The 57,671-nt window shown below is 51.3% G+C and carries 50 protein-coding genes (1 of these 50 running past the window's edge); 27 read left to right on the forward strand and 23 right to left on the reverse strand.

Annotation, left to right across the window (positions count from 1 at the left end; translation table 11 throughout):
- Positions 1 to 263: 263 nt before the first annotated feature.
- Complete coding sequence (locus H6F76_RS03760; protein ID WP_190506063.1) at positions 264 to 1,196, reverse strand: Sll0314/Alr1548 family TPR repeat-containing protein; 933 nt, start codon at positions 1,194 to 1,196, stop codon at positions 264 to 266.
- 275 nt (positions 1,197 to 1,471) lie between these two features.
- Here H6F76_RS03760 and H6F76_RS03765 point away from each other — a divergent pair, with 275 nt between their 5' ends.
- Positions 1,472 to 2,158, forward strand: a complete 687-nt coding sequence (locus tag H6F76_RS03765) for an energy-coupling factor ABC transporter ATP-binding protein (protein WP_190506065.1) — start codon at positions 1,472 to 1,474, stop codon at positions 2,156 to 2,158.
- A 185-nt stretch (positions 2,159 to 2,343) separates the two neighbouring features.
- Complete coding sequence (rsmG, locus tag H6F76_RS03770) at positions 2,344 to 3,159, forward strand: 16S rRNA (guanine(527)-N(7))-methyltransferase RsmG (protein ID WP_199321895.1); 816 nt, start codon at positions 2,344 to 2,346, stop codon at positions 3,157 to 3,159.
- A 40-nt stretch (positions 3,160 to 3,199) separates the two neighbouring features.
- Here rsmG and H6F76_RS03775 read toward each other — a convergent pair whose 3' ends face one another.
- The 4 genes from H6F76_RS03775 to H6F76_RS03790 all read right to left on the reverse strand — a co-directional run bounded on the left by H6F76_RS03775 (position 3,200) and on the right by H6F76_RS03790 (position 9,915).
- A complete protein-coding gene (locus H6F76_RS03775) occupies positions 3,200 to 4,543 on the reverse strand; it encodes a DEAD/DEAH box helicase (RefSeq protein WP_190506067.1) in 1,344 nt (447 codons plus the stop codon).
- A 218-nt stretch (positions 4,544 to 4,761) separates the two neighbouring features.
- Positions 4,762 to 6,300: an NAD(P)/FAD-dependent oxidoreductase gene (locus H6F76_RS03780; RefSeq protein WP_190506069.1), complete on the reverse strand. Its 1,539-nt coding sequence runs from the start codon at positions 6,298 to 6,300 to the stop codon at positions 4,762 to 4,764.
- 110 nt (positions 6,301 to 6,410) lie between these two features.
- Complete coding sequence (locus H6F76_RS03785; protein WP_190506071.1) at positions 6,411 to 9,185, reverse strand: valine--tRNA ligase; 2,775 nt, start codon at positions 9,183 to 9,185, stop codon at positions 6,411 to 6,413.
- A 73-nt stretch (positions 9,186 to 9,258) separates the two neighbouring features.
- Positions 9,259 to 9,915, reverse strand: a complete 657-nt coding sequence (locus H6F76_RS03790; protein ID WP_190506073.1) for a Uma2 family endonuclease — start codon at positions 9,913 to 9,915, stop codon at positions 9,259 to 9,261.
- Positions 9,916 to 10,031: 116 nt separating this feature from the next.
- On the opposite strand from H6F76_RS03790, the gene H6F76_RS30885 reads away from it, so the two are divergent.
- The 4 genes from H6F76_RS30885 to H6F76_RS03805 all read left to right on the forward strand — a co-directional run bounded on the left by H6F76_RS30885 (position 10,032) and on the right by H6F76_RS03805 (position 13,567).
- Positions 10,032 to 10,166 carry a hypothetical protein gene (locus tag H6F76_RS30885; RefSeq protein WP_277881182.1) on the forward strand — a complete coding sequence of 45 codons (135 nt, stop codon included), beginning with the start codon at positions 10,032 to 10,034 and terminating at the stop codon, positions 10,164 to 10,166.
- Between the two features lie 411 nt (positions 10,167 to 10,577).
- Complete coding sequence (locus H6F76_RS03795) at positions 10,578 to 12,071, forward strand: DnaJ domain-containing protein (protein WP_190506075.1); 1,494 nt, start codon at positions 10,578 to 10,580, stop codon at positions 12,069 to 12,071.
- A gap of 60 nt (positions 12,072 to 12,131) precedes the next feature.
- On the forward strand, positions 12,132 to 12,755 hold the full coding sequence (locus H6F76_RS03800) for a cytochrome b/b6 domain-containing protein (protein ID WP_190506077.1): 624 nt from the start codon (positions 12,132 to 12,134) through the stop codon (positions 12,753 to 12,755).
- 89 nt (positions 12,756 to 12,844) lie between these two features.
- The gene (locus tag H6F76_RS03805) at positions 12,845 to 13,567 is read left to right on the forward strand and encodes a molybdopterin-dependent oxidoreductase (RefSeq protein ID WP_190506079.1); all 723 of its coding nucleotides are present in this window, start codon (positions 12,845 to 12,847) and stop codon (positions 13,565 to 13,567) included.
- A gap of 110 nt (positions 13,568 to 13,677) precedes the next feature.
- Here H6F76_RS03805 and H6F76_RS03810 read toward each other — a convergent pair whose 3' ends face one another.
- The gene (locus tag H6F76_RS03810) at positions 13,678 to 14,319 is read right to left on the reverse strand and encodes a hypothetical protein (RefSeq protein WP_190506081.1); all 642 of its coding nucleotides are present in this window, start codon (positions 14,317 to 14,319) and stop codon (positions 13,678 to 13,680) included.
- A 203-nt stretch (positions 14,320 to 14,522) separates the two neighbouring features.
- On the opposite strand from H6F76_RS03810, the gene H6F76_RS03815 reads away from it, so the two are divergent.
- The 5 genes from H6F76_RS03815 (at position 14,523) to def (ending at position 19,827) form a co-directional block, all read left to right on the forward strand.
- Positions 14,523 to 14,855 carry a DUF565 domain-containing protein gene (locus H6F76_RS03815; RefSeq protein WP_190506083.1) on the forward strand — a complete coding sequence of 111 codons (333 nt, stop codon included), beginning with the start codon at positions 14,523 to 14,525 and terminating at the stop codon, positions 14,853 to 14,855.
- Positions 14,856 to 14,982: 127 nt separating this feature from the next.
- A complete protein-coding gene (locus H6F76_RS03820) occupies positions 14,983 to 16,920 on the forward strand; it encodes an aminopeptidase P family protein (RefSeq protein WP_190506085.1) in 1,938 nt (645 codons plus the stop codon).
- A gap of 61 nt (positions 16,921 to 16,981) precedes the next feature.
- A complete protein-coding gene (locus H6F76_RS03825) occupies positions 16,982 to 17,545 on the forward strand; it encodes a Uma2 family endonuclease (protein WP_190506157.1) in 564 nt (187 codons plus the stop codon).
- 352 nt (positions 17,546 to 17,897) lie between these two features.
- Positions 17,898 to 19,157, forward strand: coding sequence for an HhoA/HhoB/HtrA family serine endopeptidase (locus H6F76_RS03830; RefSeq protein ID WP_190506088.1), 1,260 nt, complete (start codon positions 17,898 to 17,900; stop codon positions 19,155 to 19,157).
- A gap of 142 nt (positions 19,158 to 19,299) precedes the next feature.
- Complete coding sequence (gene def, locus H6F76_RS03835) at positions 19,300 to 19,827, forward strand: peptide deformylase (protein WP_190506090.1); 528 nt, start codon at positions 19,300 to 19,302, stop codon at positions 19,825 to 19,827.
- Positions 19,828 to 19,832: 5 nt separating this feature from the next.
- Here the strand turns inward: def and H6F76_RS03840 are convergent, their stop codons facing one another.
- The 4 genes from H6F76_RS03840 to H6F76_RS29960 all read right to left on the reverse strand — a co-directional run bounded on the left by H6F76_RS03840 (position 19,833) and on the right by H6F76_RS29960 (position 22,766).
- Positions 19,833 to 20,204: a TSUP family transporter gene (locus tag H6F76_RS03840; protein ID WP_190448409.1), complete on the reverse strand. Its 372-nt coding sequence runs from the start codon at positions 20,202 to 20,204 to the stop codon at positions 19,833 to 19,835.
- 107 nt (positions 20,205 to 20,311) lie between these two features.
- The gene (locus H6F76_RS03845) at positions 20,312 to 20,734 is read right to left on the reverse strand and encodes an NUDIX hydrolase (RefSeq protein WP_190506091.1); all 423 of its coding nucleotides are present in this window, start codon (positions 20,732 to 20,734) and stop codon (positions 20,312 to 20,314) included.
- A 15-nt stretch (positions 20,735 to 20,749) separates the two neighbouring features.
- Entirely contained in the window at positions 20,750 to 21,214 is a 465-nt protein-coding gene (locus tag H6F76_RS03850) for a DUF3531 family protein (protein WP_190448407.1), read from the reverse strand.
- 133 nt (positions 21,215 to 21,347) lie between these two features.
- Positions 21,348 to 22,766, reverse strand: a complete 1,419-nt coding sequence (locus H6F76_RS29960; RefSeq protein ID WP_190506093.1) for a glycosyltransferase — start codon at positions 22,764 to 22,766, stop codon at positions 21,348 to 21,350.
- Between the two features lie 112 nt (positions 22,767 to 22,878).
- Between H6F76_RS29960 and shc the strand changes: the two genes are divergently transcribed.
- Positions 22,879 to 24,876, forward strand: a complete 1,998-nt coding sequence (shc, locus tag H6F76_RS03860; RefSeq protein WP_190506094.1) for a squalene--hopene cyclase — start codon at positions 22,879 to 22,881, stop codon at positions 24,874 to 24,876.
- A gap of 93 nt (positions 24,877 to 24,969) precedes the next feature.
- Here shc and H6F76_RS03865 read toward each other — a convergent pair whose 3' ends face one another.
- Together H6F76_RS03865 and treS are read right to left on the reverse strand one after the other, a co-directional pair.
- Positions 24,970 to 25,656, reverse strand: a complete 687-nt coding sequence (locus tag H6F76_RS03865; protein WP_190506096.1) for a RusA family crossover junction endodeoxyribonuclease — start codon at positions 25,654 to 25,656, stop codon at positions 24,970 to 24,972.
- A 226-nt stretch (positions 25,657 to 25,882) separates the two neighbouring features.
- Complete coding sequence (gene treS, locus H6F76_RS03870; RefSeq protein WP_190506098.1) at positions 25,883 to 29,428, reverse strand: maltose alpha-D-glucosyltransferase; 3,546 nt, start codon at positions 29,426 to 29,428, stop codon at positions 25,883 to 25,885.
- 343 nt (positions 29,429 to 29,771) lie between these two features.
- Here treS and malQ point away from each other — a divergent pair, with 343 nt between their 5' ends.
- Positions 29,772 to 31,280, forward strand: a complete 1,509-nt coding sequence (gene malQ / locus H6F76_RS03875; protein WP_190506099.1) for a 4-alpha-glucanotransferase — start codon at positions 29,772 to 29,774, stop codon at positions 31,278 to 31,280.
- Between the two features lie 86 nt (positions 31,281 to 31,366).
- Here malQ and H6F76_RS03880 read toward each other — a convergent pair whose 3' ends face one another.
- The 4 genes from H6F76_RS03880 to H6F76_RS03895 form a co-directional block, all read right to left on the reverse strand.
- On the reverse strand, positions 31,367 to 32,428 hold the full coding sequence (locus tag H6F76_RS03880) for a methyltransferase (RefSeq protein WP_190506101.1): 1,062 nt from the start codon (positions 32,426 to 32,428) through the stop codon (positions 31,367 to 31,369).
- A gap of 219 nt (positions 32,429 to 32,647) precedes the next feature.
- Complete coding sequence (locus H6F76_RS03885; protein ID WP_190506117.1) at positions 32,648 to 33,199, reverse strand: hypothetical protein; 552 nt, start codon at positions 33,197 to 33,199, stop codon at positions 32,648 to 32,650.
- Positions 33,196 to 33,750 (reverse strand): restriction endonuclease, encoded by a 555-nt coding sequence (locus tag H6F76_RS03890; protein ID WP_190506121.1) that lies wholly within the window; start codon positions 33,748 to 33,750, stop codon positions 33,196 to 33,198. The genes H6F76_RS03885 and H6F76_RS03890 overlap by 4 nt, the downstream gene beginning before the upstream one ends.
- Positions 33,751 to 34,233: 483 nt before the next feature.
- Complete coding sequence (locus H6F76_RS03895) at positions 34,234 to 35,208, reverse strand: biotin--[acetyl-CoA-carboxylase] ligase (RefSeq protein WP_242036512.1); 975 nt, start codon at positions 35,206 to 35,208, stop codon at positions 34,234 to 34,236.
- 89 nt (positions 35,209 to 35,297) lie between these two features.
- On the opposite strand from H6F76_RS03895, the gene H6F76_RS03900 reads away from it, so the two are divergent.
- The 3 genes from H6F76_RS03900 to purF all read left to right on the forward strand — a co-directional run bounded on the left by H6F76_RS03900 (position 35,298) and on the right by purF (position 40,001).
- Positions 35,298 to 35,687 (forward strand): VOC family protein, encoded by a 390-nt coding sequence (locus H6F76_RS03900; RefSeq protein ID WP_190506123.1) that lies wholly within the window; start codon positions 35,298 to 35,300, stop codon positions 35,685 to 35,687.
- A 73-nt stretch (positions 35,688 to 35,760) separates the two neighbouring features.
- Complete coding sequence (gene purL, locus H6F76_RS03905; protein WP_190506125.1) at positions 35,761 to 38,172, forward strand: phosphoribosylformylglycinamidine synthase subunit PurL; 2,412 nt, start codon at positions 35,761 to 35,763, stop codon at positions 38,170 to 38,172.
- A gap of 356 nt (positions 38,173 to 38,528) precedes the next feature.
- Complete coding sequence (gene purF / locus H6F76_RS03910) at positions 38,529 to 40,001, forward strand: amidophosphoribosyltransferase (RefSeq protein WP_242036514.1); 1,473 nt, start codon at positions 38,529 to 38,531, stop codon at positions 39,999 to 40,001.
- A gap of 144 nt (positions 40,002 to 40,145) precedes the next feature.
- Here the strand turns inward: purF and H6F76_RS03915 are convergent, their stop codons facing one another.
- Positions 40,146 to 40,361 carry a hypothetical protein gene (locus tag H6F76_RS03915; protein ID WP_190506129.1) on the reverse strand — a complete coding sequence of 72 codons (216 nt, stop codon included), beginning with the start codon at positions 40,359 to 40,361 and terminating at the stop codon, positions 40,146 to 40,148.
- A gap of 291 nt (positions 40,362 to 40,652) precedes the next feature.
- Between H6F76_RS03915 and glyA the strand changes: the two genes are divergently transcribed.
- The gene (glyA, locus tag H6F76_RS03920; RefSeq protein WP_190506131.1) at positions 40,653 to 41,936 is read left to right on the forward strand and encodes a serine hydroxymethyltransferase; all 1,284 of its coding nucleotides are present in this window, start codon (positions 40,653 to 40,655) and stop codon (positions 41,934 to 41,936) included.
- Between the two features lie 70 nt (positions 41,937 to 42,006).
- Here glyA and H6F76_RS03925 read toward each other — a convergent pair whose 3' ends face one another.
- Both H6F76_RS03925 and H6F76_RS31340 read right to left on the reverse strand, forming a co-directional pair.
- The gene (locus H6F76_RS03925; protein ID WP_190506134.1) at positions 42,007 to 43,062 is read right to left on the reverse strand and encodes an AEC family transporter; all 1,056 of its coding nucleotides are present in this window, start codon (positions 43,060 to 43,062) and stop codon (positions 42,007 to 42,009) included.
- A gap of 102 nt (positions 43,063 to 43,164) precedes the next feature.
- Positions 43,165 to 45,531: an IMS domain-containing protein gene (locus H6F76_RS31340; protein ID WP_190506135.1), complete on the reverse strand. Its 2,367-nt coding sequence runs from the start codon at positions 45,529 to 45,531 to the stop codon at positions 43,165 to 43,167.
- Positions 45,532 to 45,750: 219 nt separating this feature from the next.
- Here H6F76_RS31340 and pdhA point away from each other — a divergent pair, with 219 nt between their 5' ends.
- From pdhA to H6F76_RS03955, 5 genes are all read left to right on the forward strand, one after another.
- The gene (gene pdhA / locus H6F76_RS03935) at positions 45,751 to 46,785 is read left to right on the forward strand and encodes a pyruvate dehydrogenase (acetyl-transferring) E1 component subunit alpha (protein WP_190448392.1); all 1,035 of its coding nucleotides are present in this window, start codon (positions 45,751 to 45,753) and stop codon (positions 46,783 to 46,785) included.
- 32 nt (positions 46,786 to 46,817) lie between these two features.
- Positions 46,818 to 47,033: a hypothetical protein gene (locus H6F76_RS03940; protein WP_190506137.1), complete on the forward strand. Its 216-nt coding sequence runs from the start codon at positions 46,818 to 46,820 to the stop codon at positions 47,031 to 47,033.
- A 97-nt stretch (positions 47,034 to 47,130) separates the two neighbouring features.
- Complete coding sequence (locus H6F76_RS03945) at positions 47,131 to 47,346, forward strand: NAD(P)H-quinone oxidoreductase subunit O (protein ID WP_190506139.1); 216 nt, start codon at positions 47,131 to 47,133, stop codon at positions 47,344 to 47,346.
- 146 nt (positions 47,347 to 47,492) lie between these two features.
- Positions 47,493 to 48,464 carry a malate dehydrogenase gene (gene mdh, locus H6F76_RS03950; protein ID WP_190448389.1) on the forward strand — a complete coding sequence of 324 codons (972 nt, stop codon included), beginning with the start codon at positions 47,493 to 47,495 and terminating at the stop codon, positions 48,462 to 48,464.
- A gap of 42 nt (positions 48,465 to 48,506) precedes the next feature.
- On the forward strand, positions 48,507 to 49,055 hold the full coding sequence (locus tag H6F76_RS03955; protein WP_190506141.1) for a nuclear transport factor 2 family protein: 549 nt from the start codon (positions 48,507 to 48,509) through the stop codon (positions 49,053 to 49,055).
- Between the two features lie 46 nt (positions 49,056 to 49,101).
- Here H6F76_RS03955 and dapF read toward each other — a convergent pair whose 3' ends face one another.
- The gene (gene dapF, locus H6F76_RS03960; protein WP_190506143.1) at positions 49,102 to 49,938 is read right to left on the reverse strand and encodes a diaminopimelate epimerase; all 837 of its coding nucleotides are present in this window, start codon (positions 49,936 to 49,938) and stop codon (positions 49,102 to 49,104) included.
- A 141-nt stretch (positions 49,939 to 50,079) separates the two neighbouring features.
- Here dapF and H6F76_RS03965 point away from each other — a divergent pair, with 141 nt between their 5' ends.
- On the forward strand, positions 50,080 to 50,298 hold the full coding sequence (locus H6F76_RS03965) for an RNA-binding protein hfq (protein ID WP_190448386.1): 219 nt from the start codon (positions 50,080 to 50,082) through the stop codon (positions 50,296 to 50,298).
- Between the two features lie 148 nt (positions 50,299 to 50,446).
- Here the strand turns inward: H6F76_RS03965 and H6F76_RS03970 are convergent, their stop codons facing one another.
- Entirely contained in the window at positions 50,447 to 52,510 is a 2,064-nt protein-coding gene (locus H6F76_RS03970; protein WP_190506145.1) for a S9 family peptidase, read from the reverse strand.
- 233 nt (positions 52,511 to 52,743) lie between these two features.
- Between H6F76_RS03970 and fba the strand changes: the two genes are divergently transcribed.
- The 3 genes from fba to H6F76_RS03985 all read left to right on the forward strand — a co-directional run bounded on the left by fba (position 52,744) and on the right by H6F76_RS03985 (position 55,280).
- On the forward strand, positions 52,744 to 53,823 hold the full coding sequence (gene fba / locus H6F76_RS03975; RefSeq protein ID WP_190448384.1) for a class II fructose-bisphosphate aldolase: 1,080 nt from the start codon (positions 52,744 to 52,746) through the stop codon (positions 53,821 to 53,823).
- Positions 53,824 to 53,973: 150 nt separating this feature from the next.
- A complete protein-coding gene (locus H6F76_RS03980) occupies positions 53,974 to 54,816 on the forward strand; it encodes a hypothetical protein (protein ID WP_190506147.1) in 843 nt (280 codons plus the stop codon).
- A gap of 98 nt (positions 54,817 to 54,914) precedes the next feature.
- Entirely contained in the window at positions 54,915 to 55,280 is a 366-nt protein-coding gene (locus H6F76_RS03985; protein WP_190506149.1) for a hypothetical protein, read from the forward strand.
- A 43-nt stretch (positions 55,281 to 55,323) separates the two neighbouring features.
- On the opposite strand, the gene H6F76_RS03990 is transcribed toward H6F76_RS03985, so the two are convergent.
- Positions 55,324 to 55,983, reverse strand: a complete 660-nt coding sequence (locus H6F76_RS03990; protein ID WP_190506151.1) for an SOS response-associated peptidase — start codon at positions 55,981 to 55,983, stop codon at positions 55,324 to 55,326.
- A 100-nt stretch (positions 55,984 to 56,083) separates the two neighbouring features.
- Positions 56,084 to 56,458 (reverse strand): rhodanese-like domain-containing protein, encoded by a 375-nt coding sequence (locus H6F76_RS03995; RefSeq protein ID WP_190449640.1) that lies wholly within the window; start codon positions 56,456 to 56,458, stop codon positions 56,084 to 56,086.
- A 274-nt stretch (positions 56,459 to 56,732) separates the two neighbouring features.
- On the opposite strand from H6F76_RS03995, the gene H6F76_RS04000 reads away from it, so the two are divergent.
- Positions 56,733 to 57,671: the 5' portion of a geranylgeranyl reductase family protein gene (locus H6F76_RS04000; protein ID WP_190506152.1), read on the forward strand. 312 nt of this gene lie beyond the right edge of the window; 939 of the gene's 1,251 nt are visible here — the first part of the coding sequence; the start codon lies at positions 56,733 to 56,735; the stop codon falls past the right edge of the window.

Below are 57,671 nucleotides of genomic sequence, written 5' to 3' on the forward strand. Positions count from 1 at the left end.
AAGTTGAAGGAGTTCCTTAGAGAGGCTGAAGCTCGTACCGCTGCAACCTTACATCAAGCCATTGCACAAGGCTTAGGGCAGATTACCTTAGACGATGTACGCAGTTGGTTTACCCATGCCTGCTACTGTACTTGATTAACCTGCTCACCGCTATAAATCTCCTCGAGCTGAGGCACCTTAAACAAAGCTGTACCCCTCAGCCCGAAGGATGAATGAGTGCATTGGTAGCCTATCGCAACGTTGATGCTTGAAGGGCGAGCGCCCTACTGACCCGCATTACCCAAGCGACTTTGCGCCCGATCTCGCTCCCGATTGATTTGCCGAACCAATCCTGGCGGCAGTTGTTCTTGCTTAGTGAGCGCCTGATTAAAGTAGGCAATACTACCCCGATTGTCGCCCTGACGCACAAGGATTTGCGCCTTTAGATAAAGTACATCCGGATTATTGGGTGTCACTTTAAGAGCGCTATCGACGGCAGCTAATGCCTTAGCTTGCTGGTTTAAGTCCCGATAGCCCAGGGCAATGCCCCGATGAGCCAGGTAACGGGGAGTAGCGTATTTATCCAATCGGTTGATGGCATCGGTCGGGCTAGAAAACGGCAAGTTGAGCGAGACAAACAAATCAATATAGCCCCGCAGCAAGTTTAACTCTGGATCGCTTGAATCAATTTTTTCAGCGTTATCCAGATACTTAAACGCCTGCTGAATTTCACCCAGCGCTCGCGGTGTACCCTTGACTGTGCCGTCTTTGCTGAAGATATAAGCACTTTCTAGAAAATGCCCGACTGCCTGGTAAAGGTTGCCGCGCAACGGGTCTTTGCTAACCATGTCTGCGGCAGCTTCCCGAGTCTGAGTCGCGTAGGTTTTAAACACCTCTAGCTGTGCAGACTTTTTCGCTTCATCCTTCTCACCATCCCAGTTGATATATGCCAGTGAAGCTCGGAGCGCTTGCGTCAGCGGATCTCTTGGGTCTGCTTTCTGTGCAAACGAATCAGCTTTTTTATAGTTCCCTTGCTCAAAGAGAGCTTTGAAGGCAGCTTCGGTACGATCGCCAATTTGTCTAGCATTCGTCGTCCGAAACGGATCTTTTGCCAGGGAGGGACTCGCCCACAGGCTCAAGGAAACAAGTGTCGCACTGGCAACACGCAGCACACGGCTGGGGGTAATTTGCGAAAGGGTAGTCAACTTAACAGCCATAACATTCCAGTTAATCGGGTTTAAGAAAGCACGGTTCAAGAAAGCAGTAATCAAAAAACTAATACTAACTTGGAACCAAGTTAGTTAGAGTGGTAGGACAAAACCCTGTGCCGAAGGCAGTTTCTACAGAGTAGGGACATAGCCTAAGAACCCTTTGTGCAGGTTGGGGCGGCAGTCGTTACCTGGCTCACCCAAGTAATACGCTCTGACGCTGTGGCTGCCTGCAAGTTCCGGCAATGTCTTTACGCGATCGCTCTCTTCTTTTGACGAACGGCATGCTCCAGCTCAAAAACCTGACCTACCATCCCACTGCCAGCCACACTGCTATTCTTAAAGCCATTAATTTTCAGATTGCACCGCAGCAGATGAGCCTGGTGATCGGTCCCAGTGGATCAGGCAAAAGTACACTACTAGAAATTTTGGCTGGGCTGGCAGAAAAAACGAGCGGTGGCATCTTTTGGCGCGACCAGGAACTCATCGCACTCCAACTGCAACAACTGAGTGGTCTGGTCTTTCAGTTTCCAGAGCGCCACTTTTGTGGTGGCACTATTCTAGAAGAGCTGAGGCTGGGGCATCCAGAATTGACGAGCGATCGCATCGAGCAAGCCCTCACCGAAGTCGGACTGACCCATTTACCCCTCAGTACGTCGCCCAATGCCCTTAGTGGCGGACAGCAGCGTCGTCTTGCCTTCGCCGTGCAGCTCATTCGCCAACCGAACCTGCTGCTGTTAGATGAACCCACCGCAGGCTTAGACTGGTCAATGCGGCAACAGTTGATTGGTCTACTGGCAAAGCTTAAAGCACACTGGAGCTTGCTCGTTGTCTCCCATGATGCTGGAGAGCTAGCAGATATTGCTGACCAGTGCTGGACATTGAATCATGGTGAACTAACCGCAGTGCAACCGGATGAGCTTAAAAAAACGCGCAAAAAAATTGTAGAAGCAGGAAGGGGTGAGGAATGAGGGATAAAGGGGTGGAGGAGCTGAACTGGGCTGAGGCAGAGGAGGCAGGGGAAGTAGGGGAAGAGAAAGAGGCTGCGATGCATAAGGGGGGCGCAGAGGTAGAGACCCTCACAACATCGCCGAGGCAAAGGAAACCGCACACTACAACCCTTACGCCTGACCTGCGATCGCCCCTGTTACCTCCAATGGAGGAATGGCAATTAACGTTGCATTGGCAACCAGAAGCACATCAACAGGCGCAGTTTCAACAGCTTTATGCCCTGACGCTGGCTGGTAATCGTCAGTTTAATCTCACGCGCATTACAGAGCCAGCAGAGTTTTGGGAGAAACATCTGTGGGATTCGCTGCGAGGAGTGCAGCGTTTTTTGCACGAAGATTGGGAGTCGGGAGGCAGAAGGCAGAAGGCAGAGGGAGCGGGGGAAGCAGGGGCGGCAGAGGAGGAAGTTAAAACTCACCTCTCATCTCTCACCTCTTTCAAGGTCATCGACATTGGCACGGGTGCTGGGTTTCCAGGTTTGCCTGTGGCGATCGCTCAACCCAATTGGACGGTCACGTTACTGGATGCAACGCGCAAAAAAATTACCTTTATTGATCAGGTGATTGCCCACATGGGACTTACCAATGCCACAACGTTAGTAGAGCGGGTCGAGCAGGTGGGACAGCAACGACTTTGGCGGCAAGCCTATGATCTGGCATTGATCCGAGCGGTGGCAGCAGCACCAGTCTGTGCAGAGTATGCGCTACCGTTGCTAAAAGTTGGTGGCTGTGCGGTGCTCTATCGAGGACAGTGGTCAGAGGCTGAAACTACATCCCTGGAAGCGGCAGTCGCTGTTCTGGGTGGCAAGATCGATGCGATCGAAGCCTTTACAACTCCGCTAACGCAGGGCGATCGTCACTGCATCTATTTGAAAAAGATTGCACCCACTCCAAACGAATTTCCACGGGCGATCGGCATTCCAGCGCAGAAGCCGCTTGGGTTGGAACTGGATACTGAAGCGTAAGGGCGATCCTTCGTAATCGCCCTTACGCAATGGTGTAACTCTAATGTCGTCCACTAGGGCGACGGGAGACGGGCGATCGCGCACCAGGTCGTTCACCATCCACATGGCGGGCAGTACGTGGCGGAGCAACCGCTTGGGGCGATCGAGAGGGGGCACGATCGTGACGTTTGCTGCGAGAGGCTTGTCCACGCTGTCCGTTTTGGATGGGTTCTGGTTTGGCGTGTGGGTTTGGCTCGAACCCTGGAACGATTTCTCTCGGTAAGGGCTGCTTGATGAGCCGTTCAATATCTGCCAGCAGTTTCAGTTCATCGACGCAGACCAGCGACACCGCTTCGCCTTCGGCACCCGCACGACCCGTACGACCAATGCGATGGACGTAATCTTCAGGCACGTTGGGTAGCTCAAAGTTGACAACGTGCGGAAGATCGCTGATGTCAATGCCGCGTGCCGCAATATCAGTAGCGACTAACACCTGCAAGCTACCGTCTTTGAACTTCGCCAAGGCACGGGTACGCGCTGCCTGACTTTTGTTGCCATGAATTGCCAGCGAGGGAATGCGATCGTCCATCAACTGTTTGACTAGGCGATCAGCTCCGTGCTTGGTACGAGTAAAGACCAAAACCTGAAACCAATTGTGTTCTTTGATGAGGTGAGTTAACAGTTGACGCTTTTGCTCACGATCGACGGGATACACTTTCTGCGCGACGGTATCGGCAGTAAGGTGGCGGCGCTCTGCCTCAATCAACGTTGGGCGATCAAGCAGGCTAGACGCAAACGCTTTAATGTCGCTGGAAAACGTTGCAGAGAACAGCAGGTTTTGCCGCTGCTTGGGCAAGAGAGCAAGAATGCGGCGAATATCGCGGATAAAGCCCATATCCAACATGCGATCGGCTTCATCCAGCACCAGAATCTCAACGCGCGATAGATCTACCGTTCCTTGCTGCACGTGATCGAGCAGCCGCCCTGGGGTCGCTACGAGAATATCAACACCACCTTTGAGGCGTTGCACCTGCGGATTCATCCCCACGCCGCCAAAGATGGTCATTGAGGTGAGCCGCACATACTTGCCGTACACGCGCACGCTTTCTTCGACCTGTGCAGCCAGTTCACGAGTGGGGGTGAGAATTAACGCTCTGATGGGCGATCGTTTCTTGGGCTGGCTGCTAGACACAGACGAACGATCGCCTTTTTCCGACAAAAGATGCAAAATTGGCAGTGTGAAACCAGCCGTCTTGCCAGTACCCGTTTGAGCACCCGCTAGCAAATCACCACCGGATAGCACAGCCGGAATCGCTTGCAGTTGAATGGGTGTGGGTTCGGTATAACCGCGCTCTGTAACGGCGCGGAGAATGGCATCGGAAAGACCGAGATTGGAAAACGACATAAGGCTCCAGTAATAGCATCAGCCCCCGCCGTTAGCAGCGTCAGTCTTAGGCGGACGGATCAAAATTTTGAAGGGCTGAAAAGGCAGTAACGCTAGGACTGGAAGCGAATGCCACAGCTTTGCATTCTAGCAGAGTGTAGCTTTTTGTGTTGCCGAGTTGCGATCGCCCACTGCTCAGCCCTCAAACCTCTACTCCCGACACACCCCGCTTCCGACTCTTACTGCCTCACACGCTTCAACACCTTCAGCAACTCCTCCGTCTGCCACGGCTTCACTAAACTGTTGGCACACAGAATGCCAGATGCCGCGACCGCAGGGACACCAATTCCAGGCATGGTGCTGTCGCCAACGCGGTATAAGTCGGGAATGGGCGTTTGGGTGCTGGGAAACATGCCCTGACCAGCCGCGATCGCAGGACCATATGTTCCCTGATGGCGGCGCAGGTAGCGGGCATGGGTAAGCGGTGTACCGATTAGTTCTAAAACGATGCGCGATCGCAGATCGGGGATGACTTTTTCTAACGCTCGAAACAAGGGTTCTGCGCGTGCTTGCTTGCGTTCTGCATAGTCACCATCTCGTTGCCAGTCGGTGTAGAGTTCTAAAGTGTATGCATGAACAACATGATGACCTGGTGGAGCGAGAGTAGCGTCCCACACAGAGGGAATAGAGATCATGCAGGTGTTGCCCGGAACGGTGATGTCCTGTTTGGCCTCGTGCAGGACAACATGATGTCCCGTGAGATGCTCCAACCCGTCAGCCCGAATGCCCAGATGCAAATGCATAAAGCTATCGACAGCGGGGGTTGCTAAGGCTGTTTGACGATAGGTTGCGGGTAAAGCGTCCGGTTTCAATAGGTGATTGTACGTGTCCCAAATAGTGGCGTTGGAGATGATGATCGTCGCCTTCAAGATCTCACCATTTCGCAAGCGCACCCCCACCGCTTTACCAGCTTCCACCAAAATCTGCTCCACATGAGTACCGAGTCGTAACGTACCGCCCCATTGTTGCAAGCCCCGTACCAATGCCTGCACAATTGCGCCACTGCCACCGATGGGATAATCGATCACCGATCGCGTCCGTTCGCCAAACATGAAGGCAACTTCGGGTGCGATCGTCCCCTCGGCTTTCAGACCAGAAAGCAAAAAGCATTCTAAATCAATCAAGCGTCGTAACCAGGGGTCATGCAGGTCGCGCATTAAGTCGGCAACTGAGCTTTGGACGGCACCCAGTTGGGGCAGAAGTTTGAACAAGGCAGGCAAATAGCGACCCAGAAGGACAGGCACCAAATTGAAGTCTGCCCGTAACGCCAAAGTAGGAATGCCTCGCAGCGCGTCATACAAACCCAGCAGCCGTTTTTCGAGTCGAGCTAATTCTGCTGCACCCTGCGGTGTAATTTGCGCGATCGCTTCCCGATAGCGATCGACATTGCCGTAAACCGGGAAGGTGCCTTCAGGAAAGTGGTAATGCCCCATCGGGTCGTAGGCGACCGCGGGCACCGTTTCACCTAACACATCCAACACCTGTCGTAATGGATTGAGCGAGTGGCGATCGCTCAGACCACAGTAAAACGACGGCCCTGAATCAAACTCAAAGCCCTGTCGCGAGAAGCTATGCGCCGCGCCGCCCGGAATCGTGTGGCTCTCACAAACCACGACTCGCTTGCCGTAACGAGCCAACAGCGATCCTGCAACCAGACCACCAATGCCGCTGCCAATGACGATAACCTCATACTCGCTAGGATTAATCTGTTTCGACATGCTCGATTTATCCTGCTAAAAGCCGTCAAGAAACGCCTTTGGCATTGTAACGAGCTACAGAGCAAGGTGGAGATCAGCGGTCAGCGGTCAGCTTTTAGGCCGTTAGGAAACTAGAGTTTGCCAAGCCGATCGCGCAAAATTTCCGCTTGCTTCTCGGCTTCTGCCAGGGTTGCCCGTGCGCCTTCGACGACATCCGCAGGGGCTTTATTGACGAAGCCAGGATTGCCGAGACGACCAGACAAGGACTGGATTTCAGCCTCCACCCGTTTGAGATCACGTTCGATCTTGGTACGCTGTGCCCCCAGATCAACGACACCTGCTAGCGGAATCACGACCTGTACAGTACCGACTACGCCTGCGATCGCCTGGGATGCATCGGTGTCTACCTGCGCTGCATCATTAATAGTCGTAATGGTCAGGGTTTCCACTTTCGCCAGTTCTTTGATGTAAGCCTGTCCAGCGGTGAGGATTTGCTGTTCGCGATCGCTCTCCGTCTGCAAAATGGCGGTGACTTTCACCGCTGGCTTAATTTCGGCATCGGCACGTAAATTGCGAATGGTGCGAATGGTGCCGATGAGTAAGTCAAACTGCTGTTCTAAGGCGGAATCAATCAGGCTGGCATCCACCTCAGGATATGGTTGCAGCGCCAGGTAGCGATCGTCGCCTGCTTGCGTCAACGTGTGCCAGATCTCCTCAGTGATGTGTGGCGTGAAGGGATGCAGCAGCTTGAGAATGCCTTCCAAAACAAAGACCAGCACGTTTTGAGCCGTGCGCTTCGACTCAGCATCATCGCCTAGTAGCCGTGGTTTGACCAGTTCAATATACCAATCGCAGAAGTCGCCCCAGATGAATTCATAGAGACCTTTGGCGGCTTCGCCTAACCCGAAATTGTCGATTTGGTCGCGGGTTTGCTGCGTGACCTGGTGGAAGCGAGAGAGAATCCAGCGATCGGCGAGTTCGAGGGAGTGGGGAGTGGGGAGTGGGGAGTGGGGGGTAGACAACTGCAACTCCCGACTCCCGATTCCCGACTCCCCACTCCCCAGATTCATCAACACAAAGCGAGAGGCGTTCCACAGCTTATTAGTAAAGTTGCGGGACGCTTCCACAGTGGCGGATTCATCAGTTTTGCGGTTGTACTCCAGGCGGATATCCTGTCCGGCTCCGGCTACTTCGCGGATCAGCGTATAGCGGAGGGCATCGGTGCCGTATTTGTTGATTAACAACAGCGGGTCGATGCCGTTGTTGGACGATTTGGACATCTTTTTGTTGTTTTCGTCCCGCACCAAGCCGTGAATGTAAACGGTCTGGAAGGGCATCTGCCCAGTAAAGTGCCCTGCCATCATGGTCATGCGGGCAACCCAGAAGAAGATGATGTCGAAGCCCGTCACCAACGTTGTAGTGGGATAGTAACGCGCCAGATCTGCTGTTTGTTCGGGCCAGCCTAGCGTCGAAAAGGGCCACAGCCCTGATGAGAACCAGGTATCGAGCACATCGGGATCTTGCACCAACTGCACGTCAGCTCCAAACTGAGCGATCGCTTTCTCTTGTGCCTCCGCTTCATTCTTCGCCACTACAAAGGGCGTATCGTCTGTGATTTCGCCGCCTGTTTCGTTGACAGCATACCAGGCAGGAATTTGATGCCCCCACCAGAGTTGACGCGAAATGCACCAATCCCTCAAGCTGACGAGCCAATCGCGATAGACTTTCGTCCAGCGATCGGGCACAAAGGCAGGCGAATGCTGCTGATCCAGAAACTCCAGCGTCTGGTCTGCCATCGGTCGAATTTTGACGAACCATTGAGTGGAGAGCAGCGGTTCGACGGGCACTTTACCGCGATCGCTGTAGGGCACCGTATGCTTGTAGTCCTCGATCTTGACCAGAAAGCCTTCTGCTTCTAGCTGCGCGACCACATTCTTCCGGGCTACAAAGCGATCTTGCCCCTGAAAAGCGCCTGCATTCTCATTCAGAGAACCGTCTTTGTTCATGATGTTGATGAAGGGCAGATTGTGGCGTTTGCCCATCTCAAAGTCATTCGGATCGTGGGCAGGGGTAACTTTAACGCAACCTGTCCCAAAGGTGGAATCTACATACTCGTCCGCAATGATGGGGATTTGCCGACCCACGAGAGGTAGCGTCAGGGTTTTGCCAACAAAGGCTTTATAGCGATCGTCGTTGGGATTCACCGCAACGGCTGTATCGCCCAGCATTGTCTCTGGTCGTGTGGTTGCCACTTCCACAAAGCCAGAGCCATCGGTGAGCGGATAGCGGAAGTGCCACAGATGCCCGTTTACTTCCCGATTCTCAACTTCAAGGTCAGACACGGCAGACTGGGTGGCAGGGCACCAGTTGACGAGATATTTGCCACGATAAATTAGCGCTTCGTCATAGAGTTTGACAAACGCCTCTAGCACTGCCTCAGATAGCCCTTCATCCAGAGTGAATCGCTCTCGCGACCAGTCCACCGAAAGCCCTAACCGTCGTAGTTGACCCACGATCGTGCCACCCGATTCTTCTTTCCATGCCCAGGCACGTTCTAAATACGCTTCTCGCCCCACATCCTGACGCTTCTTCTTCTGCGCCTTTAGTTCTTTATCGAGAATCGCGCTGACTGCAATACTGGCATGGTCGGTGCCCGGTAACCAGAGGGTGTTGCGCCCTAGCATTCGGTGATAGCGCACCAAGACATCAATTAAGGAATGCTCAAAAGCGTGCCCCATGTGTAAACTGCCCGTCACGTTGGGCGGCGGAATTACAACGCAGTAGGGTTCACCGGGATGGTTGGGGTCGGCTTTAAATACGTCGTTGGCTTCCCATAATTGCTGCCACTTGGCTTCGGCGGTTGCGGGATCGTACTGGCTGGGCAAATTGGGGGTTGCGGCGGTCATGGGAGCAGCTACGTGTATTTAACTTTGATACATTCTGCCACGATGCGCGGTTAGGATGTGCCCCTTGGTAGCGTCACTTAGGAATGCTTTGTAGCCATTCCCGGAGCGATCGCAGGGCGGTCATCAGTCCCAGCGCATCGCTTTCGTCAATAAATTGCAGAATTCGACCGGCGGGCAAAAATGGAAACGCCAGCCCATGAGCCGCTTCAATGTAGTGATCGCCCTCTAAACAATAGATCTGCAAGGTTCCTTTGAGAAAATCATCACCGAGTTGACTAACGTAGCGCCACACTTCAGCGACACCGATCGCGGCATAGAGCGCAAGCCTGTCACTTGTACGCGGGCTAAAGGAAACGTCCAGCACTAAATCGGGTGGTGGATCGACCGCAAGATCGATCGCTCTCTTACCGCCCACTGCCACAGCGTGTTGGATGTAGTAACCGGTCTCTGGTTCGATCGCGATGCCCAAATCAGGACGCTTCAATGTGGGTGCCTTGTAGCCTTCCACGCGCAACGCCCCTTCATCTGCCAGCACAAGGATCAGCGACTCGATAAGCTTATGGCAGCGATCGTGTTCCTCCAGTGGTGTCATTAGTTCCAGGCGATTGCGATCGAACGTGAAGCGAGCCGATCGTTCTGCGCCCATTTCTGCCAGTAGTGTTTCAAACTGCTGCCAGCTTACTTTTTCCAGCACGACTCGTTGTTCGCTGGGTTTCGGTGCTTTTGCCATGAATCGTTCGTAGGAATGCGCTTGTTTCTATTAACGCATCTGTAAGGCGAAGCGCGATCGCACGGCTTCAATGATCGTCGGGCAAATGATCCGTGTATTGATTAATCGCTTCTACCATGCTCTGCGAATACGGTTCAAGAATTGTGGCGGAGACGTGCAATGCTGCTAACGCATCCGAAAAGTCTTCTGAATCAGGGTTAGCCGTCTGTAGCGTATTGAGTGCCGCGATCGCCCGTTCTAACTATGGTTGATAATCAGCCAAGTGTGCCTTGAGCAATGCTAAAGAGTTAGCGTACGTCACTGTCATTTTTTAAGTCTCCTTTCTAACTTGGCAATTTGCTGTCGGCACACTGCCACTGTTTTTTCCCACTTTGCAATGAGTCCTTGCCGCTGTTGTTTAGGGGGTCTGCTCAACTCACCCGCAATCTTCTGTAAATGGTCGTCTAACGCGCGATGCTGACTCTCTAGCTGCTTGCGGTACTCTTTATTCTTCGCGTCATACCTTACGTTGTGTTCTATCGCCCTTAAGGCTGACGGAATTCTTTGACAAGGCAATAATGAAAGGCAAAAGTTGCTAGGGCGTGAGCATTAGGGAACGCTAGCAGGAGATCTCAAGTAACAGATCCCGCAGCAGCATTTTTGCCAACAGCATATGCCCATCAATGAGTGACATCAAGCCATACTACGAAATGCTTGGGCTAAAACCAGGCGCATCGCCAGCCGAAGTGAAGCAAGCCTACCGCAGTCTAGCTAAGATTTGGCATCCCGATCGTTTTGCCCATGACTTGCCACTTAAGCAGCAAGCCGAGACGAAAATCAAAACCATTAATGAGGCATATCAGCAACTCAAGCTCTACCAATCTGAATCTGAACAGCCATTTACGCCTCAGTCAACATCTCAGCAAACATCTCGAACAGAAGTTGTTACTAGACCATCAAATGCAGAGACTTGCTATAAGCGTGGGGCAGAAAATGTTAAGGCGGGCAAGTATAAAGAAGCGCTAGACGACTTTAGTACAGCGATTCGTCTGAACTCAGATTACGCTGAAGCATACCGCTATCGGGGTTTTGTAAACTCACTGTTAGGCTTTGAACTGGGAGCGGAGGCAGATTTAGCCAAAGCAGCAAAATTAGGGCTACAGCAGAATGTTGCGGCGCGGTCGTCGTCTGCTCAAACCACGAATGATTCTATAAGACAGCAGACACAATCATCATCCGTTCCACGATCGACTCCACAACCAGCAGTAGAAAGGCGATCGCCTACGCCACCTCCCTGGGTCTGTGTCAAAACGCTACCAGATCATACTGACGTTGTTTCCACTGTCGCCGTGAGTCGGGATGGCAAGTTGCTTGCTAGCGGCAGTTGGGACAAAACTATTCAGCTTTGGAATCTCCGCACAGGCAAACGCATTTGCACCTTCAACGGGCATTCAGAGCCAGTGTGGTCGGTTGCGTTTAGTGCCGATGGGCAACTCCTCGCTAGCGGCAGCAAAGACGGAACCATCAAGCTATGGTACTTGCAGACAGGTACATTACTCCGCACTTTTACCGGGCATGCAGACGCGGTGAAATCGATCGCGATTAACCCCGACAAACGTACCTTGGTCAGCGGTAGCTGGGATAGCACTGTGAAATACTGGGATTTGAGTACTGGCAGACTCATTCGCACGTTGTCTGGTCAGAGCACTCCGGTGTGGTCAGTGTCAATCAGCCTAGATGGAACAATGCTTCTGAGCGGTGGTGAAGACTCAACCGTGAGGTTTTACCACGTCAAAACGGGAGAGCTATTGAGAACGTTCACTGCACATTCCAAGGCTGTGCTTGCTGTTGCCATTAGTCCTGATAGTCGGCAGTTTGCCAGTGGCGGCAATGATTGTGAGGTTAAGCTTTGGTCTACGATCGCCAACAACCCAAACCGAACGCTGCTGGGACACACTGGTTTAATTCGTACTGTTGCCTTTAGCCCAGATGGTCAGACGCTTGCCAGTGGTAGTGAAGACCAAACGATCAAACTCTGGAACGTCAACACGGGCGATCGATTGGGCAACTTGACCGATCACACAGGCGCAATCGCCGCTCTTACTTATACCCCAGATGGACAAACGCTGATCAGTAGCAGTTTCGACAAAACGATTAAATTCTGGCAGCGCTCTTGAAAAAGACAACAACGCTTAACCGCTGTACAGTAGAGTGAGAAGCCGTTACAAACTGAAACAGTGGATTCCTCGCCAGCCGCAAAACCTCAACTCAAACGCCGATCGCTCCAGACGACACCAGCCAAGATTTTTCACTGGGTCAACATCGTTAGCCTGTTCTTAATGCTGACCAGTGGCTTGCAGATTTACAATGCCAATCCAGTCTTTGGTGGGCGTGAAGGGTTCCACTTTCCCTTCTTTGGCTTACTGGGTGGCTGGTTAGCAGGTGGACGGCACTGGCACTTTGCCGCCATGTGGTTTTTCTCGCTCAATCTGCTCTGGTATAGCGTGTATGTACTGGTGACGCAGCGGTGGCAGCATCGCTATGTGGGCGGCAACGACATCAAAGCACTGAAACAGAGCAAGAATCCCAAACGACGTGTTTATGCATGGCATCGCCTTGTTTATACGTCCATTATCCCAATTTTGCTGCTGGCGCTTTTGAGCGGTATTGGTATGTATAAACCCGCTCAGTTTCACTGGATTGTTGATTTTTTCGGTGATTGGTTTGCGATCCGCGTCACACACTTTCTCACGGTGCCGATTGTGATTGCGTTTGCGATCGCCCACTCTCTCCTTGCCTTCAAAGCAGGCGGCGATCGACTCGTAGATTCCATGTTTTTGGACGAGAAGGTAGAAAGCTAGAAGGCTAAAGGCTAAAAGCTAAAAGTGAGTGTTCACATCAACTCAACACTCAAAACTTCCCCTAACTCATAATTTTCCTTATCCCTCTCATGTCCCCAACTGACGACACTCCTGACTCTCTCCCTCGCCGTAGTTTTCTTCGCATCGCTGGTCTGACCGGCGCAGGCTGGATTGTGGGCACCGCTGGGCTAACGCTGGCAGAAGGCTTGGCAGGCAAGCTGTTTATGCCTGTGAACGATCGCCTGGATGCACTCTTGCTGAATCCCCAAAAGCTCATACCAGAGTTTCCTGTGAGCGCGATCGAGCCAGCGGCACTTATTGAGAATACGTTTCGGTTTGTGCCACGGATTGACCCAGGAGTGTTTCGCTTGACGGTGGATGGTGCTGTAAACAAGCCGCTAAGTCTGGATTTAACGACGCTTCAGCAGATGCCGCTCACATCAATGGTGGTTCGCCATGTCTGTGTTGAAGGGTGGGCAGCGATCGTGCAGTGGGGCGGCATCCGACTGAGTGATCTTATTGCACTGGCACAACCAAAGGCAGACGTGCGCTACGTCTATTTTCAATCAGCCGATGGCTATTACGAAAGCTGGGATCTCGCATCAGTGCTGCACCCTCAAACCATGCTGGCATATCAAATGAATGGTGCGCCACTGCCTGCCAAGAATGGTGCGCCGCTACGTCTCGCCTCGCCGCTAAAGCTAGGTTACAAGCTGAGTAAGTGGGTGACAGGCATTACGCTGGTGAGCGAGCTATCGCAGCAGCGAGGCTATTGGGAAGATTTGGGCTATGAGTGGTTTGCAGGGCTTTAGGGGTATCAGCGTACAGCACGCACGTTGAAGAAGGGTCGTGGAGGGGTAAAAGCGTGGAGGGGTGAAGGGTGGAACTGATACAAGTAAGACTGTTTGGAAGTAGCGGAACTTTAGGGCTGCAAGATTAATTGCCATTCAACTGCTTTTGGGTTCCATGTTGGCATAGCAGTTTCGTCCACAACGTAGGGTCCCCAGTAGCGCCCGGAGCCGTCTTGAGCAAATGCAACCAGTACATCCCCTTTCTTTAGCTTGAGGGTACGATCGGGCAACGACACCAGCAACCCATTCGCACCACCTTCTTCGGGTGCAAAATCCCAGTGGGCAGGCACTTCGTAGTTGGCTGGCTTATCTGGCTGGGCGATCGCCGACTCTGTCTTACCGCTGCCCTGCTTTACCTCTTGTTTTGGCAACAGCGCCACCCGTACTGGATAACTAGTCGGATTGCCAACTCGCAAGACACCACTCCGGCTGCTAGCCGTACCAACACGCTTGTCAGGAAGCACTTCAACGGGCTGGGCTGCTGTGGGTACAGGAACAGGTTTAGCGCTGGGTGCAACGGTTGGCTGATTCGTTGGCTGCGTAGCTGGCGAAGCGGGCACGGCTTTAGGCACCTCGCTCTCAGCTGAAGGTAGATCGATTGCAGAGGGCACGATCGCGCTGGTAGTAAAGCGTTGATAAACGACCCACCCACTGACCAGACATAAAAGCGCTGCCAAGGTTGCACCAACAACGGGGTAGCATCGCGATTTCATATACCTAGCTGGTTTGCCCGCCATGGTTTGCCTGCCATCCACATCCACATCCCTGCTTTAGTAATAGCAATCTTTCAGTACCTGCGGGAAAGAAATATTCTAAAGTGAGACAGAGAAAACGTTGAGCTGGTCAATGCTGTCCTGGCGGTTTGAAGCGACCACCTGCTCGATGATCGAGACCGTCCATCAAGAGCCATTCAGCTATGCAAAATACTCGTCTCAACAGTTTGGTGGATCGGACGACCGATCGCCTGGGCAGTTGGCTGCAAAACCCGTGGCGACGCGTCTCGGTTCTAATCATCAGCCTGTTGTTCGGTAACTATGTTGGACCCGCGCTTTCTCTGGTTGCAGGTCAACAAGGGCAGGTAGACATCATTGTTGCCGCGCTAGTCGTCGCGTTGACCGAACTAATCAGTCTGTTTGCGTATCGCCGGAGACCCGAAGGGACGCGATCGCTCTTGCTGGATTCTCTCAATGCCTTCAAGGTTGGCTTAACGTACAGCTTGATTGTGGATGCATTCAAGCTTGGCTCATAAACAGTGGTTAAAAGTCAGATTGGAATTTATTGCCTCCTGCCTTCTGCCTCCTATCCTCTGCTTCCTGCCTTCTGCCCTCCGCCTTCTGTAAATGCTATAAATCGAACTAGACGCTCACTCATTGCCCATGTCTCCTACTGATTTGTCCTCTGCTGATTTGTCTGCTGCTAACTTATTGCCTCACGTGTCTACTGTGACTCAGGAGAAGTTTGCGGCGCTGCGATCGCACCTTGCCACTCATCGGTTAGATAGTTACCTTGTGCCTGCCGCTGACGAACATTTGAATGAATACTTACCAGAGGCAAAGCGGCGACGGATCTGGTTGAGTGGCTTTTCGGGTTCGGCTGGCGATTTGCTTGTCGGTCAAGAGACGGCGTGGCTGTTTGTCGATTCGCGCTATTACGAACAGGCGGATCTAGAAGTTGATCCGACGTTGATGCAGGTATCCAAGCTGGGGCTGGACGGGCAGAAAACTTTGGAGGAAAGGCTGGAAGCGCTGGGTCGAGAGGCAACGCAAGCAGGCAGCCGTTTTCGCCTGGGGTTTGACCCGTTTACGCTGACGGTAAGTCAGTTTCGCAACTTTCAGAAGCAGTTGGAACCATCGGGGGTCGTGTTAGTGCCGATCGCTGGCAATCTGGTCGATCGCGTCCGCCTGCAACAGCCCTGGGTGAGTGCAGAACCGTTGCCAACCTATGCTGATGCCAAATTGTTTTACCTGCCCGACGCACTGACGGGAGAAACGATTGAACAAAAGCTAAAGCGCGTCAGAGAGGCGATGCACAAAGCGAATGCAGACGTGTTGCCCATCACCAAGCTCGACCAAATTGCGTGGCTCTACAACCTGCGTGGTTGGGATGTCCCGTATAACCCGGTGTTTATTGCTTATACGATCGTCACGCCCAAGGCTGCCTACCTGTTCACTAATCTCGATCGCATTGATCTCGACTTGCAAGCATTCTTGCAAAAACAGGTGACGCTGCAACCGTATGAACTCTATGGAGAGACATTGAAGGCACTCGTTGCCCAGGCTCCAAACCAGCGGGTACTTATCGATCGCAAGCACACGACAATGGGAACCCATGAGCTGCTTACCGATCCCGTTGCCCCGATCGCCTGCAAAATTGTCGAGGGAAGCAACCCGATCGAGGGCATGAAAGCCCGCAAGAACGCGATCGAAATCTCGCAGATGCAGCAGGCAAACCTGAAGGCAAGCCGCGCCAAAACTCGTACTCTAAAGTGGGTTTCTGATCAATTCAACAGCAAAGAAACGCTCACAGAAGCCGATGTCGCTGCAACCGTGGAACAGTTTTATGCCGAAGAAGCTGATTTTCAAGGCTTGAGCTTCAACACGATCGCTGGAGCCGGAGCTAATAGCTCGATCGTCCACTACGGCACCCCTAACCCTCAGCGAGTGCTGCATGACGGCGAATTTCTGCTGCTCGATTCTGGTGCACAGTACGCCTCCGGCACCACAGACGACACACGCACATTGATTGTCGGCGACCCCACGCCAGAGCAAGTGGAATGCTACACCGAAGTTTTGAAAGCTCACATTAACTGTGCCATGCAGCGCTTTCCCAAAGGCACCACCGGAGCGCAACTGGACGGCATTACGCGATCGACCCTCTGGTTTGCAGGGCTAGACTACGGGCACGGTACGGGACATGGAGTAGGCGCGTTTCTCAATGTGCACGAAGGTCCAAATGGTATCAGCAAGCGAGTCAGCGAACCACTGGAACCGGGCATGGTGACTAGCATTGAACCAGGCTTTTACAAATCAGGCTGGGGCGGCATCCGTATCGAAAATCTGTACGTCGTTAAGGATCTAACACCCGCAGGCGAAATGTCAGAAACAGACGCAAAGCCAGATCCCAACAAGCTCACCTGGTATGGCTTTGAGCCACTAACCTACATTCCCTTCGACAAACGCCTGATCGATCGCGATCGCCTTGACGAGCGTCACCAGGCATGGCTGGCACAGTATAACGAGGCGATCGTTGCTAGGCTCACCCCCACACTTAGCCCCGAAGAAGCCACCTGGCTCCAGGAGGTTTGTACCGTTTAGCCACCCTTGCAACGTTTGGATGATTGGCAAAAACCGTGATGCTATTGATGAGATTGAAGCCATGACGATCGCCACCCAGCAACCCATCACCCTCGAAGCCTTTCTGAAACTGCCAGAAACAAAGCCTGCCAGTGAATACATCAATGGCGCAATCATCCAAAAGCCAATGCCAAAGGGAAAGCATAGCCAACTTCAGTTGAGACTCTGTAATGCTGTCAACGAGATCGGAGTAGCCCAACAAACCGTCTATGCCTTGCCGGAATTGCGCTGCACGTTTGGTACACGCTCGCTCGTGCCGGATGTGGCTGTGTTCCAGTGGTCGCGTATTCCCTTTGATGCTGATGAAGAAATCCCTAACGATTTGTTGATGCACCCAGATTGGGTCATTGAAATTCTTTCGCCTGAGCAGGCTTCAAACCACGGCACAGGGAACATTCTGCATTGTCTCCATCATGGTTGCAGCTTGGGTTGGCTGATTGATCCCGGCGATCGCTCCATTCTTGCCTTCCTACCGAAACAAGAGCCAGTGCTGTATGAAGGTAATGACCTACTCCCAGTGCTGGCAGGAGTGCCGCTAGAACTGACCGTACAGCAGGTTTTCAATTGGCTCAAAATGTCCGGCTAGTTCGTCATCGTGATCATGGCTGCAAGCATTGAGTAGCAACCGCCGGAACTCCACACCGCTGCTAGCGTCTGCCTTGTAAGTCTTAGCATGACTGAGCGTTTCAGTCCTTTAGCAACCCGCATTTTAGGGGTGAGCTTTACTAGCAGATTCCGTCTGGACAAACAGTAAGCGTGACTGCAACGTATACGTCTAATCTAGATTTTGAATGGGCTAGGATGAGCGTAAGAATAATGCTATGCAGTGCTTTCATCCTGGTCTCACAGTTGTGAAAAACAACGTGAGCGGCTAGAGGTGCGATCGGTTTCAGTGCTTTGACTTAACGTTTTACACTTGCGGACTGGACAGTACAACAATGAAGATTTCCATTTATAAACAAGGCAACGTACGCAAATCTCCCTGGAAAACGCCAGCGGCTTACTTGTTACTGCCACTCTTAGGAGCAGGGACAGCGCTGCTAGGTGATCACTGGCTGTCGTCTAACACGGCTTCGACCCAGGTGGCGGTCGCCCAAACAGCCCGTCCTCCAGCACAAACCCAGTTGCTTGCCCAGACACCCAACCGCAGTAGCGCCATTCTTTCGTCTAGCGATCCCAACTTTGTTGTCAACGTGGTTGATCGCGTGGGTCCTGCTGTCGTGCGTATTGACTCCTCGCGTACCGTCAAAAACCGCCGACCCGCCATCTTTAATGATCCGTTTTTTCGACAGTTTTTTGGCGATGTGCCAACGGGTCCATCGACTCGCGTTGAGCGTGGCACCGGTTCCGGGTTCATCATCAAAAACGATGGGCTAATTTTGACCAATGCGCACGTAGTGGATGGTGCCGATACTGTAATCGTGACGCTGAAAGATCAGCGTGAGCTAAAAGGCAAGGTGCTGGGCGTTGACCCCCTCACTGATGTCGCTGTCATCAAAGTAGAAGCAACCAATCTGCCGACTGTTAGCATCGGCAATTCCGATCAACTGCGACCAGGCGAATGGGCGATCGCGATCGGCAACCCCCTCGGTCTCGACAATACTGTGACAGTCGGTATTATCAGTGGTACGGGTCGCACCAGTTCGCAAATCAAAGCGCCCGATAAGCGCGTAAGTTTTATCCAAACCGATGCTGCGATTAACCCTGGCAACTCTGGTGGTCCCTTGCTCAATCAGCGTGGCGAAGTCATCGGCATGAACACCGCTATTATTGGAGGTGCCCAAGGCTTAGGGTTTGCCATTCCCATCAATACCGCGCAGCAAATCTCAAACCAACTTGTCACCACTGGTAAGGCGAGCCACCCGTATCTGGGCATCCGCATGACAACCCTCACACCAGAGCTGAGGAAGCAGGTCAACAGCGACCCTGAAGCAGGTATCACCGTAAAAGAAGACAGCGGTGTGCTGGTTTATCGTGTGATGCGTGGTTCTCCGGCGGCTCAAGCAGGGCTTCAACCCGGTGACGTAATCCAGAAAATCAATGGTCAGCCCGTTAAAACAGCGGACGGTGTGCAGCAAGCCGTAGCACAGAGTTCCGTTGGCGGTAGTCTTCAGGTAGAGTTTAAGCGCAATGGACAAACGATGACGCTGGCAGTCCGCCCTGGTGCGTTCCCTACGCAGACAGCGCAGACGGAGTAAGGGATTCAGGGCAGGAGAAGGGATGAGGGATGAATGGCTTTCTCTCCCTTGCCTCCCCTGCTCCCTCTGTCCCCTTGCCTCCCGGCTTTCCTCACATAGACGATCGCTTTAGACCAAAAATATCCATTTGTTGTCACGTCCTATGCCTGAGTTGCTTGAAGTAATCGAGTTGGGAAACCCCATTCTGCGTCAGAAAGCGCAGCCTGTGCAGGATGTTCAGTCAGAACGCATTCAAACGCTGGTTGAAAATCTACTGATCACGGTTAAAGAGGCAAATGGGGTTGGCATTGCTGCACCACAAGTTGCCCAGTCCGATCGCCTTTTCATCGTGGCATCGCGTCCGAATCTGCGGTATCCCAACGCACCAATGATGGAGCCGACAGCCATAATTAATCCACGCTTGCTTGCCCATGCTGATGAAACAGTAACGGGGTGGGAAGGTTGCCTCAGCATTCCAGGTATTCGGGGAAAGGTGCCTAGATATCGAGCGATCGAAGTTGAATACACCGGACGTGACGGCAAGCTTCATAAGCAGGAGTTGACCGATTTTGTGGCTCGTATTTTTCAGCACGAACTCGATCATTTGGATGGCATTGTGTTCGTCGATCGGATAGACAGTACGCAAGACCTCAGCACCGAGCGCGAATACCAGCGCCTTTTCCCAGGTTAATCAAACTAACGGAAAAACAGGTAACGAGCGCCAATAACGAAGAGAAAAATGCCGTAGAGCTTTTTCATCAGGGCGCTGCTGATAAAGGGTTGATTGGCAAACAATGCACCAAATAAAAAGCCGACAAAAAGTCCAGCCGCAATAAAGAGTGCATCCCGAATGCTGAGGTTGCCTTCTCTGTAATAGACCGCAGCGCCGAGAAGACCGATCGGCAAAATTTGGGCGGCGATCGAGGTTCCTGTTGCAAATTTTTGATCCATCCCCAGCAGCAGCACCATTGCAGGCACCATAATGGCACCCCCACCAATGCCAAACATCCCTCCTGCAACACCAGCTACTAAACCGATGAGCAACAGTTGAACCATCAATAGAGACATAGCTTCATTCCGCTCAGCGCTGTTAAGTACACACTGAGACTACTTATAGCAGTACTTAGACATGAGTTCGGTCTAGAAATGCACGAAGTTCAGGAAAAGGCTCAGGACTAAAGGAATTGCAGACATTGTGACGGTACAAGGCGTAGTTCGCCTGATTGGAAGCGATCGCACTCAATCCAGTAAGCAGTGTAGGTTTGATCGCTATCAGCAAAGTTGACTTGTTCCTGCTGATAGAATGTCTGATCGACAAAATCACAGCGGTAAAGCTGAACAAATTCATGCCCCGGCTTGCCATCAAAGGTGAATACGTTTTCCAGACAGCCGAGATAGTGAATGTTCGTTAGTTCTGCCTGAAGTTCCTCTCGAAATTCTCGCTTCAGCGCTTCCAGGCTTGTTTCGCCAAACTCAATACCACCGCCCAACGCACGATAGAAGTAATCCTGTTTTACGGGATCAAACCCTTCCGAAACAAACAGACGCGAGCCATTTTGAATGAAGCCCAACGCGATCGCTCGTATCCTATGTCCCAACTCCTCACTCCTCACCTAATTCAAATCACTGGTATCCAAAAATGTATCTGATCGATAGCGACTGTCACCTGTTGTCCAGTCTTCGTTTTCACCACCAATAATTAGGCTTTCAAGGACAACATAATCTTTGCTGAACTGACGCAGGGCGGTGATAAGTACATCTAGGGCGATCGCATCACTGGTACCGAGGTCAAACCAACAGCGTCCCCAGTTGCCCTCGTATTCCACCTCGCCCATATTGTGCATCAACGCCACCATGCTGCTGTCAGCCAGATCATCGTCGTATTCCATCTGGCTCACTTCTAGCCCCATGTCTTGCACCTGGAGGTTTTCGGCATTAAAGCCGCCAAGCTTGCCTAGAAAGAACCAGGAATTGAAGACTTCCTCAACGTACTGTTTTTCCATTTCCGAGGGCACTGTGCTGAACTCGATCCAGATCCAAACGTTAAAGGGATCAAATTCTCGAAACTGTACGTTCATCTTGATACTCCTGCATTCCCGAGAAAAATTAAAATCGCAAAACTAAAAATGGTACAGGTAAGTGATGCTCGCTTTTAGCCTTTAACTTTTAATTCATTACTGATTCTTAGCTATCATGACACGGCACAAACGGCTAATAGACCCGTCCTTTCCAGGCTCCACCCTCGCCGCGCCAGTGACGGAGGGCAGAATCGAGCGTCATGATGGTGTAAAGGAAGGCGATCGCGGGTAGCCCCAATGCCAACAGGTGTGGGCATTGATAGAGCCGCAGCGTTGGCAAATACGCCACACCAATAAGCAGCCAGGTGATAAGTCCAACCAGGGCGATCGTCCACTGTCCAGTGAGAAGTCCCGCGATCGTGCTCACAGGTGGCACTACATAAATGATCGTCATGCCAACTAACGTTCCAAACAGCAGCAACGGCGAATAGTTGAGTTGAGTAAAAGCAGTACGAGCCACCATATCCCAAATCGTTTTAAGCGACGGATAGGGGCGTAAACTGTGGGTTTGGCGAGTCAGCCCCAACCAGATTTTGCCCGTCGGATATGGGGTTTGGGGTGTGGGGTGTGGAGTGAGAAGTGAGGAGTGTGGGATGAATCCAGAAGTTTGCCCCCCTGCTTCCCTAGCTTCCCCTGTCTCCTGCCCTCTGCCCTCTGCCTCCTGCCCTCTGCCCTCTGCCTCCTGCCCTCTGCCTCCTGCCTTCTTCCCCCTGCCTCCTGCCTCCTGCCCTCTGCCCAGCCCCTTCACTGCCTGCGCCAGAGAACAGTCATCAATCAGCGCTTGACGAAGAATTTGCAGACCACCGATTTGTGTCAGAGCGTCGCGACGTAGGAGAATACAGCCTCCAGCCGCAGCCGCAAGCTTACGGTTCGGATCATTTGCCCAGCGGAACGGGTAGAGCTTTTGGAAGAAAAAGACGAACGCAGGAATCAGAAGTTTTTCCCATGTGCTCTTGCAGCGCAACAACACCATCAACGAAACCAGATCCAGGTCATCTGCCTGTGCTTTGGCGACCAATTGATGTAGGTTTTCGGAGTGATGCGAAATGTCAGCATCCGTTAGCAAAAAGTAGTCAGGCGGTGGTGACAGCGTTTGGGCGTAGCGAACGCCTTGTTCCATTGCCCACAGTTTGCCCGTCCAGCCAACCGGAAGTGGTTCAGCAGTGATCACCGTTAGCCTTGAGGGGTCAAGAGCCTGAGCCGTCTGCCGTGCGACAGCAGCAGTGCCATCAGTACTCTGATCATCAACCAGGATGATGCGAAGGTTGGGATAGCCCTGCGTAAGGAGCGATCGCAGCGTCACGGGCAGCAGATCGGCTTCGTTACGGGCGGGGATGATGGCGCAGACAGTGGGGAGCGGGGAGTGGGGAGTGGGGAGTGGAGAAAGAGTACCTTCTGCCTTCTGCCTCCCGTCGGCTGATGCTCTGGGAAGCCTGCCTTCTGCCTCCTCATCCAAAAACTGATCCGATCGCCAAAACTGCCCGCGTCCAAACAGCAGCACGAGCCAGATGATGAGCGACAGCAGCGTTATTCCCAAGCCAATTTCAGCCATTACCAATTGCCAAGACTCTTCACTAAGGGGCAAAATACAACATCTGCCAATTGTAACGACAGGTGTATCGGTAAAATTGGCAAAAGCGGTGTGTTGAGGATGGACAGACGGTATGCAAACTCAGGAACAGGGTGTCGGGAACAGTGCAACGGCTGGGTTGATCGGAGTGAATGAGGCGATCGCCCGCAGTCAGAATTACTTGCTATCGCTTCAGTATCCAGAGGGTTACTGGTGGGCAGAGCTAGAGTCGAACGTCACCATTACGGCAGAAGTGGTGTTGCTGCATAAGCTTTGGGGCACCGACAAAACCCGTCCATTGCATAAAGTAGAGGCGTATCTGCGATCGCAGCAGCGTGAGCATGGCGGTTGGGAACTGTTCTACGGTGATGGTGGTGAACTGAGTACTTCCGTTGAAGCGTACATGGCGCTCCGGTTGTTGGGCGTACCGGCTACCGATCCAGCGTTGCAAAAGGCGCGATCGTTCATTTTGCGACGGGGCGGCATCAGCAAGACACGCATTTTCACCAAGTTTCATCTAGGGTTGATTGGCTGCTACGACTGGCGAGGCTTGCCCTCCATTCCATCGTGGGTCATGCTGCTGCCGGATGCTTTTCCAGTCAACATCTATGAACTGTCTAGCTGGGCGCGGGGTAGCACGGTACCCCTGCTAATTGTGTTCGATCGCAAACCCGTTTATATTACTGAGCCAGCCATCAGTCTGGACGAACTGTATACCGAGGGACGTACCAACGTGCGCTTCGAGTTACCGCGTCAGGGCGACTGGACAGATCTTTTCGTGCATCTGGATAGTGCCTTCAAACTAGCGGAAGACTTGAACCTGGTGCCGTTTCGGCAAGAAGGAATCGATGCTGCCGAAAAATGGGTGCTCGAACGCCAGGAAGCCACCGGGGACTGGGGCGGCATTATTCCCGCCATGCTGAACTCTCTGCTAGCACTCCGGGCATTGAATTACGACGTAGCTGATCCGATCGTCGAGCGAGGTCTAAAAGCCGTTGATAACTTTGCGCTCGAAACTGACGAGCATTACTGGATTCAGCCCTGCATTTCGCCTGTGTGGGATACAGCCTTAGTAATGCGCTCGCTCGTTGATTCTGGTCTCGCTCCCGATCATCCGGCTCTAGTACGCGGTGGCAAATGGCTGCTAGAGAAGCAGATTCTCGACTATGGCGACTGGGCAGTCAAAAACCGCAAAGGCAAACCCGGAGCCTGGGCGTTTGAGTTTGACAATCGCTTTTATCCCGATGTGGATGATTCTGCGGTTGTAGTGATGGCGCTCTGTGCCGTCCAGTTGCCCAACGAAGCCTTGAAACAAGCGGCGATCGATCGTGCCGTAGACTGGATTGCTACCATGCAATGCACTCCCGGTGGTTGGGCAGCCTTTGACCTCAACAATGATCAGGATTGGCTCAACGCCATCCCCTACGGCGATCTCAAAGCCATGATCGACCCCAATACGGCAGATGTGACTGCGAGAGTGCTGGAAATGGTCGGGAAGTTGGAAACCAGGCAGAAGGCAGAAGGCAGAGGGCAGAAGGCAGTTTCAACTCAAAACGCTCTCCCCACTCCCTACTCCCTACTCCCCACTCCCGCCGTCGATCGCGCCCTCGCCTATCTCCGCGCAGAGCAGGAACCCGAAGGCTGCTGGTTTGGTCGCTGGGGTGTGAACTACATTTACGGGACGAGTGGCGTACTGGCAGCGCTGTCGTTAGTAGCGGCCGAAACCCACCAGCGAGAAATTGAGCGGGGTGCAAGCTGGCTGGTGAGTTGCCAAAATGCGGACGGGGGCTGGGGGGAAACCTGCTTTAGCTACAACGATCCATCATTAAAAGGGCAGGGAGACAGTACCGCGTCGCAAACGGCGTGGGCGCTGATTGGACTAATGGCAGCAGGCGACGCAACTGGGACGTATGCGATGGATACACTTGATCGTGGCATCCAATACCTTCTCCAAACTCAACAACCCGATGGCACCTGGAATGAGGACTACTTCACAGGTACAGGTTTTCCCTGTCACTTTTACCTGAAGTATCACCTCTATCAACAGCACTTTCCACTAACGGCGATCGGGCGTTATCGACTCATCAAGTAACGTTTAGCGGTTGCGATAACGTTCCCAATCACCGGACTCAGAAAACTTTTGTCAACAGCCACTGTACTTCAAAGTTCCGGTGCATTGCGGTTGTTATACCTCAGCCACTGATTTCTTAGCAAGGAATTCACTTGAACTCACAACTTTGAATCCCCTTACTCTAGTCATATGAAATGGTCGGCTTGAACCGAGCAAGCTTGCGACAGCAGGATAAGAACTACCCAGCTTTTCTAAAACATCTTTTGAGGCTTGATTAGATTTCAACATAGCAGCCCAAATTGCTTTAACCTCATATGACCAATTAAGATTAACTGGCGTACAAAGAGCGTCCTCCAAGCGCACAAAAGCCAGTTCGTCTTTTGTGCAGTATTCGCTTGCTACAAACTCGAACTCAAATATCACTTGTTCATCTTCAGATTCAATATGACGCCAGCAGATGTATAAACCACTGAGTTGACAATCATCAATAAATAGTCCATCTACCCCTGTTAGTGCATCAATAATGGGCTTGATGCCGTTATCAATATCCGCTTTCGCATCTGTTTCATATCTACTTTTTGTTGGCAAAAGCCATGTCAAGTTTAGAATAATATCTCCCGTCAATATGTAATCTAAATTCTTAAACTGGTTTTTAATTGAATGAACGTATTTATTGCGAGTTTCTTTACTGGCTTGAATTGAAGCAGGCGATCCTTTGACCGTAAATTCGGCTCTTCCGAAGGGGGACGGAATTTCGCCACGCTTTGTCCTATCTAAGCCCTCAGCCAATTCGTCAGTCATCAAGAGTAAGTTTTTTCAAGCGATATAACTATTATTGAACGGAAGGATTCCGTAAAACATTTCAACTAACATCAGTAGCCAGTAGCTTGTGTTTACTCCATCATTTATAGAGGCTAATGTTAGGCATAGCTACGCTTATTGAACCAGGTACGATCGCACCGCACCTGACTCAAATTAGCACCCACTTATACGGCACTGAAAAGAAATTACTCCGCAAGATTAGCTTTTATGCCTGGGCATGCGTCACAGCTTCCGGTTTTGGCAAGCCGTTTTCAGGATTGATCGCCAGAAGATGAAGAATGCGTCGCAGTGAAATTTTGACTTGTGTGGATTGATTGGTTAACTCACGTCCCAAGTCATAAATGGCTTGCTCGATCAGGTAATTATTTAGCATCACCTCTAACTCTTGCTGGGTCTTGGGCAAGAAGCTGTCACGAGTAGCAGTGGTCAGGTACGCTTTGATAAAGGTTGTACTCACCCAGCGATACCAAAACTCTGCCCATTGCTGCATTCGATGGAGTTGCTCAGGATGGCTCATGCCGCTTTCGATTTCGTTGTCAAGCGCAGTGTTAACGGCGTAGTAAAACGATTGCAGCATCCCTGCTACATCGCGCAAGGGCGATCGCTTCATCCGTCGCTCACTCAAGCTGCGGGCTGGGTCGCCTTCAAAGTCGATGATAAAGAAGTCTTTGCCCGTATAGAGCACCTGCTCTAAGTGATAATCACCGTGATAGCGAGTTCGCAACGCCGTAATTTTGTGGTTTAAGACCAATTGAAACCGTTGTAAACAGGCATCATGCTGGCTTAAAACAGTGGTGGCTAGCGATCGCGTCTCAGGTGGCAACACACTCAAGCGATTTTTCAAGAGTAGGAAGACGCGCCCAGTGAGGTTGCGGCTGTACTGGTAGATCGATCGTTGGTAGAGCGTAGTAAAGGGTTCGGGCGCAAAGGCAGGCGTGTCAGCATCCACTGACAGAGCAATATGGAGTTCAGCAGTCCGCTGCCCCAAAAGCTGCATATTTGCCAGATAGCTATTGATCGCTTTGCAGGCAGGAATCTGGGAAGGAACGGAGGGCAGAGGGCAGTAAGGAACCGGGAAAAAGACTTCTGGCGAGGTTGGATCGGCGGGAGCGTTAGCGCTTGCAGACTCTAACTCTAGCGGCGAACCGACGGGCATGGGTGCTTCAGTAATATTCGACTGATCCATCGTGACAAGATCAAAGTAGTCACGCAAATGGTCGATCGTATAGTCCCAAGCGCTGCGGGTATCGGGGATAAACTCCTGCAGAATGCCGATCGTGATGGGTTCAGCCGAGGGACGATGGTAAGTCAGCGTACCAGCAATCGAGGGAATGCCGGTAAAGTGCTTGTGTTCATCCAGAAAGCGGCGGACTTCTAGATCTGGATGCAGCCCTTCCTCAACCTTTTGGAACAGCTTTAGAATCAGGCGATTTTGAGCGGCGACGCTACCAGTTTGAGCATAGGTAATCGACGTATTGTTGTGTAAGCCTTTCAGCAGCGCTGGCTCAAAGGGCTGAATGCTGCCACCACGTTCATCATTAATAAGGGAACCATCATTCGGTTCACTACCGCTTAACTCGTTGAACAACGACGTTGTGGCTGCCACCAACGTCCCCGCCGTATTCTTGTAAACCTGGTTCTCAGCAATGCTATCTAGCAACGCGGTTAAAAATTGCTTGTCGGCGATCGCATCAAACAGCACTGCCACATCATCGCTATTTGACAGCTTTAGCCGTGCCACTACTGACTGCGGTGTCTCGGACAACAACTGTAGCGCTTGTTCACCCTCAGCAACCGCCAAAAACAGCACATAGGTTTGCGGGTTGCCCTGAATGTAGTCCACGTGCAGCTCAAGCATTTGCGCGTGGCTATTGCCGTAGGGAATCGCGATCGCTTCTACGAGGCGAGTGGATTGCACCGTACGGACTCTGCCGCCAAACCAGGGATGGCTGGACAAGTAATTGGGCAACAGGTTTTCTAAACCAGACGTAAAACTGCGTGTTTGGGCTGACTGCAACTGAGAAAATGCTCTTTCCCACGCGCCATCTAGCACCAACATGGGTAGTTCCGCATGGGGTTTTGCAGTAGGCAGGGGAAGCACTTGCGGCTTGAGTGTAAACCAATAGACCGCGTAGGGACCAATACTAAGGAAGTAGGGCAAATCCTCGATCGGTGGAAACTCAGTGCGTCCAAAAATCTCGACGGGCACCCACCCCTTCAACGCCGATAGCTCTAGCTCAACAGTCTGCACAAAGCGAGACAAATTCGCGACGACCAGAATTAGCTCGTCCTTATACGTACGTGTGAAGGCAAGTACCTTACGGTTTTCGGGATGCAGAATCTGAAAATCGCCGCTGCCCAAGGCTTGAAAGCGGTTCCGCATTGCAATGAGCCGCTTCGTCGCATTCAGGAGTGAGCTAGGGTTCGCCCGCTGCGCCTCGACGTTAACGGTTGCATAGTGATACTCTGCCTCGACAATCAGGGGCAAATACAGTCGTTGAGGGCTGGCGTTGCTAAAGCCTGCGTTACGGTCAAAGTTCCACTGCATTGGTGTGCGAACCCCGTTGCGATCGCCCACGTACACGTTGTCGCCCATCCCAATCTCGTCGCCGTAGTACAGCACCGGCGTTCCAGGCAGGGAGAGCAGCAGACTGTTAAGGAGTTCAATCTGACGGCGATCGTTACCCAGCAACGGAGCCAACCGACGCCGAATGCCCAAATTCACCCGCATCTCTGGATCTTGGGCATAGACGCGATACATAAAATCCCGGTCTTCATCCGTTACCATTTCCAGCGTCAGCTCGTCGTGGTTCCGCAGAAACAAGCCCCACTGACAGTTATCGGGGATAGCTGGCGTTTGCTGTAGGATGTCAGCGATTGGAAAGCTATCTTCCATCCGCAGCGACATAAACAGCCGTGGCATCAGTGGAAAGTGGAAGTTCATGTGACACTCATCGCCATCGCCATAGTAGGCGGCAGCATCTTCAGGCCACTGGTTTGCTTCTGCCAACAACATCCGGTTGGGAAACTTTTCGTCTACGTGCTGGCGCAGTTGCTTCAAAAAGGCGTGCGTTTCGGGCAAATTCTCGCAGTTAGTGCCATCACGCTCATACAAATAGGGCACTGCATCCATCCGCAGCCCATCCACACCTAGCGCCAACCAAAAGTCCATGACATCAAACACTGCTTGGCGCACCGCAGGATTGTCGTAGTTCAAATCGGGCTGGTGGGAGTAAAAGCGGTGCCAGAAGTACGCCTTGGCAACAGAATCCCATGCCCAGTTAGAGGTTTCAAAATCCTGAAAAATAATCCGCGCTTCCTGATATTTGTCAGGGGTATCGCTCCAGACGTAGAAATCGCGCTCTGGGCTACCTTTAGGCGCTCGTCGTGCCCGCTGAAACCAGGGGTGCTGGTCAGACGTGTGGTTAACAATCAGTTCAATAATGACGCGAATACCACGCTGGTGAGCCGCTTGCAAAAGCTCCTTAAAGTCGTCCAGCGTGCCATAAATGGGATTCACATTCACATAATCGGCAATGTCGTAGCCATCATCCCGCAGTGGTGATGGAAAGAAGGGCAGCAGCCAGATCGCAGTTACACCCAGATCTTGAAGATAATCCAGTTTCTCAGTCAGTCCACGAAAGTCGCCAATACCATCACCGTTACTGTCGGCGAAGGCACGCACCGGCACTTCATAAATAATGGCATTCTTAAACCACAAGGGATCATTCTTCAAGGTCAACCCATCCATTCGCACTCAATGTCCGTCACCAAATTAGCGGAAATAGTCCACTTCGTCATCGTACAAAGGTTAGAGCGATCGCGTGACAATGCTTTCAACGCTCATCTGTGTAGTGGCTATAGACTTTAAAGTGCTCTTTGTTAAATAGAAAATAATTTTATCCAATCCTTAAGAAGGATGCGTTTGGCGAACATTTTCTTTTATGAATGGCATTGCTGATCGTGAAAGAAGCGATCCTAAACTCCGGTTTCTTTATTGCGTCCTGATTAAACAAGCTAGACCTACTTGAGAAAGCAAAGATCCGGCAGTGATTTTCTGACATACCACCTTTAAAAGCGATCGCCGAACCAATATGAGCTTTCAACGTGCTAGCGGCGTTTTGCTGCATCCTACCTCTCTCCCCAGCCGCTTTGGTATTGGAGATCTCGGTCAAGCCGCTTACGCCTTTGTCGATTTTTTGGCGAAGAGTGGTCAAACGCTATGGCAGGTTTTGCCATTGGGACCCACAGGCTACGAGCATTCGCCCTACATCATGAATTTCAGCACCTTTGCGGGCAACCCGCTGCTGATCGATTTAGAGCAGCTAGCCGCAGATGGCTTGTTGGACACAAGTGCCTTAACGCCTTTAACCAATGTTGACCCAGAGAAGGTTGATTTTGAGAAAGTCATTGCTCATAAAACTCATTTGCTGAAGCAAGCACACGATCGCTTTCTCACCGCACGATCGCCCGACCAGGACGCGAAATTCGCACAGTTCTGTCAAGAGCAAGCGTCATGGCTGGATGATTTTGTGCTGTTTATGGCGTTACTAGAAGCAAACGGCGGCAAAAGTTGGCATCAGTGGGAACGCGCGATCGCCCGACGCGAACCAGATGCCATTAAAGCGCAAACTGAAGCGTTACAAGCAAGCATTCAATATCAGCAATTTGTACAGTTTAAATTCTTTGATCAATGGCAGAAGCTACGCCAGTATGCCAACGCTAAAAACATCAAAATCATTGGCGATATTTCCATTTACGTCTGCCACAACAGCTCAGACGTTTGGGCTGATCCAGAGCTATTTAAGCTTGATCCAAACACGTTTGAGCCAGCATTTATTGCTGGTGTACCGCCTGATTATTTCAGCGCTACTGGGCAGCTTTGGGGCAATCCTGTTTACAACTGGGAGCAAGCGCAGAAAACAGATTTTGCCTGGTGGATCAAACGCTTTCAGGTGACGTTGCAATACGTCGATATTGTCCGTGTTGACCACTTTCGTGGCTTTGAAGCCTACTGGCAAGTGCCGGCTGGGGAAGAAACTGCCATTAACGGCGAATGGATTGAAGCGCCCGGTGAACAATTTTTTACCGCATTAGAAAAAGCATTGGGAACGTTGCCGATTTTGGCAGAAGATTTAGGCATCATCACGCCCCCAGTCGAAGCCTTGCGCGATCGCTTTGACTTCCCTGGCATGCGAATTCTCATGTTTGCGTTTGGTGATGATGCAAACAATGCCTATCTGCCTCACAACTACGTTAGAAACACGGTGGTTTATCCCGGTACGCATGACAATGACACCGCGATCGGGTGGTGGCAGCAAGCCAGTGCAACCGAGAAACAGTTTCTTGCCAAATATCTAGGCTACGATTCGCCCGACGCAATCAAGGACATTAATTGGCTGCTCATTCGCACGGCGCTAGCTTCGGTTGCCGATCTCGCCATCATTCCACTGCAAGATCTCCTGGATTTGGATGGGCGATCACGCATGAATGATCCTAGCCACAATGCAGGCAACTGGCGCTGGCGCTACCGTAGTTCTGATCTGCTCACACAGGAGTTGAGCGATCGACTTCTCGCTCTGACCCAACTTTATAGCCGGTAACACTCCGGTTGAGCGGCATAAGGGAACTATAACTGAAGCAAAAACCCCGTATGCCGCTCCAACAACTTGTTAGGCTACGAAACTAATTAGATCCGTATGCCTTCAACAACGCTAACAATGCCCTGGGTTGGTACAATTCTGCTCACTTTAAAGCCAGCAGCAGTAAATAGGGCACGGAATTCTTCCGCTGTGCGTTCCTTACCACCCGGACTCATTACTAACATATTCACATCGAGAAGTTTGCCGATAAAGGGATCGTTGCCGGGAGGAATAACTTGCTCCACAACCAGCACTTTGCCACTGTCTGCCATTGCTCGATGACATTGTTTAAGAATAGCGATCGCCCGTTCATCATCCCAGTCGTGAATGATGTGTTTGAGCATATAGGCATCGGCATCAGCAGGCACAGATTCAAAAAAGCTGCCGCTTGATAGTTGGCAGCGATCGCTCACGCCACTGTTTGAAATATGAGCTTTTGCCCGCTCAATCACCTCTGGAACGTCAAACAAAATCCCGGTCATACCCGGATTGGCTTGCAGAATAGAGGTCAGCAAACTACCATGACCACCGGCTACATCCACCAGAGTACGAATGGATGAAAAGTCATAATCTGCCCTTACGCCCGCATTTTCAACGCTAGAAAAGCTCGTCATCGCTCGGTCAAAAATGTCGGCGGGTTCAGGATTCTGAGCATAATAATCAAATATATTCATGCCAAAGAGGTTTTCAAACCCACTGTCACCAGTCTTAACGGCGTGCAGAATGTTGCCCCAACTGTTGTAGTGTTCGCGATCGCCCAGCATGATTGCCACATCCCGCAGGGAACTGGAAGAACCACTCTGGAGAAAAGCTGCCAACGGTGTCGTGGCAAATTTTCCTGGTGACGTTTCAACAAAGATTCCGACGCTTGCTAGTGCCCGCAGCAGTCGATAGAGCGACTGCTCATTAGTCTCGGTTGCGATCGCCAGTTCTGTACAACTCTTTTCACCAGCAGCTAAGTGATCAGCAATGCCGAGCTTGGCAGCAGCGTAGATCGTTTGCGACACCCAATAGCCCGTGATCATCTGCATCAGGAGCATTTGGGGCGGAGGTGCTTCAATGCCTTGAGACAGTGTTGAAGTGGTTTCGAGCTGAGATGATGTTTGCATATTTGTAGACCTAAAGCTTCTGCTCATAGATACTTTAGAGCCTTCAGGGAAAACGGACAGAGACCCAATAAATTTCTTAATTGGTGCACAGCTCTACAAATATAGAGCAGTCTTTCTACCGCCTTTAGGCACACACAGTAAGAGGGCTTAGTTCAACCGAAAGTATGCCCTGGAGCATCAGCTTCTTGCGCTCACTCAGCTTTATAATCGCCAGCTATATCACAAAGCATCTGCGGTTTCTCGCACAGATTGAAGAAACTGAATTACCTCTTGAATAACTGGAGCTTTACGGAGATCTTCAAGATCTTCATTTGTGAGTTGCTCGACCAATTGAGATTGACTCCGAAAATTCTTCGATTGAGAAATTAATTGCTTTAAAGCTTGCCAAGGCTGGTGCACTGCTAGACTAAGCATATCTTGAGAAGGCGTATACCCTAGTAGACGCGAAAGCAAGGAAATATCTCGAAAAAAAATGATTTCGAGAGCAGGAATAGCCAGTATTACTTTAACTGGCGTATTCGCAGCAATGTTTCCAACGATTTCTTCAGTATCTTTAAGTCGTTGTTCAACTTGCTCCGGGATAGATGCATCAGCATCCGCCACGATTGCGACAGGGGACTGTCGGCGAACAATCAAAGAACGAGCTAGCGACTTGACAGCAGAGAGTCCACCCGCTGCAACAATCTCAACATTGCTAACAAATTCTTCTGGAAGAAGACGCTTCAACAATTGTGCGTCACGCTCACCCTCACACACAATGTAAGCTGTCATGGAATATCCCTCTCTCTAACATCATAGTCAGGTAGCCCATCTTCTACGCACACGCGATATTTAAGAAGGAGCAGTTCACAGATCGATTCTCGCTCTAAAGCATATTTTATCTCTTCTCCACTCCAGAGCAGAATTGTCTGAGGCAATGAAAAATAGGAGAGATGGCGTGCTGGATCAGTAAATCCTGTTCGACTAAAGACTAAACCAAGTGTACTTGCAGGGCGACGCAAAAGTTGATTACGTAGTTTAGCGATTGGTGCGATGTCAACATTAACCTTATCAGCAAAGTCTTTGCTCTCTATTAAACAAGACAGCCCTGAACAGTAAACTACACCATCAACTTGTTCAACCTCTTCCCCAAACAATCTCACACTGTACGAATACTTAACCTCTGCTCCATCAAGCTGAAAAGCTCGTAGAACCAAGTACTCAAAAGCTTTTCCTGAATCCCATCCTGGAGTGTTACGGTTCTCAATGCGCTCCCAAAGCGATCGCAAATCTTTCCATTGCAGGGATTGAATCATTGCTTCGTATTTTGCCGCCGCCGTCAATCCCAATCCTCCAAGCCGTGACTTGTGATCTGCCAGACCTAGCTTACAACGTTAACTCAGCGCTTATAACGGTTTCCAGTTAATTTACTTTCAACAGCGGTTTCCATGGAACTCTTCTCAATAGCTAAAGCCAGATAACAATTATTAGACTGAAACTTTCCGCCTAAGATCCTGTCGTGGATGAATGGGCAAGATAATTCAGCATAATGTCCCAACTTTCGTGCTTCAGTAGAACCGTTCCGCGTAATACGCTTGCTGAAGGTGGATAGGCAAAATCTTTCTGCTTATTTTTCAGATCTGCTACGGTTTTGAGCGAACGTACTATTGGAGGCACCATAAAATGCTCGTGTATCGCTACGTGGGTGTAAGCTCTCGATCGCCTTCGTTACTTTGTCTCAAATATTCAAGAAATTGCACTCATAAAATGGCTTGAGCGTCTTGCGGCAGTGCAAGGACTTTAGCTTTAAGGAGGGTAGCCTACTACTACGATCGCCCCTCATGATCTTTCCAAAGAATGTGTCCTGAAACAAACGATCGCACTTCACCATTAGGTAGTTGCAATAAGAGATAACCACGATCGCTGATTCCAGCAGCTTGTCCTGTCACTTGTTCGCTACCTATTTCGACAGTGATGGTATGTCCCGACAGTGCATCGCGGCTTCGGAGCGCAGGTAATAGTGCTTTTAGTCCAGTGCTTTCGCCCGTATTCTGTTCTGGTTTTAGCAAGCCTGCTGTTTGCAGCAAATAATGACGGAGGCGTTCCAACAGCAATAGTGGATCGGGAACGAGCGGTGAAATCTGGTGCAGGCTCATAGCTTGACCGATCGCGCTAACGTCCAAGCCTGCCTGCTCAAAATCAACACGGCAGTTCAGACCAACGCCAACCACAACACGCCCCGAAGTACCGCTAGCAGTCGCCTCGCACAGAATGCCCGCTAGTTTGCGTCCGTTCAACAGCACATCATTCGACCACTTCAAGCGCAGCGTACCTTGCAAGCTCGGCAACAGATCTTCAACAGCGTAAATCACGCTCAGTCCTGCGCCCAGGCTGATGACAGGCAATTGTGCAACGGGAATATGCTCCAAAACAAAGCTAGCGGTCAACACACCAGGAGGAGAATGCCACACTCGTCCGTGTTGTCCCCGTCCAGCCGTTTGTTGTGGGGTGTAAACGACGTCACCATGCTGCAACTGCGGGAGATGCGCGATCGCCCAGCTATTAGTGCTGGGGCAAGACTCTAGCCAATTTAACCAGATGGGCAATGGGGGCTGCGATCGTGACATCAAAAAGGATGTTGACAATACAGACCGTAGTTTACAGCAGCACTGAATGACGATCGTGGTGTAAACGGCAGTAAAGCGTTCATGCTTGAGGCAGAAGGCAGCGCTACTGTATGCAAAGCAAAGTGAAAGGAAGAGAATCCTAGTGATCGCCGAAATCATCAACCCGTGCGGCATCAGCAAAGAGCCTCTCTCATCACCTTTTCATCCTTACCATTTCATCCTTCATCCCTCTGCCTCCTGCCCTCTGCCTTCTTAGTAAAACGATGAACACTACATCTAAATTCCTTAGTGCAGTACCAGTACTGCCAGCCGTTGATATTGCTGCCACGATCGCGTTTTACGAACAGCAGCTCGGCTTCACGACCGAGTTTCAATACGACGATTACGCTGGCTTGCGACGGGGTGGCGCTCAAATTCACCTGCGGCAATGTAGCGATCGACAATTGGCAGAAAACACCAGTTGTCGTATCAACGTCAGCGGTATTGAAGCACTCTATGACGAATACCAGACGCAGAATGTGATTCATCCCGATGGGGCGCTGACAACCAAACCTTGGGGCTTAAACGAATTTACCGCTTTGGACTTAAACGGTAACTGCGTCGTCTTTGCGGAACAGCCCGCCACCAGTAATCGGCGCGATCGTACCGATTAATTTCAGCCGTACCAATTTGAGGAAATGTAAAACCTCGATACAATGAAGCCTGTTCCCTTGACGTGCGTACTCTATGTCAGCCTCGATCGCTGCTCCTTTCTCCGCTGAAGACATTGCCGCAGAGGGCATCAAGCCAGAGGAGTATGAAGAAATTGTGCGTCGTCTGGGTCGCCATCCCAACAAAGCCGAACTGGGTATGTTTGGGGTCATGTGGTCAGAACATTGCTGCTACAAAAACTCGCGCCCTTTACTGAAGCAGTTTCCCACCGAAGGCGATCGCATCTTGATGGGTCCCGGCGAGAATGCGGGCGTAGTGGATCTAGGCGATGGGCTGCATCTGGCATTCAAAATTGAGTCGCACAACCATCCATCGGCTGTAGAGCCGTTTCAAGGTGCAGCGACGGGTGTGGGTGGTATTTTGCGCGATATTTTTACAATGGGCGCACGACCGATCGCCCTCCTTAATTCTCTCCGCTTTGGTTCGCTGGATGATGCCCGTACCCGTCGCCTGTTCAGTGGTGTGGTGTCTGGCATCGCCCACTACGGCAACTGCGTGGGTGTGCCCACGGTGGGCGGCGAAATCTACTTTGATCGTGCTTACGCTGACAATCCGCTGGTCAACGTTATGGCATTAGGCTTGATGGAAACGCCAGAGATTGTCGTGTCAGGGGCAAAAGGCATTGGCAATCCCGTCCTGTATGTTGGTTCAACAACGGGACGTGATGGCATGGGTGGAGCCAGTTTTGCCAGTGCTGAATTAAGTGATGCTTCAATGGACGATCGCCCCGCCGTGCAAGTGGGTGATCCCTTTCTCGAAAAATCCCTCATCGAAGCCTGTCTGGAAGCATTCAAAACGGGGGCAGTCGTTGCCGCCCAGGATATGGGTGCGGCGGGTCTCACCTGTTCTACCTCTGAGATGGCAGCCAAAGGTGGCGTAGGCATTGAGCTGGATTTGGACTTAATCCCGTCGCGCGAAACGGGCATGGTGCCGTATGAGTATCTGCTGTCTGAATCGCAAGAGCGGATGCTGTTTGTAGCGCACAAGGGGCGCGAACAAGAACTCATCGACATTTTTGAACGTTGGGGACTTCATGCTGTCGTCGCTGGAACCGTCATAGCCGAGCCGATCGTTCGCATTTTCTTTCAGGGCGACATTGCTGCCGAAGTACCCGCAACTGCACTTTCAGACAACACGCCCATTTACCACCGCGAGCTTTTAGCAGAACCACCCGACTATGCTCGCCAAGCCTGGGCATGGACTCCAGCTACTCTCCCTCCTTGCAGCGCTGATGGCATTGAGCTTCAAGGCACACAACACACCTGGAATGACATTCTGCTGCAACTGCTGGCAAGCCCGACAATTGCCTCCAAACGTTGGGTTTATCGTCAATACGACCATCAGGTACAGAACAATACAGTGATGCTGCCTGGTGGTGCTGATGCCGCGATCGTCCGTACCCGCCCCCACTCTGCACCCCTCACGCCTCACGCCTCGCTGAAAGGCGTTGCTGCCACCGTTGACTGCAATCCTCGCTATGTCTACCTGCATCCCTATGAAGGTGCCAAAGCAGCTGTAGCAGAAGCGGCGCGTAATCTCAGTTGTGTGGGTGCCGAGCCGATCGCGGTCACCGATAACCTGAATTTTGGTAGCCCCGAAAAGTCGATCGGCTACTGGCAGCTAGCCGAAGCCTGCCGTGGGTTAGCCGAAGCCTGTAAGGCATTCAGCACGCCTGTAACGGGTGGCAACGTGTCGCTCTATAACGAAACACTGGATGCAGACGGCAAGCCCCAGCCCATTTACCCTACGCCTGTGGTTGGAATGGTGGGGCTGATTCCCGATTTAACCAGAATCGCTGGGCAAGGCTGGCAAGCAGAAGGCGATGTTATTTACCTGCTCGGCGCACCAATCGAACCTCTAGCTGTTGACCCGTCCCCATTCCCCTCTCCTAACGCCCCACTCCCCACTCTAGGCGGCTCTGAATACCTGGCAGTGGTGCATGACACGATCGCGGGTATTCCTCCCATCATCGACTTTGACTTGGAGCGCCGAGTGCAGTCAGCCTGCCGCGAAGGTATCCGTCAGGGCTGGGTTCGCTCTGCCCATGATTGCGCTGAGGGTGGTTTAGCAGTGGCATTAGCAGAATCATGCCTTAGTGGTGGTCGTGGAGCCACTATTACCCTTAACCCTGTGCAACTTCAGCCCTCAAACGAGACTCGTTGGGATCATCTCTTGTTTGCCGAAGGTGGCGCACGCATTGTGGTGTCTGTGGCTCCAAATCAAGTTGCACAGTGGGAAATGTATCTTATGCTACATTTGGATACTGATTGGGGCATCATTGGTCAAGTTGGTGATCAAGAGGCTGCTTTGCAAATCGCGATCGCACCGACTTCATCCTCAAGTCATAACAAGCCTTTAATCAATCTTGCGCTTGCAGATATGGGCGATCGCTGGCACAACGCTGTTGAGCGAGGGCTTGCACCCTAACAACACGCTGTCTTGAACCTCAATTAGGCATCAGCTAAGTAGGTTTGAGGATTGTTACGATGTAACTGTCAGTTAATGAGAAGATTAAATAAATATTAAGCAATCGCTAATTCTACGTGTCCTCAGCGGTTCGACAGCAGAGCATCGATTCTAGATTGATTCCTTCTAAACCGATGCCACTTTGTCGTTCCAGCGTCTTTTAGTCATCCGCTTCCGCCCGATCGCCCAGTGTACTCGCCCAAGTGTGTTTTCCCGATCCCATCCATAACCAGGAGCTGAACTGAAGCATGATCCCAAACCAACCGTCTTCTGTTGACCTGTCCCTTGCTCAGTCTGCTTTATCCCTAGCTGAGTTTATGGCAGAGTCAACCGCTGCTGATAAGCCAGAAGAAGCCTGCGGTGTTTTTGGCGTGTATGCGCCAGAGGAGGATGTTGCCAAGCTCACCTACTTTGGGCTGTACGCGCTCCAGCATCGTGGTCAAGAATCTGCCGGGATTGCAACCTTCGACGGCAATCGCGTCCATCTGCACAAAGAAATGGGGTTGGTGTCACAAGTCTTTAGCGAAAATATTTTGGGCACGTTAACCGGGACGATGGCGATCGGGCATACCCGCTACTCCACTACAGGCTCTAGCCGCGTCGTCAATGCCCAACCCGCTGTTGTCGAGACTCGCTTAGGCTACCTAGCACTTGCGCACAACGGCAACCTGGTGAATGCGCCTGACCTGCGAGATGACCTACTGAAGAGCAACTTTACGCTACTGACCACGACAGATTCGGAGATGATTGCGCTGGCGATCGCTGAAGAAGTCAACAATGGTAAAGGCTGGCTCGAAGGAGCAATCAGCGCGTTTCATCGTTGCCAAGGTGCCTTTAGCCTGACGATCGGCACACCCTCTGGTTTGATGGGGGTTCGTGATCCCAACGGCATTCGTCCGCTGGTCATTGGCACGCTACCACAGGCAAACCCAACTGACCCGCTCCGCTACGTTCTAGCGTCCGAGACTTGCGCTCTCGATATCATTAGCGCTGACTATGTTCGTGATGTCGAACCGGGCGAACTGGTCTGGATTACAGAAGAGGGACTGGCATCGTTTCATTGGACGCAAGAGACGAAGCCCAAACTCTGCATCTTTGAGATGATTTATTTCGCTCGCCCCGATAGCACCATGCAGCAAGAGAGCCTGTATAGCTACCGTATGCGGATCGGTCGGCGGTTGGCGATCGAAGCTCCGACTGATGCCGATATTGTGATTGCAGTTCCTGATTCGGGCATTCCTGCGGCGATCGGCTACTCGCAAGCGTCCGGCATTCCATACGCAGAAGGGCTAATCAAAAATCGCTATGTCGGTCGCACGTTCATCCAACCGACCCAAACGATGCGTGAGTCGGGCATTAAAATGAAGCTCAATCCCCTGAAGGACGTGCTGACTGGTAAGCGCGTGATTATTGTGGATGATTCGATCGTGCGGGGCACCACCAGCCGCAAAATTGTCAAAGCACTACGCGATGCGGGGGCAACAGAGGTGCATATGCGTGTCTCCTCACCACCCGTCACCCATCCCTGCTTCTATGGCATCGATACTGACAACCAGGATCAGCTCATTGGTGCGACCAAAACAGTTGCCGAAATCGCTGCTCAAATCGGCGTTGACTCCCTCAGCTACCTGACCTGGGAAGGGATGCTAGAGGAAACGCGCAGTGATCCTAACAACTTTTGCTCTGCCTGCTTTACCGGCGACTATCCCGTCCCTGTGCCCGAACCCGTGAAGCGCACAAAGCTACGGTTGGAGACGGTCGCAACGCTGGAGACAGTGACTACAGGGTAGCAATAAGCTTTCAGCCGTCAGCCAAAAGAGCGGTGAAAAGGGGAACCGTCTACCTCAACAGGTAGCATAGCATTCAGCTAGCGGTAGCCAATTCTTGATTAAAAGCTGATGGCTGAAAGCTAGCCGTAACTACAGTATCTCTGCTCACGGCTTAATCTCCGCAATGCGAAAGCCCATTTGGCATTCAAACTGATAAGGCTGTGTCTCTGTAGCGTTGCACTCACTGGTATTACTAAGAGCACGACCGCAGTAAAGTTTGCCGCTTTGCCAGCGAGGTTTGCCGCTTTGGTCCGCCAGCAGACACGTTGAGCAAACCAGGTGCGGGGAAATCAGTTGATTATCCATGAGGATGACTAGCACGCAACACCTCCAGTGAACGTCCAAGCCTTGAATTTAATTGTCTTAAGCCCATTGTATGAGGCAGTTGAATGGCTGCGAGAACACGCATACAGAGCTTAATATGCTCGATTAGGGATCGCTGTATGCGCTGACTCATTTTGAGCGAACCATCGCTCCGAGCGCCTGTAAACAGCGTTATTATTGTTTACCTGGGACGGTTTTCTTTGCTCAAGCTTCTGGCTGTTAGAGTGAGAAAGTATGCGTCTTGCCGACATGCCAAACGTTTATTGCGCTTTTAAGAGGTTTGCTCCTGTGACTCGAACAGATTTAGATTTTCTTGCCGAAACTGATCCCGCCATCGCTACGATTATCCAGCAGGAACTCCAGCGTCAGCGGGATCACCTGGAACTAATTGCCAGCGAGAATTTCACATCTGCGGCAGTGATGGCAGCGCAAGGGTCTGTGTTGACCAACAAGTATGCTGAAGGGCTGCCGGGCAAGCGTTATTACGGCGGCTGCGAATTTGTCGATCATGCTGAGGCGATCGCGATCGATCGTGCCAAGCAGCTTTTTGGTGCCGCTCACGCTAACGTACAGCCCCATTCTGGTGCACAGGCAAACTTTGCGGTGTTTCTGAGTTTGTTAGAACCTGGCGACACGATTATGGGCATGGATTTGTCCCACGGTGGACATTTAACCCACGGTTCGCCCGTCAACGTCTCAGGTAAATGGTTTAAGGCGCAGCACTACGGCGTGAGTGCTGAAACAGAACAATTAGACTACGACCAGATTCGGGATTTAGCGCTGCAACACCGTCCCAAACTGCTGATTTGTGGTTATTCTGCTTACCCTCGCGTCATTCAGTTTGACAAGTTTCGAGCGATCGCTGATGAAGTGGGTGCCTACCTACTAGCAGACGTAGCGCATATCGCTGGACTAATCGCGACAGGGCATCATCCCAGCCCAATCCCCTATTGTGATGTCGTCACGACTACGACCCACAAAACGCTACGTGGTCCCAGAGGCGGCTTGATTTTGACCCGTGATGCCGACTTGGGCAAGAAGCTCGACAAAGCTGTTTTCCCTGGCAGCCAAGGTGGTCCTTTAGAGCACGTCATTGCAGCGAAAGCGGTTGCCTTTGGCGAAGCGTTGAAACCTGAGTTCAAAGCCTACAGCGGTCAGGTGATCGAAAATGCTCGCGCTCTGGCGGCTCAACTGCAAGCACGGGGGCTGAAGACCGTTTCTGGCGGGACGGATAACCACTTAATGCTGGTGGATTTGCGTTCGATCGGTATGACAGGCAAGCTGGCAGACCAGTTGGTCAGCGGTATCAACATTACGGCAAATAAGAATACGGTGCCCTTTGATCCCGAATCACCGTTTGTTACCAGCGGCTTGCGGTTGGGTTCACCTGCCATGACCACTCGCGGCATGGGACAGGCGGAGTTTACAGAAATTGGTAGCATTATTGTCGATCGCTTGCTCAGTCCTGATGATGCTGCCGTGACGCAAGATTGCCGCCAGCGCGTGGCTCAATTGTGCAGTCGCTTTCCGCTCTATCCACATCTCAGCGTTCCGGTGCCAGCGTTGGTATAAGGGGGGTTAATCGCTTGTTAGTCATTGGTTAGTGGTTAGTCATGAGAAACTACGGACTACTAACCAATGACTACTTAAAGAAAAATAGCCAGAGTGGGATGGTAAAGAGAAGCGCGATCGTGCTGAGGGCAATGCTGCTGGCAATTAGCTCTCGGTCTAGCTCGTATTCTTCAGCGAGAATGAGTCCTGCAAAGGCGCTGGGCATCCCAGACATCAGCACTAGCGCCAAACGTGCATCGCCAGGCAACCTTAGTAGCGTGGTGCCAAGACCAACCGCAATCGGTAGAATGACCATTTTGAGCAGCGTCGGCGGTAGGGCTGTCTGAATGCTTTTCCAACCGTGAAGCTGGCTGAGGCGCATTCCCATTAAGAGAAAAGCACCAGGAATAACGAACCAGAGAGAGGCATGTAGTACCTGTTCTGCAGGTTCTGGGAGTGCTACTGATCGCGTTGAAGAGCCAAGTGCAAATGCCCATAAGGACGGCACTGTTAGCACATCGCGTAGCTGCACAAACCAGTGATTTTGTTGCTGCGATCGCCCGTAGTAGCTAGCAAGAAAGACACCGATGCCATATGTGCCAATAATGTTGTGTGTCACGCTGTAAAACACCGCCCAGCCTAGAGCCGATGGATGAATAAGCGCAGGCACTAGACCGAGACCAACAAAGCCCGTATTACCGATCGTCGCTGCCAGAATGAAACTGCCCCGTTGAGGGCGGTTAAGTCTGGTCTGCGTCAGATCATTTGGTAGTGTTGTGTCAAGGGCGATCGCGCTTTCATCCGCTGGCATGAACAAGAGTGGCATTGGCAAAGCCTCTCTTTGAGAGCACTGTGGGCTTTCTGAAGAAGGCAAGCGTGCCAACCAGCGCTGATACATTTGCAGACTGACCCATGCCAGCAGTAAACCCAGCACAAGGGCAGCAATCGTTACAGCAGGAGCCAGCTCCAGTGTTTGTGCATAATCAGTTTGCCGTGCCAGCGCCAAGATCTGCCAGGGTACACCAACCCAATAGAGCGATCGCCCCAACAAACGAGGAAGGGCTTGCGGCACAAACCGAAAAGCAATTAGCCCCAAACCAGTCCATAAAACTAGCGGCAGGTAGGCATCAAACAGCGTGTCAGCCATAATTTAGATACCTACGGCGTTCAAATCATCTGGCTACGCGCTCATGGACAGGGCAAAAGTTTGTCACCCAACCCGTTGTGATCGTTAGCAAGTTACGAAACTTTACTCTAAAAGCTTCCAGTTTTGAATCCGCCAAATGCCATCTTTTCGCACAAGGCTGTAATTAATGCTTAGGTTAGGGCTAGTTTCAGCCTTATCGCGTTGGTCAGCTTCGTAGTACTCAGTTGCTTCGGTAACATCCGCCAAAACGTTTGCCTGGTTAGGATCGGCTTGATTCAGCTCGACCGATTTTACTGTAACGGTATGCTCGTACTTCCGGTATTGATTATTGCGTTTGGCTTCGGCAGCGGCTCCTTGCCACTCAGCCAGCTTTGCCCCTTCGAGGATGTTTGCCAGAGGCTCTAGCTTATAATCAGGTCCCATCGCATCGGCTTTGGCTGAAAACCAGGTTTGAAGGACTTTCTCAGCTACCGCAGTGGTGAGAACACCAGTAGTTGCAGTCGCTGCGGTCGGTGTAGGCAAAGTAAAGAGAGGACGATCGAGTCGCAAATCAAGCTGCTCTTCCTGGGGCACAGGCTTTGTTGCAACTCGTCGCCACAGTGATCCGGCTATAAATCCCAGCGTGATGATCGCTACCGTCAAGCCTAATGGCAATAACCAGGGAAGTAGTGTTGCCAGCTTTGTCTTAGCGACAGGACGATCCCCTCGACGACGTACGGGAACCTTACCACGTCCATCGCCATTGCCATTGGAACGATCGCCAGAACGAACACGATCACTAGAGGGTCGATCAGCAACAGGTCTTGCTGTTGTGGCTGTACCGCTACCGACCGCCTGCGGCACCCGTTCGGCGACTGGCATTGGCGTACCCTCCGTCGGGATACGATCGTCTGAAACAGCGGTGCCCATCCGCGCTGCAATGTGGGCGCGAGCCGTATGAATCAAATACTCGTGGCTGGTGTCTTGCTCCAGCGATCGCTCAGTCATAAGACTGCTATCTTCAGCAACATTGCCCGCAGACTGCACACTAACCGGACGCGCACGTCCACTCGCTCCTGCTAGAGGCGATACAGTGGCTGGACGCTCCACTCGCCCCCGACTAGACGATCCTCCCCTTGCCTCACCGTTAGCACTAGCTGCAGAAGCGGATGATAGCGCCCAAGCCGTAGTTGAATCATCGGCTTCCTCTGGTAGTTCTTCTAGATAAGACTGCACCTGCTGATCAGCAAAATAATCCTTAAGCGAGGCTTGCTGCGGCATCAGGTCACGGAAGTGTGGAAAGACCTCATCTTGTAACCAGCGCTCACCGTAGAGACATAAACCAGGGAGAAGATCAGGTGCACCCTGAGAGTGCTCACGGATGAAGGCGATCGGACCGTAATCTTGGCTCCGCTCTAGCGCCTGACTGGCGTTCTCAGTCTGCCCTAGCAGCAACGCACAAACAGCCTGCTCCAAATGCACATCCTGACGGCTGCTCAAGCGCGTGAGCATCAGCTTTGCCCGTCGTACCAGGGCTGGTTGCCGTTCAGCAAAGCCTCGCGCCAATAGCGCATACACCGACAAATAAGTGGCGACAGGAGAGGGGCGCTGTGCCTCTTGCTCAAAGAGTACCTGTTGTTCAGCAGCGGTCAAATAGCCACGCAGTTGTTGAATAAAGCGCAAAAAGTCATCAATGTTTAACCCAGACTGATCATCACCTGCCCCATCAATGCCGTCTCGCTCTTGCAGCATATCTTGCAGCAACTGCATTCCCTGATGACGCATGGCGATCTGGTCTTCGGGCAGTGCCAGCAGTTCCAGCACACGGTACGGGCGCAGTTTATAAAGGTCTGCCTGGATTTCACCCCGCACCTCAGCAAATAGACCCTCGCGCAAAAGCAACTGTTGCCCTGTTTCTAACGCTTCTGAAGCATTTTCATACTGTCGCTGCTGCCACTGCTCCCGCCCAAGTTCCATACAGGCAAGCGCAACAGTCAGCACAATGTCAGAAAAAACGATACTGGGGTCGCCAAACTGCCCCTGCTTAAGGCTGGCACTGCCGCCTGCCAAATAGGGACGACCAAGCCGTAGTACCAATTCGTATTCGCCTAAATCTTGCAGCACCAACAAGGCACCAACAAGCTGGTCATCCTGAACGTCGATGCTAGGCGTGTGAGGGTCGTTGCCGCTCTCGCTTGCGGCTGGTCGCCCGGACACCTTACTGCCTGCGAGTCCATTTCCTGACTCCGACTCTGGCTCTATCTCGTAGGCTCTGGCTAGAAAACCAGCATCGTAAAGCTGGCGCTGCTCCGGCTCAGACAGCACTGCAAACGCTTCGTCAAACAGCTTTTTGCGGGAGGCGATCGCCGCATCAGAGTACTCTCGCCGAGGCAATTGCAGCGTGCGATCGCGGTGTGCCTGTCGCAACTGTTCTGCGGTTGCCTGAATCGGCAAACCCAGTATCCGATAGTAGTCGAGCGGAATACGCACGGTGCACTTTCCTAGCGGTGAGCAATAAGGTTAAGCTATGGTAGCGGCTAGAGCTAGCCCAAAAGTTGCCATCATCATAACCTGCTAAATGCCAGAGTGGCAGTTTAACCCAGCATACGTAAAAATCCACTGAAGATAGCATTAATTCAAGAAAACTTGACCGATTCAAGCGAATATAGAAAGTCCCCAGCCAGGATTGCAGTCATAGGATTAAGTTAAATGGTTCAAGAGAGAGTCTTCCCAACGTTTCAAGCCGCTACTGCCACCGTGACAAAAGAAGAAGGGCTGTGGCTCTATGAAGACATGGTGCTGGGGCGCTTCTTTGAGGATAAATGCGCCGAGATGTATTATCGCGGCAAGATGTTTGGCTTCGTCCACCTCTACAACGGGCAAGAAGCTGTTTCAACGGGCGTGATTCAGGCGATGCGACCAGGTGAAGACTATGTTTGCAGCACCTACCGCGATCATGTTCATGCCTTGAGTGCAGGGGTGCCTGCGCGTAACGTGATGGCAGAGCTGTTTGGCAAAGAAACGGGCTGTAGCAAAGGGCGCGGTGGCTCCATGCACCTCTTTTCGGCAGAACATCGGATGCTGGGCGGCTACGCCTTCATTGGTGAAGGAATTCCTGTGGCAACGGGTGCAGCATTCCAGTCCAAATACCGTCGAGAGGCAATGGGCGATGCCTCGTCTGACCAGGTTACAGCAGCCTTCTTTGGTGATGGCACCACAAACAATGGACAATTTTTTGAATGCCTAAATATGGCGGCGCTGTGGAAGCTGCCGATTCTCTATGTGGTAGAGAACAATAAGTGGGCGATCGGCATGGCGCACGAACGCGCAACCTCTCAACCCGAAATTTACAAAAAAGCTAGTGTGTTTGGGATGCCTGGCTACGAGGTAGATGGCATGGATGTGCTAGCAGTTCGCGCCGTGGCGCAAGAAGCCGTAGCCCGTGCCCGTGCAGGTGAAGGTCCCACACTGATTGAATGCCTCACCTATCGCTTTCGAGGGCATTCGCTGGCAGATCCTGATGAGCTGCGATCGAAGGCAGAAAAAGAAGCCTGGTTCGCTCGTGATCCACTCAAGAAACTAGCGGCACATCTCCTTGAGCAAAACTTGGCAAGCCAAGACGAACTGAAGGCGATCGAAAAGAAAATTCAGGGAGTTGTCGAGGAAGCCGTAACGTTTGCTCTGGAAAGCCCCGAGCCAGATCCTAAGGATCTCTACAAGTACGTCTTCGCAGAGAACGATTAGACGCTGAACTCACACGTTGGTGAAACTTCAGAATGTATGTAGGTGAGACGCTAGAGCACTTTCAACAGCAGGTGTTGACTGAGTTAAAGCAGCTTACCCAGTGGCTCGATCGATTAAAAACTAAGGTCGAAATCGGCTACAAGTTCAACACCGACCGAAAGGTGTTCGATCGAGTCGTGCGACTGCTACCACCATCGCCGCCGCATCTGTATTTATGCTCCAGCCAACAGAGCCTGTGTCTCTGGTGATGCGGCTAGTGACTGAGAGATATCATGGAAAGTGTGATCGTCCGTTCTGCTTCCGCCGTACAATGCTGAGAGACGTGAATCATTGACGGTAAGCGCTATGCCAATCAAACGCGGTGACTTTGTGCGGGCTGTGAAAGAAAAGCTAGAAAACAGTTTGGAGGCACAGGCAAGCGATCCTCGCTTTTCGTCCTACATCTTTGAGACAAAGGGTGAAGTGGTTGACCTAAGCGGCGACTACGCCTTGGTTAAATTTGGCGTTACCCCAACGCCGAATATTTGGCTGCGGCAGGATCAGCTCGAAGCGTTTAAGTAAGGGGAAAGGCGTAAGGAGTAGGGGCAAATATTAAAACCATCATGATGGTTAGCTGCCCCAACGCTTTGAACTGTTATGAAATAGACGGTTCACGGCTCCTCGCTTTTAGCTCACCTCACTCCTTACCCCTCTCTCCTCTCCGAACTATGGCTTTAACCCCGTCTACGATCGCCTGTTTTCCACCTCGCGTGACTGTTGTTGGCTCTGGCAACGTGGGTAGCGCCCTGGCACAGCGTCTTGCTGAGAAAAACCTTGCTGATGTTGTGCTGCTAGATGTAGTGGAAGGTCGCCCGCAGGGGTTGGCGCTGGATTTAATGCAGGCACGGGGCATTGAGCGGCACGATCGCCAAATTATTGGCACGAATGATTATGCGGATACGGCAAACTCTGATGTCGTGGTGATTACTGCTGGGCTACCGCGCAAACCAGGCATGAGTCGAGATGATCTGATGCTGATCAACGGCAAGATTGTGCTGGAAGTGACGAAGCAGGCGATCGTCCACTCGCCCAACACGATCTTCATTGTTGTCACCAATCCCCTTGACCAGATGACGCACATCACCTGGAAAGCCAGCGGACTGCCGGTACATCAAGTAATGGGCATGGCTGGTGTGCTGGATTCTGCCCGGTTCCAGACCTTTGTGGCAATGGAGCTAGGCGTTTCAACAAGCGATATTAGCGCGACTGTGTTGGGTAGTCATGGTGACCTCATGGTGCCGCTGCCCCGCTATACGACCGTAAACGGCATTTCCATTACAGAATTGATGGACGCTGACACCATCGAGCAGTTAATCGATCGCACCCGCAAAGGTGGTGCCGAAATTGTGGACTTGATGAAAACAGGCAGTGCATTCTACGCGCCATCGTCCTCTACCTGCGTCATGGTGGAGTCGATTTTGCTCAACAAGTGCCGTATTCTGCCTGTCACGACGTATCTTCAAGGTCAATACGGCTTGCGTGATGTCTTTGTAGGAGTGCCTTGTCGTCTCGGCTGCCAGGGCATTGAGAGCGTGCTAGAACTGGATTTGACCGAGGCGGAACAGCTAGCACTGCATCAATCCGCTGAAGCTGTACGGCAAACCAGCGATCGCATTGAGGCATTACTGGCATCAAGCTAATTCAACTGGCATCAAGCTAATTCAACAATTGAGAGGGTGGGCATGAAGGTCGATCGCGTCAGTATTCTACTTGCCAGTCTATGGCTTGGGTTAACCTTGTCAGCTACTTGTTCTACGGTTGCCACTGCTCAACAAGCCCCAGATTTGATTAAACAGTCGCGCACTTCGGCGATGAGTGAACGCCAGATTCGCGACATTCTTGACGCGATAGCAAAAGCAACGCAGCAGCAAGATGTTGATGGCATTGTGAAGTACATGGCTCCTAAGATTGCCATCAAGATGACTCTACGCTTAGGCAAAGCCTCCCAGCAGCTCAGTCTGACACGAGAACAGTACCGTCAGTATCTTGAGCAGGGCTTTGCCCTGCTCCAACGTTATGATAGCCAGTACAAAAACCTCAAAATTCAGATTGCGTCCAGTGGGCAAACGGGAACAGCAACCTACACGCTTCTAGAAGAAGCAACCCTGAAAGGACAGCCAGGGACTTTGATCTCAACCTCTCAAGAAACGGTCAAATTTGAGCGCATCAAGGGACAAATTTTGGCAACAACAGTAACCAGCAAATCAACGATCGAGATGAAGCGAATTTGAGGTTAAGTAAAAACTGTGTTGGTGAAGCCAGTGAACTGACTGACCTTCAACGCTGACCGACAAACGTCTTCTCAGCAGGACCCGTCATGTAAAGTCGATCGTCCGCTTCAGACCATTCTATTTGCAGCAGTCCACCAGGTAGTTCAACGGTGGCGCGTCGATCGCACTTCCCATTCAAAACGCCTGCAACCAATGAAGCACAAGCGCCTGTCCCACACGCTAGCGTGATGCCAGCGCCTCGTTCCCAGACGCGCATTTTGAGATAATCCGATCGCACCACTTGAATAAATTCTGTGTTGATCTTCTTCGGAAAAACGGCATGAGTTTCAAACTGAGGACCAACCGTTTCTAGCGGAATCGCCGCCACATCCTCGACAAACGTAATGCAGTGGGGGTTGCCCATATTGACGCAAGTCACTTGCCATGTTCTTCCAGCCACCTCCAGTGGTTGATTCACCACTTTTTGATCGGCTGCTGTTAGCGTTGTGGGAATTTCGGCTGCTAACAAGCGGGGTTTGCCCATGTCGACCGTAATGAGTCCATTCGCTTCTAGCTTGGGCGTAATCAACCCGCCTAGCGTGTGAATTTTGTAGGAACGAGGTTCTGTTATTTCCTCTAGCTCGGCAATGAATTTAGCGAGACAACGAATGCCGTTGCCACACATTTCGGGTTCCGAACCATCGTTGTTGAAGATTCGCATTGTGTAATCGGTGTCGTCCTGCCCCGGTAGGGCAAAGATGACACCATCAGCACCAATCCCAAAGTGACGATCGCACCACTTTACCGCGTCGTCTGGGGTCAACCGTGGCTCTGATGCGCTTCGGTTGTCAATCAAAATGAAATCGTTGCCCAAGCCATGATATTTGGTAAATTCGATTGCCATGATTCTGCTAAGAAGTGATGTGAAAAGGACTCTGGTGAGGAATGATAGAGGGGGAAAGACAATGATGAGGGATGCAGGCTAACAGCTAAAACGTTTTAGTCTTTAGCCTTCAGTCTTTAGCCTTTAGGAGAAACGACCATCATGGCGACAGAACTAGAAACCGGATCACCAAGTGTCCGTCAGATTCAGGAGATGATTCGGGAAGGGACAGAAGTAGAGTTAAAGCTAGTGACAGGCGATCTGTTGGCTGGCAAAGTCCGCTGGCAAGATAACGATTGTATCGCGCTGGTAGACCAGTACGACCAGGTGACGATCGTCTGGCGGCAGGCAGTGGTGTATCTCAAACCCAGAGTTGCATGAGGCTTTGTAGCAAGCGACAGTCAGCGGTCAGCAAGTGAAAATCGGGGCAGGGGAGGCTGAGGGAACCGGGGAAGTGACCCTTAACACGGCTAGAAGCAGCAATCGGATTAGCATTAAAAGCTGACTGCTGAAAGCTGACCGCTAAACGCTACACCAGCCCCCACTGATCAAAAAGAAAAGCGTACTCAAACGCTATCTCTTTAAGGCTTTCGTAGCGCCCTGATGCGCCGCCATGCCCTGCACCCATATTGGTTTTGAGCAACAGGCAATTGTGATCCGTTTTAAGCGATCGCAGCTTTGCCGTCCACTTTGCAGGTTCCCAATACGCTACACGTGCATCGTTTAAGCCTGCTGTAATCAACAGATTAGGGTAGTCTTTGGCTTCAACCCTGTCATAGGGCGAGTAGGACTTCATGTAGTCATAGAACGTTTTGTCGTTTGGATCACCCCATTCTTCGCGCTCCATAACGGAAAGCGGTAGATGGTCATCCAGAATTGTGGTGACAACATCAACAAACGGAACATGGGCAACCACTGCCTTAAAGAGGTCGGGTCGCAAGTTAATGACGGCACCCATAAGCAAGCCGCCTGCACTGCCACCGACAACGGCTAACTGTTCCTTAGAAGTCCAGCCTTGAGCAATGAGATGTTCGCTACAGGCAATGAAGTCGGTAAACGTATTTTTCTTCTTAAGAAATTTGCCGTCTTCGTACCACTGACGACCCATCTCTGACCCACCGCGAATATGAGCGATCGCCACTACTACGCCTCGCTCCAGCAGCGACAGGCGAGTAGATGAGAAGGCGGCGGGATAGCTGAACCCATACGAACCGTAACCCGTCAGCAATAAAGGCTTTGCGCCGTTTTGCTCCAGTCCTTTTTTGTACACGATCGAGATCGGCACCTGTGTACCGTCGGTAGCGGTTGCCATCAGGCGATCACTAGCGTATTGCGTGCGATCATAGCCACCCAGCACAGGAGTCTCTTTTTTTAGTTCCCGCTCTTGCGTTTCCAGGTTGTAGTCAAAGACCGATCGAGGCGTTACCAGCGACGTATAGTTAAACCGCAGAATCTCTGTGTCGAACTCTGGATTGCTGCCCTCATCCGCGCTGTAGGTCGGGTCAGGGAATTGGATGAAGTGTTCTTCGCCACTGGCAAGCTGCCGCACTCGAATGGTAGGTAAACCAGACTCCCGCTCATAAATCACGAGATGCTTAGCAAACGCGCTGACACCTTCTAGCAAAACCTGATCGCGATGGGGAATGACCAGTTGCCAGTTGTCCTTTGCAGGAGTTGTGACTGGCGTTTGCATGAGTTTGAAATTTAGCGCCTCATCGTTCGTCACGATATAAAAGGAATCGCTGTGATGCTCAACCTGATACTCAATACCCGACGATCGAGGCTGAATCACCTGAAATTTACCCTCTGGCTGATTCGCATCCAGATAATGCACCTCAGACGTAATTTTGCTTCCTAGCTCCAGCAAAATATAGGCATCGCTGCGTGTCTTGCCCACGCTCAAAAAGTAAGATTCATCTGCTTCAGAGTAAACCAACTCATCGTCACTTGCCGCACTGCTCAACCGATGACGCATCAGCTTAAAGGGACGATTTGCCTCATCCATCAGCGTATAAAAGATGGTCTGATTGTCGTTACCCCAGGCAAACCCATAGCCCGTTTCAAGAATAGTTTCAGGATAAAGCTGCCCCGTTGCTAGATCTAAAAAGAACAACGTGTAGCGCTCTGAGCCAGTCGTGTCTACTGAGTACGCTAAAAGCTGATGGTTTGGGCTAATGTCAAACAGTCCCAACTCAAAGAAATCATGCCCCTCTGCTAAAGCATTCTGGTCAAGGAGTACTGTTTCGGGCGCATCCAGGCTACCCGCTTTACGGCAATAGATGGGGTAGGCTTTGCCCGTTTCAGTACGGGAGTAGTAGTAATAATCGCCTTTACGGTAGGGCACCGACAGGTCAGTCTCTTGAATCCGCGCCAGCATCTCGTCATACAATGCCGTTTGTAGGGACTCTGTATGCGCCATCACCGCTTTGGTGTAATCATTTTCAGCCTCAAGGTACGCGATGACGTTGGGCTCGTCGCGGTAGCGCAGCCAGAAATAATCATCGGTGCGATCATCTCCGTGGATCGACAATCGGTGCGGCTGCTTGTCAGCGATCGGTGGCAAGACAGTAGAAGACACAACACGTTGATTCATTAGTTACCGTTAGTGACCATGGGTAGAATGTTATCCCTCTTCTCGTTTGCTAGCAGAACCATCGACACTTGCAAGGAGAACAGGGGTTATAAGTAAATTAAATAGGAATTTTTACTCAGCAACTAGGTGAAACGAGCAGATCTTGCTAATGTGGAGCAGAAAGTATCTTAAGATTATCGTAAGAATTAAGCTTATTTCTAGAAGCTGATTACCAATCACCAGGAGGACTGTTTATGGCGCTCGTACCACTGAGACTGTTGCTCGATCACGCAGCAGAAAATGGCTACGGCATCCCTGCCTATAATGTCAACAATTTGGAGCAGATCCGGGCAATTCTGTACGCTGCTAGCGAAACCGATAGCCCTGTAATTTTGCAAGCGTCTCGTGGTGCCCGCAATTATGCTGGCGAAAACTTCCTCCGCCACCTAATTCTGGCTGCGATCGAAACCTATCCTGACATCCCCATCGTGATGCACCAGGATCACGGCAACGCGCCTTCCACCTGCTACTCTGCCATGAAGAACGGCTTCAGCAGCGTCATGATGGATGGCTCCTTGCAAGCTGATGCAAAGACGCCTGCTAGCTTTGAGTACAACGTCAACACCACCAGAGAAGTGGTCAAGGTCGCTCATGCGATCGGCGTGAGCGTTGAAGGCGAACTCGGTTGCTTGGGTTCTCTGGAAACAGGCAAAGGCGAAGCAGAAGATGGTCACGGGTTTGAAGGTGCGCTTTCTCACGACCAACTGCTGACCGACCCCGATGAAGCTGTTGAATTCGTAGAGCAAACTCAAGTAGATGCGTTGGCAGTGGCGATCGGTACCAGCCACGGTGCCTATAAGTTCACCCGCAAACCAACAGGCGAGATTCTGGCAATCAGCCGCATTGAAGAAATTCACCGTCGCCTGCCCAACACACATTTGGTCATGCATGGTTCTTCCTCTGTGCCCGAAGACCTAATTGCAATCATTAACCAGTACGGTGGTGCGATTCCTGAGACCTATGGTGTGCCTGTCGAAGAAATTCAAAAGGGCATCAAGAGCGGTGTACGGAAGGTTAACATTGACACCGACAACCGTTTGGCAATTACTGCTGCGGTGCGTGAAGCGCTGGCAAAAGAGCCAAAGGAATTTGACCCCCGTCACTTCTTGAAGCCCTCCATCAAATATATGCAAAAGGTTTGTAGCGATCGCTATGAACAGTTTGGTACCGCAGGCAACGCCAGCAAGATCAAGCAAATTGGCTTGGATGAGTACGCCGCTAAGTACGCTAAAGGCGAACTGGCAGCCGTCACCAAAAAGGCTGTAGGCGTGTAATTACTTCGTCTGAAGTAAAACTTGTTAAAATACCCGGATAGCTTTACTGCTGTCCGGGTATTTTAATGCAACAGCTAACCCGCTATTGCTAACTTACGAACAACAGAACAGCAAGGGTTGTGCTATGCGTAAAACTCTATGAGACCAATCATGTCATTAGCGACAGAAAGTAACGAACCAAATGAGATACAAACGGAGGCTAGTGCAGCGGCAACCGTTGAAGCAAAAAGCTTGCGATCTGCCCCTTTACTGAAGCAAGGGCGGTTTATCTCACCAAAAAATGATCAGCCAACTCTATTAGGGCACATTGTTATTTCAACTAGCTTGATTCTAGGCATTTGTTTAAGCTATGCACTGATGTTTTGGTTTGCAGGCACAAAACAAGATGAGTGGTTAAGCGTAACCTCTTCACTAGAAGAAAAAGCAGTCAATACCGCGATCGCTAATCTACCCACTAAACCGGCTGAAAAAGCACGACTCATTGATCAGTTTGACCAGATTCAAGACCGGATTCAGAAGCATGGTAGTGTTATGGGCTTCTTTTACAAGCAATATTATATTTCGCTCTCAATGATTTGTGGCGGTAGCGTAATTGCTTCGATCTGCTTATTTTTTATTAGTAAAAGCGGCTGGGAGCGAGTCAATAACGCTTTGATTAATATCTTTATTGTTTCATCCAGCACTGTAATCTTGTATGGGAATATTTCTTTAGTGTTTAAACAGGAAGAAAACATCAAGGATAATCAAGCGCTTTATCTTAGCTACTTTGCCTTAAGAAATGAGATGTTGAGCTATTGGGCGACGCAACAAGTTAGTACAGGCGACACAATAGTGCCAGCAGCAAAATTTATTCACTATATGGATGGGCGATTGCAAGAGCTTAGTCAAATCCGGCTTGGCTTTGATGCTACAGGCATCACGGATTTGGGCGATCAGATGAAACAACTCGATGGCTCCAGCCAAAAGCAAGCTCAACCTAACGTAAAAAAATAACCTTATCTATAAGTAGGCGTTAAACCAGTGCTGTAGCTGAATTGGGTATGCTTTTGATTAAGAATAAGAAGTAAATTTCAGAAAACAGCAGTTCACGTATGGCGCTTGATATCATAGGACCCACAAAGCGAAGTGCGATTACGGATGAGGATCTGGATCTCTTTACAATGATCCAAGCTTTCGATATCAAAGCATCACAGTTTAAGATCATTCGGGAGAGATTTTATCAAAATCCATACGTTGATGTTCCAACCTGGCTTAGCGAAATCCATCAACTTCGAGATGTTTATTTTGAACAGCTAATCAAGGAAAAGAATGTTCGCGCTAAAGACTCTATAGTAAGAGAACAGATTTTGGCACGCTTGAGACAAAATGACCAATGGATGCTTAAATTTGATGAGCTAATCGCGGTATGCGAGGACGCAATCGCCGCTGATCAAGGCTTGCGATTCCTCAGTGATTGACCAAGCGTTTGGTGCAGTTACTGACCATCAACTGACTCAATGCCTAAAGCGTATTCACACAATCGGGGCTGTCATTCGTAGCACGATTAACTAGCGTGCTAACACGATCGCCTCGCATTAAAGCTGCATCATAAGGATGCAGCAGAGTGTGATGATCAGGGATTTCGGTTGGGTCTAGCCAGCGATCATACTCTTCTGGGGCAAGAATTACAGGCATACGATCGTGGATGGGCTGCAACAGTTCATTCGCCTGCGTAGTAAGAATGGTGCAGGTTTCAACGGCAGTATCATCACCCTGCCAGCGTTCCCATAATCCTGCAAAAGCAAAGGGTTGTCGATCACTTAACTGAAAGTAGTAGGGTTGCTTCGTCTTGTGATCGATCCGGTGCCATTCATAAAAGCCGTCTGCCAGAATCAAACAACGCCGCTGCTTGAACGCAGCACGAAACGATGGTTTTTCGGCAACGGTTTCAGCGCGAGCGTTAATTAGCTTTGCCCCGATCGTCAAATCCTTTGCCCAACCGGGTACCAAGCCCCATCGAAACAAGCGCACCTGTCGAGAATGTGTAGGCGCAGCAGCGATCGCCATAACCGCTTGCGTGGGCGCAACGTTGTAGCGTGGTGTCCACTCTGGAAGCGTTTCGAGTTGAAAGGTCTCAGCAAGCGCATTCGCTGATTGAGTAAGGCTAAACCGTCCGCACATGGGTACACGCTGGCATAATCAGCTTTAAGGTTTGAACGTTAAGTTATACCTTCAAAACTTACACGTTTGTACTGAAAGCGCTCCCCCTCTCAAGCTAGATTCAAGCTGCTGTAAGGACAGTTTCGATCGGGAACCCAACGGCTTTCCACGCTGACACGCCTCCCCGGATTTCAGACACATGACGATAGCCTACTGTCCGAAGTTGACTAGCAATTAGCGCAGTGTCCTCGTCGGTTTCGCCATAAACATAAAGGTCACGGTTCAATGGCAGACTGGCTAAAGCACGATCAATCAACTCATCCGCAGGCATCGAAATAGCCCCAACAATATGGCTAGCATTAAACAGCACGCGATCGCGCACATCCAAAATCGTTAGCGCTGGCTTACCCCAATCAAGGCGTGCCTTGAGGTCATAAACGAGCGATCGTGACTGTAGCGGTTGAGGAATAGGAATGATACCGAAGAGATGGTGCATGAGGATCTTCTGCCAGCGATACCTGCAATGTAACAAGTTAATTTACAATTTGCAAAAATTTGTGCTGAAACGTTTACAAATTTCCCTGCTTATGCAGCTTTACTTAGAGCTAACGCATATTTGAGTGCGATCAGTCTTCTAGACACAATTCAATATGTCTTTGCTTAAGGGATAAAGGGCAAGGTCAACAGCTTAATTTCCAGCCCTTTAGCCTTCTGCCTTCTGCCTTCCTGCATAGTGTTAACTGGAAGAAGCGTCTAGAGGAACTGAACTAGTGTTGAACTATGACCTCATTGTTTGCGGTGCGGGTCCAGCAGGGGCAATTGCGGCAACGAGCGCAGCCCAGGCAGGACTAAAAGTTGCCTTGCTAGAAAAGCACATTCTGCCACGACACAAGACTTGCGGTGGCGGAACACCAATGGTGATGCAGGCGTTTCTACGTGACCTTATACCAGAAGCGTTTGTAGAAGCGACAGTACTGTCAATGCGCCATACGTGGAACTTTGGCGATCCTTATCTGGCGAACATTAATGCACCAGGAGCCGATCGCCCCCTTTCCCTTTGGATGGTGCAGCGTTCCCTTTTTGACAATGCCCTGGCACAGCGAGCCGCCCAAGCAGGAGCCGACTTACGCGATGGTTTAGCCGTGCGTTCGATCGTGGTGGAGGGCGATCGGGTGCGCGTCTCTGCCCAGGCAGGCAAAACGCATGGCACTTTAAGTAAGGGAGATGCCTTTGTAGCAACCGCACGCACGGTCATTGGTGCGGATGGAGCCAACGGCATTACGGCAAATGCGGCTAACCTGCGCCAAAAGCGGTCGATCGCGCTGGGCATGGAGGTCGAATTTCCGCACGAATGGGGCACTGGACACCCTGACCTGCGACCAGATGTTGCTCACCTGGAGTATGGTGCGGTGAAGCGTGGCTATGCTTGGGTCTTCCCTAAAGCCGAGCACTTAAATATTGGTGCGGGCTTGTTTCGTCCGACCCGTCAAGATGCTCGTAGTGACCGTCAGGCACGGAACGAATTGCGGCAAGCCATTCTCCATTATCTAGAGGCACTTCAACTGCCACACGATCCGGCACAGATGAGATTTCATGCTCATCCTCTGCCCCTCTGGAGTGGTAAAGAACAATTGCATACCCGCGATGGGCGAATTCTGCTGGTTGGCGATGCCGCAGGGCTAATCAATCCCTTCTTTGGTGATGGGCTT

Origin of the sequence: Leptolyngbya sp. FACHB-321, from assembly GCF_014695975.1 — a bacterium.
Classification (GTDB): Bacteria; Cyanobacteriota; Cyanobacteriia; order Leptolyngbyales; family Leptolyngbyaceae; genus Stenomitos.

Coding starts and splice junctions, on each gene's coding strand:
- H6F76_RS03760 (WP_190506063.1), bottom strand. CDS start 1,196: ATGGCTGTTAAGTTGACTACCCTTTCGCAAATTACCCCCAGCCGTGTG.
- H6F76_RS03765 (WP_190506065.1), top strand. CDS start 1,472: ATGCTCCAGCTCAAAAACCTGACCTACCATCCCACTGCCAGCCACACT.
- rsmG (WP_199321895.1), top strand. CDS start 2,344: ATGGAGGAATGGCAATTAACGTTGCATTGGCAACCAGAAGCACATCAA.
- H6F76_RS03775 (WP_190506067.1), bottom strand. CDS start 4,543: ATGTCGTTTTCCAATCTCGGTCTTTCCGATGCCATTCTCCGCGCCGTT.
- H6F76_RS03780 (WP_190506069.1), bottom strand. CDS start 6,300: ATGTCGAAACAGATTAATCCTAGCGAGTATGAGGTTATCGTCATTGGC.
- H6F76_RS03785 (WP_190506071.1), bottom strand. CDS start 9,185: ATGACCGCCGCAACCCCCAATTTGCCCAGCCAGTACGATCCCGCAACC.
- H6F76_RS03790 (WP_190506073.1), bottom strand. CDS start 9,915: ATGGCAAAAGCACCGAAACCCAGCGAACAACGAGTCGTGCTGGAAAAA.
- H6F76_RS30885 (WP_277881182.1), top strand. CDS start 10,032: ATGCTCTGCGAATACGGTTCAAGAATTGTGGCGGAGACGTGCAATGCT.
- H6F76_RS03795 (WP_190506075.1), top strand. CDS start 10,578: ATGAGTGACATCAAGCCATACTACGAAATGCTTGGGCTAAAACCAGGC.
- H6F76_RS03805 (WP_190506079.1), top strand. CDS start 12,845: ATGTCCCCAACTGACGACACTCCTGACTCTCTCCCTCGCCGTAGTTTT.
- H6F76_RS03810 (WP_190506081.1), bottom strand. CDS start 14,319: ATGAAATCGCGATGCTACCCCGTTGTTGGTGCAACCTTGGCAGCGCTT.
- H6F76_RS03815 (WP_190506083.1), top strand. CDS start 14,523: ATGCAAAATACTCGTCTCAACAGTTTGGTGGATCGGACGACCGATCGC.
- H6F76_RS03820 (WP_190506085.1), top strand. CDS start 14,983: ATGTCTCCTACTGATTTGTCCTCTGCTGATTTGTCTGCTGCTAACTTA.
- H6F76_RS03825 (WP_190506157.1), top strand. CDS start 16,982: ATGACGATCGCCACCCAGCAACCCATCACCCTCGAAGCCTTTCTGAAA.
- H6F76_RS03830 (WP_190506088.1), top strand. CDS start 17,898: ATGAAGATTTCCATTTATAAACAAGGCAACGTACGCAAATCTCCCTGG.
- def (WP_190506090.1), top strand. CDS start 19,300: ATGCCTGAGTTGCTTGAAGTAATCGAGTTGGGAAACCCCATTCTGCGT.
- H6F76_RS03840 (WP_190448409.1), bottom strand. CDS start 20,204: ATGTCTCTATTGATGGTTCAACTGTTGCTCATCGGTTTAGTAGCTGGT.
- H6F76_RS03850 (WP_190448407.1), bottom strand. CDS start 21,214: ATGAACGTACAGTTTCGAGAATTTGATCCCTTTAACGTTTGGATCTGG.
- H6F76_RS29960 (WP_190506093.1), bottom strand. CDS start 22,766: ATGGCTGAAATTGGCTTGGGAATAACGCTGCTGTCGCTCATCATCTGG.
- shc (WP_190506094.1), top strand. CDS start 22,879: ATGCAAACTCAGGAACAGGGTGTCGGGAACAGTGCAACGGCTGGGTTG.
- H6F76_RS03865 (WP_190506096.1), bottom strand. CDS start 25,656: ATGACTGACGAATTGGCTGAGGGCTTAGATAGGACAAAGCGTGGCGAA.
- treS (WP_190506098.1), bottom strand. CDS start 29,428: ATGGATGGGTTGACCTTGAAGAATGATCCCTTGTGGTTTAAGAATGCC.
- malQ (WP_190506099.1), top strand. CDS start 29,772: ATGAGCTTTCAACGTGCTAGCGGCGTTTTGCTGCATCCTACCTCTCTC.
- H6F76_RS03880 (WP_190506101.1), bottom strand. CDS start 32,428: ATGCAAACATCATCTCAGCTCGAAACCACTTCAACACTGTCTCAAGGC.
- H6F76_RS03885 (WP_190506117.1), bottom strand. CDS start 33,199: ATGACAGCTTACATTGTGTGTGAGGGTGAGCGTGACGCACAATTGTTG.
- H6F76_RS03895 (WP_242036512.1), bottom strand. CDS start 35,208: ATGCCGCACGGGTTGATGATTTCGGCGATCACTAGGATTCTCTTCCTT.
- H6F76_RS03900 (WP_190506123.1), top strand. CDS start 35,298: ATGAACACTACATCTAAATTCCTTAGTGCAGTACCAGTACTGCCAGCC.
- purL (WP_190506125.1), top strand. CDS start 35,761: ATGTCAGCCTCGATCGCTGCTCCTTTCTCCGCTGAAGACATTGCCGCA.
- purF (WP_242036514.1), top strand. CDS start 38,529: ATGGCAGAGTCAACCGCTGCTGATAAGCCAGAAGAAGCCTGCGGTGTT.
- H6F76_RS03925 (WP_190506134.1), bottom strand. CDS start 43,062: ATGGCTGACACGCTGTTTGATGCCTACCTGCCGCTAGTTTTATGGACT.
- pdhA (WP_190448392.1), top strand. CDS start 45,751: ATGGTTCAAGAGAGAGTCTTCCCAACGTTTCAAGCCGCTACTGCCACC.
- H6F76_RS03940 (WP_190506137.1), top strand. CDS start 46,818: ATGTATGTAGGTGAGACGCTAGAGCACTTTCAACAGCAGGTGTTGACT.
- H6F76_RS03945 (WP_190506139.1), top strand. CDS start 47,131: ATGCCAATCAAACGCGGTGACTTTGTGCGGGCTGTGAAAGAAAAGCTA.
- mdh (WP_190448389.1), top strand. CDS start 47,493: ATGGCTTTAACCCCGTCTACGATCGCCTGTTTTCCACCTCGCGTGACT.
- H6F76_RS03955 (WP_190506141.1), top strand. CDS start 48,507: ATGAAGGTCGATCGCGTCAGTATTCTACTTGCCAGTCTATGGCTTGGG.
- dapF (WP_190506143.1), bottom strand. CDS start 49,938: ATGGCAATCGAATTTACCAAATATCATGGCTTGGGCAACGATTTCATT.
- H6F76_RS03965 (WP_190448386.1), top strand. CDS start 50,080: ATGGCGACAGAACTAGAAACCGGATCACCAAGTGTCCGTCAGATTCAG.
- H6F76_RS03970 (WP_190506145.1), bottom strand. CDS start 52,510: ATGAATCAACGTGTTGTGTCTTCTACTGTCTTGCCACCGATCGCTGAC.
- fba (WP_190448384.1), top strand. CDS start 52,744: ATGGCGCTCGTACCACTGAGACTGTTGCTCGATCACGCAGCAGAAAAT.
- H6F76_RS03980 (WP_190506147.1), top strand. CDS start 53,974: ATGTCATTAGCGACAGAAAGTAACGAACCAAATGAGATACAAACGGAG.
- H6F76_RS03985 (WP_190506149.1), top strand. CDS start 54,915: ATGGCGCTTGATATCATAGGACCCACAAAGCGAAGTGCGATTACGGAT.
- H6F76_RS03990 (WP_190506151.1), bottom strand. CDS start 55,983: ATGTGCGGACGGTTTAGCCTTACTCAATCAGCGAATGCGCTTGCTGAG.
- H6F76_RS03995 (WP_190449640.1), bottom strand. CDS start 56,458: ATGCACCATCTCTTCGGTATCATTCCTATTCCTCAACCGCTACAGTCA.